Source organism: Neobacillus mesonae, assembly GCF_023715155.1.
Taxonomy (GTDB): Bacteria; Bacillota; Bacilli; order Bacillales; family Cytobacillaceae; genus Neobacillus; species Neobacillus mesonae_A.
Map to the genome: position 1 here is coordinate 461372 of NZ_JAMBNQ010000001.1, position 57671 is coordinate 519042.

General features: G+C 39.2%; 61 protein-coding genes and 1 riboswitch (2 of these 62 running past the window's edge). Of the genes, 54 read left to right on the top strand and 7 right to left on the bottom strand.

The features are described from left to right. The 21 genes from M3183_RS02440 to M3183_RS02540 all read left to right on the top strand — a co-directional run. Window positions 1-1153 carry the 3' portion of an acyl-CoA mutase large subunit family protein gene (locus tag M3183_RS02440; protein WP_251466278.1) on the top strand. The gene continues 512 nt to the left of window position 1, outside the view, so 1153 of the gene's 1665 nt are visible here — the last part of the coding sequence; its start codon lies beyond the left edge, outside the window; its stop codon occupies window positions 1151-1153. Between the two features lie 54 nt (window positions 1154-1207). Then, on the top strand, window positions 1208-1627 hold the full coding sequence (locus M3183_RS02445; RefSeq protein WP_251466089.1) for a cobalamin B12-binding domain-containing protein: 420 nt from the start codon (window positions 1208-1210) through the stop codon (window positions 1625-1627). A gap of 92 nt (window positions 1628-1719) precedes the next feature. After that, window positions 1720-2412 (top strand): FadR/GntR family transcriptional regulator, encoded by a 693-nt coding sequence (locus M3183_RS02450; protein WP_251466090.1) that lies wholly within the window; start codon window positions 1720-1722, stop codon window positions 2410-2412. A gap of 33 nt (window positions 2413-2445) precedes the next feature. Then, on the top strand, window positions 2446-3402 hold the full coding sequence (gene meaB, locus M3183_RS02455) for a methylmalonyl Co-A mutase-associated GTPase MeaB (RefSeq protein ID WP_251466091.1): 957 nt from the start codon (window positions 2446-2448) through the stop codon (window positions 3400-3402). A gap of 18 nt (window positions 3403-3420) precedes the next feature. Next, window positions 3421-5148: an acyl-CoA mutase large subunit family protein gene (locus M3183_RS02460; RefSeq protein ID WP_251466092.1), complete on the top strand. Its 1728-nt coding sequence runs from the start codon at window positions 3421-3423 to the stop codon at window positions 5146-5148. A 34-nt stretch (window positions 5149-5182) separates the two neighbouring features. Continuing rightward, a complete protein-coding gene (locus tag M3183_RS02465; protein ID WP_251466094.1) occupies window positions 5183-5575 on the top strand; it encodes a cobalamin B12-binding domain-containing protein in 393 nt (130 codons plus the stop codon). A 106-nt stretch (window positions 5576-5681) separates the two neighbouring features. Further along, entirely contained in the window at window positions 5682-7073 is a 1392-nt protein-coding gene (locus M3183_RS02470; protein WP_251466096.1) for a phenylacetate--CoA ligase family protein, read from the top strand. Between the two features lie 55 nt (window positions 7074-7128). After that, the gene (gene fabG, locus M3183_RS02475; protein WP_251466099.1) at window positions 7129-7866 is read left to right on the top strand and encodes a 3-oxoacyl-ACP reductase FabG; all 738 of its coding nucleotides are present in this window, start codon (window positions 7129-7131) and stop codon (window positions 7864-7866) included. Between the two features lie 91 nt (window positions 7867-7957). After that, window positions 7958-8141, top strand: a riboswitch (cobalamin riboswitch). A gap of 210 nt (window positions 8142-8351) precedes the next feature. After that, on the top strand, window positions 8352-8630 hold the full coding sequence (locus M3183_RS02480) for a transposase (protein ID WP_396953688.1): 279 nt from the start codon (window positions 8352-8354) through the stop codon (window positions 8628-8630). Window positions 8631-8688: 58 nt separating this feature from the next. Further along, a complete protein-coding gene (locus M3183_RS02485; protein WP_251466101.1) occupies window positions 8689-9651 on the top strand; it encodes an ABC transporter substrate-binding protein in 963 nt (320 codons plus the stop codon). Continuing rightward, window positions 9617-10672: a FecCD family ABC transporter permease gene (locus tag M3183_RS02490; protein WP_251466103.1), complete on the top strand. Its 1056-nt coding sequence runs from the start codon at window positions 9617-9619 to the stop codon at window positions 10670-10672. Before M3183_RS02485 ends, M3183_RS02490 begins: the two co-directional genes overlap by 35 nt. Window positions 10673-10677: 5 nt before the next feature. Continuing rightward, the gene (locus M3183_RS02495) at window positions 10678-12144 is read left to right on the top strand and encodes an adenosylcobinamide amidohydrolase (protein ID WP_251466105.1); all 1467 of its coding nucleotides are present in this window, start codon (window positions 10678-10680) and stop codon (window positions 12142-12144) included. After that, window positions 12141-13100: an adenosylcobinamide-phosphate synthase CbiB gene (cbiB, locus tag M3183_RS02500; RefSeq protein ID WP_251466107.1), complete on the top strand. Its 960-nt coding sequence runs from the start codon at window positions 12141-12143 to the stop codon at window positions 13098-13100. The genes M3183_RS02495 and cbiB overlap by 4 nt, the downstream gene beginning before the upstream one ends. Then, window positions 13081-13665: a bifunctional adenosylcobinamide kinase/adenosylcobinamide-phosphate guanylyltransferase gene (locus M3183_RS02505; protein WP_251466108.1), complete on the top strand. Its 585-nt coding sequence runs from the start codon at window positions 13081-13083 to the stop codon at window positions 13663-13665. Before cbiB ends, M3183_RS02505 begins: the two co-directional genes overlap by 20 nt. Beyond that, a complete protein-coding gene (locus M3183_RS02510; protein WP_311315342.1) occupies window positions 13662-14516 on the top strand; it encodes a cobyric acid synthase in 855 nt (284 codons plus the stop codon). Before M3183_RS02505 ends, M3183_RS02510 begins: the two co-directional genes overlap by 4 nt. Continuing rightward, window positions 14513-15280 carry an adenosylcobinamide-GDP ribazoletransferase gene (cobS, locus tag M3183_RS02515; RefSeq protein ID WP_251466109.1) on the top strand — a complete coding sequence of 256 codons (768 nt, stop codon included), beginning with the start codon at window positions 14513-14515 and terminating at the stop codon, window positions 15278-15280. Before M3183_RS02510 ends, cobS begins: the two co-directional genes overlap by 4 nt. Beyond that, entirely contained in the window at window positions 15238-15849 is a 612-nt protein-coding gene (locus tag M3183_RS02520) for a histidine phosphatase family protein (protein ID WP_251466110.1), read from the top strand. Before cobS ends, M3183_RS02520 begins: the two co-directional genes overlap by 43 nt. Beyond that, window positions 15801-16244, top strand: coding sequence for a bifunctional adenosylcobinamide kinase/adenosylcobinamide-phosphate guanylyltransferase (locus M3183_RS02525; RefSeq protein ID WP_251466111.1), 444 nt, complete (start codon window positions 15801-15803; stop codon window positions 16242-16244). The genes M3183_RS02520 and M3183_RS02525 overlap by 49 nt, the downstream gene beginning before the upstream one ends. Next, complete coding sequence (locus M3183_RS02530) at window positions 16241-16825, top strand: cob(I)yrinic acid a,c-diamide adenosyltransferase (protein ID WP_251466112.1); 585 nt, start codon at window positions 16241-16243, stop codon at window positions 16823-16825. Before M3183_RS02525 ends, M3183_RS02530 begins: the two co-directional genes overlap by 4 nt. Next, window positions 16815-17324, top strand: coding sequence for an ECF transporter S component (locus tag M3183_RS02535; protein WP_251466113.1), 510 nt, complete (start codon window positions 16815-16817; stop codon window positions 17322-17324). Before M3183_RS02530 ends, M3183_RS02535 begins: the two co-directional genes overlap by 11 nt. Then, window positions 17321-18043: an ATP-binding protein gene (locus M3183_RS02540; protein WP_251466114.1), complete on the top strand. Its 723-nt coding sequence runs from the start codon at window positions 17321-17323 to the stop codon at window positions 18041-18043. Before M3183_RS02535 ends, M3183_RS02540 begins: the two co-directional genes overlap by 4 nt. Window positions 18044-18838: 795 nt before the next feature. On the opposite strand, the gene M3183_RS02545 is transcribed toward M3183_RS02540, so the two are convergent. Then, window positions 18839-20941 (bottom strand): transglycosylase domain-containing protein, encoded by a 2103-nt coding sequence (locus M3183_RS02545; RefSeq protein ID WP_251466116.1) that lies wholly within the window; start codon window positions 20939-20941, stop codon window positions 18839-18841. A gap of 178 nt (window positions 20942-21119) precedes the next feature. Between M3183_RS02545 and M3183_RS02550 the strand changes: the two genes are divergently transcribed. The 4 genes from M3183_RS02550 to M3183_RS02565 all read left to right on the top strand — a co-directional run bounded on the left by M3183_RS02550 (window position 21120) and on the right by M3183_RS02565 (window position 23804). Continuing rightward, window positions 21120-21812: an ABC transporter ATP-binding protein gene (locus tag M3183_RS02550; RefSeq protein WP_251466118.1), complete on the top strand. Its 693-nt coding sequence runs from the start codon at window positions 21120-21122 to the stop codon at window positions 21810-21812. Continuing rightward, entirely contained in the window at window positions 21809-23155 is a 1347-nt protein-coding gene (locus M3183_RS02555) for an ABC transporter permease (RefSeq protein ID WP_251466120.1), read from the top strand. The genes M3183_RS02550 and M3183_RS02555 overlap by 4 nt, the downstream gene beginning before the upstream one ends. Window positions 23156-23265: 110 nt before the next feature. Then, window positions 23266-23532, top strand: coding sequence for a phage holin (locus tag M3183_RS02560; protein WP_251466121.1), 267 nt, complete (start codon window positions 23266-23268; stop codon window positions 23530-23532). A 62-nt stretch (window positions 23533-23594) separates the two neighbouring features. Next, the gene (locus M3183_RS02565) at window positions 23595-23804 is read left to right on the top strand and encodes a hypothetical protein (protein ID WP_251466123.1); all 210 of its coding nucleotides are present in this window, start codon (window positions 23595-23597) and stop codon (window positions 23802-23804) included. Window positions 23805-23816: 12 nt separating this feature from the next. Here M3183_RS02565 and M3183_RS02570 read toward each other — a convergent pair whose 3' ends face one another. Next, window positions 23817-24050 carry a YczF family membrane protein gene (locus tag M3183_RS02570; RefSeq protein ID WP_251466125.1) on the bottom strand — a complete coding sequence of 78 codons (234 nt, stop codon included), beginning with the start codon at window positions 24048-24050 and terminating at the stop codon, window positions 23817-23819. A gap of 127 nt (window positions 24051-24177) precedes the next feature. Between M3183_RS02570 and M3183_RS02575 the strand changes: the two genes are divergently transcribed. From M3183_RS02575 to M3183_RS02590, 4 genes are all read left to right on the top strand, one after another. Next, window positions 24178-25773, top strand: coding sequence for a spore germination protein (locus M3183_RS02575; protein ID WP_285878456.1), 1596 nt, complete (start codon window positions 24178-24180; stop codon window positions 25771-25773). Continuing rightward, a complete protein-coding gene (locus M3183_RS02580) occupies window positions 25770-26981 on the top strand; it encodes a Ger(x)C family spore germination protein (RefSeq protein WP_251466128.1) in 1212 nt (403 codons plus the stop codon). Before M3183_RS02575 ends, M3183_RS02580 begins: the two co-directional genes overlap by 4 nt. Before the next feature lie 18 nt (window positions 26982-26999). Further along, window positions 27000-28112, top strand: coding sequence for a GerAB/ArcD/ProY family transporter (locus M3183_RS02585; protein WP_251466129.1), 1113 nt, complete (start codon window positions 27000-27002; stop codon window positions 28110-28112). A gap of 91 nt (window positions 28113-28203) precedes the next feature. Continuing rightward, window positions 28204-29310: a GerAB/ArcD/ProY family transporter gene (locus tag M3183_RS02590; protein WP_251466130.1), complete on the top strand. Its 1107-nt coding sequence runs from the start codon at window positions 28204-28206 to the stop codon at window positions 29308-29310. A 39-nt stretch (window positions 29311-29349) separates the two neighbouring features. Here M3183_RS02590 and M3183_RS02595 read toward each other — a convergent pair whose 3' ends face one another. The 5 genes from M3183_RS02595 to motA form a co-directional block, all read right to left on the bottom strand. Continuing rightward, the gene (locus M3183_RS02595; protein WP_251466131.1) at window positions 29350-30645 is read right to left on the bottom strand and encodes an ATP-binding protein; all 1296 of its coding nucleotides are present in this window, start codon (window positions 30643-30645) and stop codon (window positions 29350-29352) included. Between the two features lie 84 nt (window positions 30646-30729). Then, on the bottom strand, window positions 30730-31224 hold the full coding sequence (locus M3183_RS02600) for a GNAT family N-acetyltransferase (protein ID WP_251466132.1): 495 nt from the start codon (window positions 31222-31224) through the stop codon (window positions 30730-30732). Between the two features lie 166 nt (window positions 31225-31390). Next, entirely contained in the window at window positions 31391-31543 is a 153-nt protein-coding gene (locus M3183_RS02605; RefSeq protein WP_251466133.1) for a YpzG family protein, read from the bottom strand. A 118-nt stretch (window positions 31544-31661) separates the two neighbouring features. Beyond that, window positions 31662-32429, bottom strand: coding sequence for an OmpA family protein (locus M3183_RS02610; protein WP_251466134.1), 768 nt, complete (start codon window positions 32427-32429; stop codon window positions 31662-31664). Further along, entirely contained in the window at window positions 32413-33210 is a 798-nt protein-coding gene (gene motA, locus M3183_RS02615; protein ID WP_251466135.1) for a flagellar motor stator protein MotA, read from the bottom strand. Before motA ends, M3183_RS02610 begins: the two co-directional genes overlap by 17 nt. A gap of 279 nt (window positions 33211-33489) precedes the next feature. On the opposite strand from motA, the gene M3183_RS02620 reads away from it, so the two are divergent. The 25 genes from M3183_RS02620 to M3183_RS02740 all read left to right on the top strand — a co-directional run. Continuing rightward, window positions 33490-34329, top strand: coding sequence for a CheR family methyltransferase (locus tag M3183_RS02620; protein ID WP_251466136.1), 840 nt, complete (start codon window positions 33490-33492; stop codon window positions 34327-34329). Beyond that, entirely contained in the window at window positions 34301-35338 is a 1038-nt protein-coding gene (locus M3183_RS02625; RefSeq protein ID WP_251466137.1) for a protein-glutamate methylesterase/protein-glutamine glutaminase, read from the top strand. The genes M3183_RS02620 and M3183_RS02625 overlap by 29 nt, the downstream gene beginning before the upstream one ends. Window positions 35339-35621: 283 nt before the next feature. Beyond that, on the top strand, window positions 35622-37607 hold the full coding sequence (locus M3183_RS02630) for a flagellar hook-length control protein FliK (RefSeq protein ID WP_251466138.1): 1986 nt from the start codon (window positions 35622-35624) through the stop codon (window positions 37605-37607). 16 nt (window positions 37608-37623) lie between these two features. Next, window positions 37624-38052, top strand: a complete 429-nt coding sequence (gene flgD, locus M3183_RS02635; RefSeq protein WP_251466139.1) for a flagellar hook assembly protein FlgD — start codon at window positions 37624-37626, stop codon at window positions 38050-38052. A 29-nt stretch (window positions 38053-38081) separates the two neighbouring features. Beyond that, window positions 38082-38996: a flagellar hook-basal body complex protein gene (locus M3183_RS02640; RefSeq protein WP_251466141.1), complete on the top strand. Its 915-nt coding sequence runs from the start codon at window positions 38082-38084 to the stop codon at window positions 38994-38996. A 53-nt stretch (window positions 38997-39049) separates the two neighbouring features. Then, window positions 39050-40033: a flagellar motor switch protein FliM gene (gene fliM, locus M3183_RS02645; RefSeq protein WP_251466142.1), complete on the top strand. Its 984-nt coding sequence runs from the start codon at window positions 39050-39052 to the stop codon at window positions 40031-40033. Continuing rightward, window positions 40030-41163: a flagellar motor switch phosphatase FliY gene (gene fliY, locus M3183_RS02650; RefSeq protein WP_251466143.1), complete on the top strand. Its 1134-nt coding sequence runs from the start codon at window positions 40030-40032 to the stop codon at window positions 41161-41163. The genes fliM and fliY overlap by 4 nt, the downstream gene beginning before the upstream one ends. Before the next feature lie 24 nt (window positions 41164-41187). Then, window positions 41188-41550, top strand: a complete 363-nt coding sequence (locus tag M3183_RS02655; protein ID WP_251466144.1) for a response regulator — start codon at window positions 41188-41190, stop codon at window positions 41548-41550. A 214-nt stretch (window positions 41551-41764) separates the two neighbouring features. Further along, the gene (locus M3183_RS02660; RefSeq protein ID WP_251466145.1) at window positions 41765-43777 is read left to right on the top strand and encodes a chemotaxis protein CheA; all 2013 of its coding nucleotides are present in this window, start codon (window positions 41765-41767) and stop codon (window positions 43775-43777) included. Between the two features lie 18 nt (window positions 43778-43795). Further along, on the top strand, window positions 43796-44221 hold the full coding sequence (locus M3183_RS02665) for a chemotaxis protein CheW (protein WP_251466146.1): 426 nt from the start codon (window positions 43796-43798) through the stop codon (window positions 44219-44221). Window positions 44222-44248: 27 nt separating this feature from the next. Beyond that, complete coding sequence (locus M3183_RS02670) at window positions 44249-44713, top strand: chemotaxis protein CheW (RefSeq protein WP_251466147.1); 465 nt, start codon at window positions 44249-44251, stop codon at window positions 44711-44713. A 21-nt stretch (window positions 44714-44734) separates the two neighbouring features. Continuing rightward, entirely contained in the window at window positions 44735-46900 is a 2166-nt protein-coding gene (locus M3183_RS02675; RefSeq protein ID WP_251466148.1) for a HAMP domain-containing methyl-accepting chemotaxis protein, read from the top strand. 158 nt (window positions 46901-47058) lie between these two features. Further along, entirely contained in the window at window positions 47059-47502 is a 444-nt protein-coding gene (locus tag M3183_RS02680; RefSeq protein ID WP_251466149.1) for a YaaR family protein, read from the top strand. Window positions 47503-47514: 12 nt separating this feature from the next. Continuing rightward, entirely contained in the window at window positions 47515-48387 is an 873-nt protein-coding gene (locus tag M3183_RS02685) for a flagellar hook-basal body protein (protein ID WP_251466150.1), read from the top strand. A 25-nt stretch (window positions 48388-48412) separates the two neighbouring features. Then, the gene (locus tag M3183_RS02690; protein WP_251466151.1) at window positions 48413-49252 is read left to right on the top strand and encodes a flagellar hook-basal body protein; all 840 of its coding nucleotides are present in this window, start codon (window positions 48413-48415) and stop codon (window positions 49250-49252) included. 100 nt (window positions 49253-49352) lie between these two features. Further along, complete coding sequence (fliD, locus tag M3183_RS02695; protein WP_251466152.1) at window positions 49353-50930, top strand: flagellar filament capping protein FliD; 1578 nt, start codon at window positions 49353-49355, stop codon at window positions 50928-50930. Between the two features lie 275 nt (window positions 50931-51205). Next, window positions 51206-51538 carry a carbon storage regulator gene (locus M3183_RS02700; RefSeq protein WP_251466153.1) on the top strand — a complete coding sequence of 111 codons (333 nt, stop codon included), beginning with the start codon at window positions 51206-51208 and terminating at the stop codon, window positions 51536-51538. Window positions 51539-51654: 116 nt separating this feature from the next. Then, window positions 51655-52776: a flagellin N-terminal helical domain-containing protein gene (locus tag M3183_RS02705; RefSeq protein WP_251466155.1), complete on the top strand. Its 1122-nt coding sequence runs from the start codon at window positions 51655-51657 to the stop codon at window positions 52774-52776. A gap of 219 nt (window positions 52777-52995) precedes the next feature. After that, the gene (locus M3183_RS02710) at window positions 52996-53154 is read left to right on the top strand and encodes a hypothetical protein (protein ID WP_251466156.1); all 159 of its coding nucleotides are present in this window, start codon (window positions 52996-52998) and stop codon (window positions 53152-53154) included. A 230-nt stretch (window positions 53155-53384) separates the two neighbouring features. Beyond that, entirely contained in the window at window positions 53385-53765 is a 381-nt protein-coding gene (locus M3183_RS02715) for a hypothetical protein (protein ID WP_251466157.1), read from the top strand. Between the two features lie 202 nt (window positions 53766-53967). Then, window positions 53968-54420, top strand: a complete 453-nt coding sequence (locus M3183_RS02720) for a JAB domain-containing protein (RefSeq protein WP_251466158.1) — start codon at window positions 53968-53970, stop codon at window positions 54418-54420. Window positions 54421-54431: 11 nt separating this feature from the next. Next, complete coding sequence (locus tag M3183_RS02725; protein WP_251466159.1) at window positions 54432-54737, top strand: hypothetical protein; 306 nt, start codon at window positions 54432-54434, stop codon at window positions 54735-54737. A gap of 304 nt (window positions 54738-55041) precedes the next feature. Continuing rightward, on the top strand, window positions 55042-55236 hold the full coding sequence (locus tag M3183_RS02730; protein WP_251466161.1) for a hypothetical protein: 195 nt from the start codon (window positions 55042-55044) through the stop codon (window positions 55234-55236). A gap of 73 nt (window positions 55237-55309) precedes the next feature. Next, window positions 55310-56197, top strand: coding sequence for a tyrosine-type recombinase/integrase (locus tag M3183_RS02735; RefSeq protein ID WP_251466173.1), 888 nt, complete (start codon window positions 55310-55312; stop codon window positions 56195-56197). Between the two features lie 353 nt (window positions 56198-56550). Next, window positions 56551-57671 carry the 5' portion of a hypothetical protein gene (locus M3183_RS02740; RefSeq protein WP_251466175.1) on the top strand. It continues 73 nt past the right edge of the window, so the window shows 1121 of its 1194 coding nt (coding positions 1-1121); its start codon is at window positions 56551-56553; its stop codon lies beyond the right edge, outside the window.

A 57671-nucleotide genomic window follows, 5' to 3' on the forward strand; every position in this document is an offset into this window, starting at 1 on the left:
GTATTTAGCAATGGCTAAAAAGCGAGGAGTTGACTGGAGGAAACTTGCCGGTACACTGCAATTTGATCTATTAAAGGAGTTCATTGCTCAAAAAACCTACGTGTTTCCACCTGAGGCAGCCTTACAGCTTAGTCAGGATGTGATCCAGTTTGCTTCAGAAAATGTTCCAAGATGGAACCCAATAAACGTTTGCGGTTATCATATTCGTGATGCCGGGGGAAATGCTATTCAGGAAATTGCATTTGCTTTATCTGCGGCAACAACTTATGTTGAAACTGCTTTGGAGGCAGGATTAAAAGTTGATGATTTTGCACCTAGATTATCTTTCTTTTTCATCTCTCAAATTGACTTTTTTGAAGAGTTGGCTAAATTTAGGGCAGCAAGAAGAATTTGGGCAAAATTGATGAGGGAGAAATACAGTGCTAAAAAACCTGAGTCTCTAAGACTTAGATTTCACTGTCAGACAGCAGGTTCTTCCTTAACAGCAAAACAGCCTATGAATAATATCATTCGAACAACACTAGAAGCCTTAGCTGCGGTTTTGGGCGGAGCACAGTCTTTACACACGAACGGTATGGATGAAGCATTAGCAGTTCCTTCAGAGGAAGCAATGCAGCTTGCCCTCAGAACCCAGCAGATTATTGCGGAGGAATCAGGTGTTGTTAATACAATCGATCCATTAGGCGGTTCTTATTTTATTGAGACATTAACAAATCAAATAGAAGAGAAAGTTTGGGGATATCTTGAAGAAATTAACCGCAGGGGTGGATATGTTCAATGTGTTCAACAAGGATATTTTGAACAGGAAATTGCTAAATCTGCATATACACTTGAGAGGGAAAAAACTTCGGGCGAACGCACTGTTGTAGGAGTCAATAAATACAAAATTGAAAACGAAATTTTAACTATTAATCTAATGAAGGTTGATCCAGAAGTTGAGAAACGCCAAATTGAGAGATTAAATCGACTTAAAGAAAAACGAGACAACAAGAAGGTAGAGCTTTTATTAGCAAGAATTCGTCAAGCAGCCGAATCGAAAGCACCTCTAATGCCGCATTTAATTGAAGCAGTTGAAGCATATACAACTGAAGGAGAAATTATTGGGGTCTTAAAAGAGGTATTTGGTGAATATCAAGACCCAGGTGTTTTCTAATCTTCTAATCTCTTGGAATTGTTACCAAATCTAATAGGATAAAGGGGGATTCAAATGGGAAATGAAACAATTAAGGTGTTAATTGCAAAAGCGGGGCTTGACGGTCATGATCGCGGAGCAAAAGTGATAGCTCGGACTTTAATGGATGCCGGCATGGAAGTCATATACGGCGGACTTCGTCAATCACCTGAACAAATCGTTGAAACTGCCTTGCAGGAGGATGTGGATGTTATTGGAATAAGCCTTCTGTCCGGTGCCCATATGAAGGTGTTTCCACGTATTTTAGAATTAATGAAAGAAAAGGGGATTGAAGACAAAATATTAACTGGTGGAGGAACTATTCTCCCAGAAGAAATTGAGGAATTAAAACAATTGGGTGTTGATGATTTATTTGGCCCAGATACATCTTTAGATGATATAACCACTAAAATTCAGCAGCTGGTTTACAGCAATAGGAAAAATGTCAAGGCCTGAATAATAAAGAGGGATACGAATATCCCTCCTTATCCTAAAGTTTTGTTTGTCAGACAATCCAATAAACGAGGTATCTATATATGTTTAAAACCGTGAAAAATAAAAAAATATGTGAAGAAATCTTAGAGCAAATGAAAGAATTACTTGTATCGGGTCATTTAACGGTTGGTCAAAGAATCCCCTCGGAAATAGAATTGTCTGAAACCTTAGGGGTAAGCAGGTCATCATTAAGAGAAGCCTTAAGGGTTTTAGATGTCCTTGGAATCATCGAAGCAAAAACGGGGGATGGAACATTTATAAAGGAAGCAAAAATGGAAAATATTGGTAACATCATGACGCTGGTTGCCTTATCTAAAGAATTAGAAACCTCAGATTTATATGAAGTAAGAATTATATTAGAAAGTTATGCAGCAAGTCTTGCTGCCGAAAGAAGAAGTAATGAAGACTTAGCAATTGCAAAAAAATATTTGCTTAAAGCGGACAATGGGTCTACTGGTGAAGAGGGTTCTCTTTTGGATCATTTGTTCCATAGTTCGGTTATAAAGGCGTCCAAAAACAATGTATTAGTGATGCTGATGGACATGATTTCAGGACTATTAAGTGAACAAATAAAGTCTACCAGAACTCTTTTTTCTAGCTCAGCCGAATTAATGGAGCTTATACAAAAGCAACATTGGGAAATTTATGATGCCATTGAACAGCAAAAGCCTTTAGAAGCACAGAAAAAAGTGTTTGATCATTTAAATAATGCAAAAATAATAATAAATTTAAAACAAAAAAGTTAAACTTCCGTTTTATTACAAGAGAGGTGAGAATCCATGGACCAATCTTTACTAACTAGATTTCAACAAAAAGATCCCCTTGTTTTAGGTAAATTATTAAGAGAAGTAGAAAATCAAACATCACTAGGATATGAATTTCTTAAGCTTTGTACCACCAAGACAGGGAATTCCCATGTTATTGGGATTACTGGTCCCCCAGGAGCGGGAAAGAGTACGCTTGTAGGTGAATTATGTAAAAAGTGGTCCGAAATGGGATATTCAATAGGTGTGGTTTTAATCGATCCTACCAGTCCATTCTCAGGCGGTGCATTATTAGGGGATCGCATAAGGATGATGGAATTAGCAAAAAATTCTGGAGTCTTTATTAAAAGTCTTGCAACACGTGGGAGTTTAGGGGGGCTGGCTGCATCAACTGCTGACATAGTTCAAATTTATGATGCATTTGGAAAAGATATTATCGTGATTGAAACCGTAGGGGTAGGTCAGGTTGAATTTGATGTTATGAATATATCCGATACAGTGGTCCTTATTAATGTTCCAGGATTAGGGGATTCTATCCAAACTTTGAAGGGAGGCATAATGGAAATTGCCGATTTATATGTTATAAATCAAGCAGACAGACCCGGAGCTGACGAAAGTGTTCGAGATTTAAATATGATGATAAGAGAAAAGAAACAATTAACCTGGAAACCTCCTATTCTTAAAACGGTTGCTACAAATCATGAGGGAATTGAAGAATTGATTAATGAAATAGAAAATCATAAAGCCTATTTAAAAACTTCCAATTTATGGAACAAAAAACGTGAGGAGCGTAATTTAAAAAGGTTTAATACCCAAATTAATCAATTATTCCATCAAAAAATTAATGAATTTATTTCTACAAATAACCATATTGAAAATAGTATTGTTCGAGTAAAAGAAGGAAAGGAAGACCCGTTTACAGCCGCTCATCAAATATTTGAGGGGTTTCTAACGGATCACAATATTAAATAATTGCAGGGGGGAAACATAATGGCTAATAAACAATCTCAATCAAATCAGGAGACATTAGGAAAGGAACAAAAATTATTAAACCAGGAAGCAATAAAAACAATTGAAAAAGAGAAGGAAAGGTGGAAGGAAGAAACGGTTAAAGGGAAAGTTGGTGAAAAGGAATATTATAGTGATTCAGGGATTCCCATTAAATTATTATATACCCCTGATGATATAAAAGATTTAGATTATATGGAGGATATTGGTTTTTCGGGGGAAGCTCCATATGTTCGGGGGGTTTATCCAAACATGTATCGTGGACGTCTTTTTACGGTACGTCAGATTGCAGGTTTTGGAACGCCAGAAGATACGAATCAACGTTTTAAATTCCTATTGAAAAATGGTGCAACGGGTACAAGTGTTGTATTAGACCTGCCAACAATTCGCGGTTATGATTCAGATGATCCTGAAGCGGAAGGCCATGTAGGTGCAGCCGGTGTTTCCATTGACTCGATTGAAGATGTAGAAGCATTATATGAAGGAATTCCAATTGATGAAATTTCCAGTAATATTGTAACCCATCTGCCAAGTACAACCGTTGTTATTTTGGCGATGTTTGTTGCAATGGCCGAAAAGAAAGGCATTCCATTAGAAAAACTTTCAGGGACTAATCAAAACGACTTTTTAATGGAAACAACGGTAGGCAGTTCTTTGGAGGTTTTACCACCGAAAGCATCCTTTAGATTACAGTGTGATGCGATTGAATTTGCCAGTCAAAATCTTCCTAGATGGAATCCTGTCAGTTATAACGGATATAACTTACGAGAAGCCGGGACAACTGCCGTTCAAGAAGTTGCTTGTGCTATTGCAAATGCGATTGCCACCTCAGAAGAACTAATCAGAAGGGGAAATAAAATTGATGATTTTGCAAAAAGACTGTCATTCTTCTGGAACTTATATAATGATTTCTTTGAAGAAATTGCTAAATGTAGAGCTTCCAGACTGGTATGGCACGATGTTATGAAAAACAGATTTAATGCAAAGCATCCAAAATCCCATCTCATGCGTTTTCATGTTCAAACAGCAGGACTCACTTTAACAAAAGTTGAACCATTGAATAATATTGCACGTGCAGCCATTCAAGGCCTTGCTGCTGTATTAGGCGGTGCACAATCACTTCATGTAGACTCCTTTGATGAAGCATATTCAGCTCCAACCGAAGAATCAGCACTTATCTCCATTAGAACACAACAAATTATTCAAACTGAAACAAATGTCGTTAATACCGTCGACCCGCTGGCAGGATCGTATTTTGTGGAAAACTTAACCCAGGAAATGGCAAAAAGAATACGCGATTATATCTCTGAAATTGAATCCCGAGGAGGGCTTGTTTCAGTAGTTGAGTCAGGCTGGCTGCATCGTGAAATTGCTGACTTTGCTTACCAAATGCAGAGAGATATTGAGAGTGGTGAGCTGAAAATTGTCGGGTTAAATTACTTCCCGTCGGAACAAAGCAAGACAAAGGTAGAAGTATTCCGTTATCCGGAATCTGCTGAGTCAACACAAAAGGAAAAATTAAGAAAGCTGCGTGAGAAAAGAGACAATGACAAGGTTGAAAAAGCACTAAGAGTACTAAGGCAAAAATGTCATGAAGATGTAAATTTAATGCCATATATTAAAGAGGCTGTCTTAGCCTATGCCACATTGGGTGAAATTGAAGAACTTTTCCGTGAAGAGTTTGGACTTTGGCAGTTCCCATTGGTTTAATTAAAAAAACATGAAAATTTAGGGAGGGTATCTAATGAAAATAAAAGTGGTCATGTCTAAATTAGGATTGGATATTCATTGGCGGGGTGCCTTAGTTGTTTCCCGCATGTTAAGGGATGAAGGGATGGAAGTTGTTTATTTAGGAAATCAATTTCCAGAGCAAATTGTGGAGGCTGCTATTCAAGAAGGGGCAGATGTAATTGGATTAAGCACCTTAGGAGGAAACCACTTAACATTAGGAATAAAAGTGGTTCAAATTGCAAGAGAAAAGGGATTTAACTCCCTAATTATAATGGGTGGTGTTATTCCAGAAGATGATATACCACTTCTAAAAGAAGCTGGTATTGCCGAAGTGTTCGGCCCTGAAACCAAAATTGAGAATATCGCTGCTTTCATTCGATCCCATGTAAAGAGCGGCATAGCCTGATTAGGTAATGGCGGGGTGAATTGATCTCTCATCCCGCCAAAAGAAAGATAACCAAAAGGTCCTTCATAAAAATGGAACAAAAAAAGAATAAGAGGGGAGAATAATAGTGTTAAAAACTTCGTTATTACAACAATGGCCGCCAAAATATGAAACCAATTATGTTCCGGAACCGAATGAACAATATTGGTTTAAAGATATTGAAACAGCTTCTAAAGAAGAACTGGATGAGTTAGTATTTTTCAAATTAAAGAATGTCATGAATTATGCCTATGAAAAATCTGACTTTTATAAACGGAAGTGGGATAAAGTTGATTTTCATCCTAATGATATTCAATCCTTGCAGCAGTTTGAACAGGTTCCAATCACAACGAAGGATGAAGTCAGAAAAGATTTAATAGATTATCCACCTTTTGGGTCCAACGTTTGTATTCCTTATTCTGAGGTTCACCGGATACAAGGTACTTCCGGAACAACAGGAAAACCAACCGTATTTTCATTTGGCAAGGATGATTGGGAAAGAATCGCTCACCAGCATGCCAGAATAATGTGGAGTTTTGGAATGAGGCCTAGTGATCTTGTGTTTATTGCATCGCCATTGAGCTTATATATTGGAAGCTGGGGTGCTCTTATTGGAGCGGAAAGATTGGGAGCCAAAACTTTCCCATTTGGAGCAGGGCAGACCGGTCAAACAGAGAAGGCAGTATCGTGGCTTAAAGAAGTAAAACCAACCGTATTTTATGGTACCCCTTCCTATGCACTCTACCTTGCAGAAAAAGCAAGAGAACTAGGGGTGGATCCGAAGGAATTTGGGTTTAGAATCTTATTTTTCTCGGGTGAACCAGGCGCTGGTGTACCTTCTACAAAGAAAAAAATTGAAGAAACTTTTGGCGGGATTTGTATTGATTCAGGTACTATGGCTGAGGTTACTCCGTGGATGAGTAATACAGAATGCGAACATCGCCAAGGAGTACATTTATGGCAGGATGTTGTTTATACCGAAGTTGTTGACCCGCAAAGTAAAAAATTAGTTCCATATGGTAGTGAAGGTGTACCAGTATATACACCGTTAGAAAGAACCTCACAACCAGTTATTCGTTATTGGTCAGGAGATTTAACAACATGGACAGATGAACCATGCCCATGCGGCCGTGTATATCCACGGTTACCAAAAGGAATTTATGGACGAATGGATGACATGGTAACTGTACGAGGGGTAAATGTTTATCCGAGTCTGTTAGAGAACGTCATCAGAAGAATTGCAGGTTTGGGTGAAGAATTCAGAATTATAGTTACCCGTGAAAATATTATGGATGAAATCACGATTCAATGTGAGACCTTGGGGACTCTTAATGATGTCCAGTTAAAAGAACTTCTATCTAAAGAATTAAAAAAAGATGTTGGGATCATGTTTAAAATCGAATTACTTCCAATTGGCACATTAGAAAGAACACAATTCAAAGCAAAGCGGGTTATTGACAACCGTAACTTTAAAGAATAATGTAGAAAACTTTAAGCAAAAAATCAATCTTCGATATTGGCAGGGAGGGAATAAAATGAAACTTGAAGGAAAAGTTGCCTTAATTACGGGTGGTGCAAATGGTATTGGTAAAGAAACAGCAAAAAAATTTTTGCAAGAAGGTGCAAAAGTTGTCATTTGTGATTATAATGCTGAGGCAGGGGCTGCAGCAGTAAATGAACTTGAAAGTTTAGGAGATATTACATTTTTATCAGTGGATGTATCCGATACAAATCAAATTAAACAAATGATAGAAAAGACGTTAAATAAACATAAAAAGATTGATATTTTACTTAACAATGCTGGTATCACAATTGATGGTTTATTGACAAAGATGGATGAAGATTCATGGGAAAAAGTAATTTCTGTAAACCTAACAGGAGTATTTAAATGTACAAAAGAGGTTGTTCCAATTATGATTGAGCAAGGAAACGGTGTGATCCTTAATGCCTCTTCAGTTGTCGGATTATATGGAAATATCGGCCAAACCAATTATGCTGCCACAAAATCCGGAGTTATCGGGCTTACAAAAAGTTGGGCAAAAGAATTAGGTCCTAAAGGTATTCGTGTAAATGCAGTTGCCCCAGGATTTGTTATGACGGATTTGACGGCCAAAGTACCCAAAAAAATATTAGACTTGATGGAAAGTAAAACACCATTAAGAAAATTGGGTAAACCTGAGGATATAGCCTATGCCTATTTGTTCCTGGCTTCCGATGAAGCAGGATATATTAATGGAACGATTCTCAGTGTTGATGGCGGCCTAGTAGTTTAATGATAAATACCGCTAAAGTAAAAATTTGTATTCCTTAGGTATTATGTATTTACAAAGTAATTATTATAATGAATAATAGAATTGATATTAATAAAATATTAAAAAAATAGGTGCTAAATTAAAACTTTAGCTTAATAGGGAAGTTTGGTTAAAAGCCAACGCGGTCCCGCCACTGTAAATGGGAGCAACCTAATCGATGTCACTGTCAAAATGATGGGAAGGCATAGGAAGCGATGATCATGAGCCAGGAAACCTGCCTATTTTTTCAAACTAAACCTACGAGGATAGGGAGGTTGTGAAGAATGATCTACGTGTATTCTAATCATCCAACAACATCCTCTTTTTTGGGGGTGTTGTTTTTTTATTTAATAGATAACTTTCGTGAAATAAATATAACAAAAAGCAAGCTATAGTGATGGCTGGTGGTCGTTTTTTTCATGTTCTAAAGTTATATACAACAATGTAAATGAAGGGATGAGTCCTTTATGGATAATAACCAAGTAAGTAAAAGATTCCATGAAGACTTTAAAAAAATGGTTGTAGAACTATACCAATCTGGTAAATCAGTAAAAAGTTTGAGCAGTGAATTTAATGTATCAGAAGTAACAATTTATAAATGGATAAAAAAATATGCTCCAGTCGAACTAGAAGATGGGACGGTTGTCACTTTACAAGATTTTATTAAATTGCAAGAACAAATTAACCGTCTTAAAGAAGAAAATGAAATTTTAAAAAAGGCTATGGCTATTGTAGCAAGAAAATAACTTTTTTATCTGAATTTTATCAATAAAAATAAATTCCTTGGAAAGTGGGAAACAACAAATGAAGAAGCTATATTCGCTGATATTCGTATTCATATTAATTACCGGAGTACTAGCTGGCTGCGGGGAAAAGCAGGATCAGTCAAAGCAAGAGAATAAAACGAATACAAACAAAACAGAGCAGGCAGCTTTTCCGGTGACGGTGAAGGATGCACTGGATAATGATGTGGTGATTGATAAGAAACCGGAAAAAATTGTGTCTTTAATGCCAAGTAACACAGAAATTGCCTATGCATTGGGTCTTGGAGACGAAGTTGTCGGAGTTTCTGATTTTGATAATTATCCAGAAGATGTTACAAAGAAAGAGAAAATTGGCGGTCAGGAAATTAACCTGGAAAAAATTATTTCATTAAAACCAAATTTAGTGTTAGCACATGCTTCTACTGCTCATAACTCTGAAGCAGGTCTTAAACAATTGGAAGATGCTGGCATTAAAGTTTTAATCGTAAACGATGCACAAAATTTCGAGCAAGTATATAATTCCATTCTGATGATTGGGAAAGCAACAGGTGAAGATAAGAAAGCAGAAGAGATTGTAAACGGGATGAAGGACAAGTTAGCGTCCATTAAAGAAAAAGCTGCGACAATCAAAGAAAAGAAAAAAGTATTAGTGGAAGTATCTCCAGCACCTGAAATTTATTCACCAGGTAAAAATACGTTCATGAATGAAATGCTTAAGACGATTAATGCTGAAAACATTGCCGGTGATTTAGAAGGCTGGGCAAAGATTGATCAAGAAGCAATGATTAAACGAAATCCGGATGTTATCCTTACCACTTATGGATACTATGTGAAAAATCCAGCCGAACAGGTTTTGTCCCGTAAAGGCTGGGAAAATGTAAATGCTATTAAAAATAAGCAAGTCACTGATGTTGATTCAGATCGCGTAACCCGTTCAGGTCCGAGAATCATCGAAGGAGTAGAGGATCTTGCCAAGGCGATCTATCCTGAAGTTTTTAAATAATAAATTTACAGCGTATGGTATTGCATTTATTTTTTTAATTATTTCCATTATCATGGGGATCTCCATTGGAACGGTTTCTGTTCCGGTCCTCACGATAGTAAAAATCATTGGGGCAAAGCTTTTGGGTATTTCTATTTCTAATATTGACCCAATGAACAGCAGTATTGTGTTAAATATACGGCTGCCAAGAGTGATTTTATCTGGTCTTGTCGGTGCATCTCTTGCTATTGCAGGAGCTGCCTTTCAAGGCCTTTTACGGAATCCACTGGCAGATCCGTACACATTAGGTGTATCCTCAGGGGCATCAGTCGGTGCTGTTATTACATTATTTTTTAATCTGTCGATTCCCTTTGTAGGATTTTTCACCTTACCATTATTAAGTATTCTTTTTTCATTTTTAACCATCTTCGTGGTTTTAACATTTGCGCGAAAAATTGAACGTTCCATGCGGGTTGAAACGATTATTCTTACCGGTATTATTTTTAGTTCCTTTTTAGGAGCTTTGATTTCGCTGATGATTGCGTTGACCGGAGATGAACTGCGGCAGATTATCGGCTGGCTGTTGGGAAGTGTCTCCATGCGCGGCTGGGAATATATCAAGATTATTCTGCCATTCTTTATCATTGGTTCAGCTGTTCTTCTTTTCAATGCCAAAGAATTAAATGCCATGTCGTTTGGAGAAGAGAGGGCACATCATTTAGGCGTTAATGTGCAAAAACGAAAGCTGCTTGTCTTAATTGCAGGTTCCATTTTAACGGGAGCAGCCGTTGCAGTATCAGGGACTATTGGTTTTGTTGGACTGGTGATTCCACATTTAGTTCGAATTGTTTGGGGACCTGATCATAAGCATCTGCTGCCATTATCTATTTTGATTGGAAGCGGGTTTTTGATTTTGGCTGATTTAATTTCCAGAACCATCATTTCCCCAACTGAATTGCCGATAGGGGTTATTACAGCTTTAATAGGCGCCCCTGTTTTCGCAGCGATTTTATTGCAAAGAAAAAGAATGGAAAGAAGTTGATGGAAATGCTTAGCGTGCAGCATGTGACGGGCGGTTATACAGGCGAAGCAGTGGTAAAAGATGTTTCTTTCATCGTTGAAAAAGGAGAACTGTTTGGGATCCTTGGGCCTAATGGTAGCGGAAAAACAACCTTATTAAAAATGCTAAGCGGAATCTTGCCCATCCAACAGGGAGAGGTGCTGATTGGCGGAGAAAAAATTCAGTCCTACAGCCCAAAGCAGCTGGCACAAAAGGTGGCTGTACTTTCCCAGCACTCCTCTCAATCCTTCTCCTATACGGTAAAAGAAACCGTGTCACTTGGCAGGTATGCCCATCAAAAGGGGTTGTTCCAGACATGGAGCGGGAAAGATGAAACAGTTGTTCAACAGGTCATGAAACAGATTGGTGTCTCACAGTTTCAAGAAAAACATCTTCAAGAATTATCAGGCGGCGAGAAACAGCGGGTATTTTTGGCGCAAGCTCTGGCACAGGAGCCGGAAATTCTTTTGCTTGATGAGCCGACCAACCACCTCGATTTATCGTATCAAAAAGAATTACTGGATTTATTAAAACAATGGACGACAGAAAAGGGACTGACCGTGGTTTCTATTTTTCATGATTTGAATCTTGCCGGATTGTATTGCGACCGGCTGCTTTTGCTGGAAAATGGGGTCATCAAAATCAATCATGTCCCCAATGAAGTTCTAAGGGAAGAAACGATTCGTGATGTGTATCGAACAAACATCCAAAAACACCCGCATCCAAAAGTGGCTGCCCCGCAGATGGTACTTCTTCCAGAAATCCAGAAGGCTGCTGAAGAGATTGAAATTAATGAAAAAATGCTGCATCAATCAGATGAGTTTATTTTGCTGAAAGCACCTTTTCCATTAAGAACCATGTCCTCTGGCGTCATAGGAGCTGGAACTGGGTGGCACCAGCTATTTGTAAACCGTCATGTAAACAAGGATTACAACTGTGATGATCACAAAGCAGAAATGGCATCATTTTTACGGGCAAACGGGTTCGAACCATCTGAAACAGTAGGGATGATGACGGCAGTATACCTCGAGGATGTTGAATACCAATATCATCAAACAGATGAATTCTCCATTTTTGTAGTGGTCACGGCTGGTGTTGGTAATGCGGTAGATCCTTCTAAGAGCGGCCAGCACACATTTGAAATGGTTCCAGGGACCATCAATACGTGGATTTTCGTGAATGGCGAGCTTAGTGAGGAAGCGTTTATCCAAAGCATTATGACTGCAACAGAAGCAAAAGCTAAAGCAATGGTTGACTTAGAGGTAGTTGATAAAGTGACAGGGACGATTGCCACAGGTACGTCAACCGACAGCATCCTGGTTGCAGCTGCTCAAACGGGTAAGTATTTAGAGTATGCCGGTACCATTACACCGCTGGGAAAGGTAATAGGTCATGCTGTCTATCAATGTACGACAAAGGCTGTTCAAAAATCACGGAGAAGAAAACATTTATGATAGGTTACCATTTAGTTTCCATCTCAATTGCCTATATCCTTGATTTGTTGATTGGCGATCCGCCGAATTGGCCGCATCCTGTCCGATGGATCGGATCATTGATTACTTTTTTCGAAAAAAGATGGAATACCGGCAGTCATAAAAGAATAAAAGGTGCCGGGATGCTCTTTTTTGTCATATTATTGGTCTTTGCTATCGTACTGGCAGCGGTTTTAATAGCTTACAAGATTCACCCGATAGTTGGGATGGTGGCAGAGGGCATCATCATTTCTTCAGCCATTGCTCAAAAAAGTTTAAAAACTGCCTCCCTTGAAGTTTTCCAGCCATTAAATGAGGGCGACCTGACAGAGGCCAGGAAAAAACTTTCCTATATTGTGGGCAGGGATACAGAGACCTTGGATGAAGCTGAAATTTCCCGAGGTGCCATTGAAACAGTGGCGGAAAATACGAGTGACGGGGTAACCGCCCCATTATTTTGGGCCTTCATTGGCGGAGCGCCGCTGGCAATGCTATACCGCGCAACGAATACTTGTGACTCTATGGTGGGTCATCTGAATGATCGGTACAAGGAGTTCGGCTGGGCGTCGGCAAAATGGGATGATGTCATGAACTGGATTCCCAGCAGGCTGACTGGTTTGACCATGCTGTTAGGGAATCGTCCCACAAGCATGAGTTATCGGAATGCCTGGGCAATTTTATTCCGGGATGCAAAAAAACATCCCAGTCCAAACAGCGGCTGGGGAGAGGCTGCTGTTGCTTCGATTTTAGGAATCCAGCTTGGTGGAGTGAACTATTATAAAGGGATGATATCAAACCGGGCAAAAATGGGCGACCCTGTTCATCCAATCCAAGCCAATCATATTTTAGAGGCCAATCAGATTTTAGGCAGAACGGTGTTGTTATTTTTGTTGTTTTTATGGATTGGAGGGCTTTTCCTTGAAATCGCTATTAACTAATCCCTCTTTCATTTTTATTACAGGAGGAGTTAGGAGCGGTAAAAGCAGTTTTGCGGAAAGAATGGCAGAAAAAATGGCGCAGGAAACTGGAGGTGTGCTTACCTATTTTGCTACAGGTGTTTCCACTGATCATGAGATGGCAATTCGGATTGAAAAACATCAACGTGACCGACAAACAGCAAAACAGCCTTGGAGAACGATTGAACATTCTACCAGGATTGAAACAGCTGCTCCACAAATTGGCAGCAATGATATTATTCTGCTTGATTGTGTTACCACTCTATTAAATAATGAATTATTTTCGGAACAAGATGTTTGGGATGAAAAGTTCCTGAAAAAAGTGAAGAGAACTATTTTAACAGGAATTCATTGTATAAAAAGCCGTGCAAAAGCGATGATTGTCGTCAGCAATGAAGTATTAAATGAGCCAATATTCGGAAACGAACTTGTTTTTACTTACGCGAGATTATTAGGACAAATTCATCAGCATTTAGTCAAGGAAGCCGATCACGCTTATTTAATTGAGGCCGGCATCCCTATCTTAATGAAAGGGGCAGAAAAATGAAGGGTATTATGATTCAGGGCACTTCCTCTGATGTTGGAAAAAGTTTTATCGTTACGGCACTGTGCCGTATTTTTGCCAATGAAGGTATAAAAACAGCCCCATTTAAATCGCAGAATATGTCCAATTTTTCTACCATCACACCTGATGGGAAAGAAATTTGCATTGCCCAGGCCGTGCAGGCAGAAGCCGCAAAAATTAAGGCAACGGAATGGATGAATCCGATTCTGTTAAAGCCTCGTCCTAATCAAGAGGCTGAGGTTGTTTTCTTTGGAAGGAGAATTGAGATCATTTCCGGCAGCGGCTATCGTGAGAACTTTTATGAAAAAGCCGTCTCTGCCATTGAAACTTCCTTGGCTAAATTGGCAGAGGAATATGAACTCATTGTCATCGAAGGTGCTGGCAGCCCAGTTGAAATTAATTTAAAAGACCGTGAAATTGTCAATATGAAAGTGGCAGAATTAGCCGATGTACCGGTTATCCTTGTAACGGATATTGACCGGGGCGGTGCGTTTGCCAGTATTGTCGGTACACTGGAACTGCTTACACCAATGGAGCGGAAACGGGTCGTTGGTGTCATTATTAATAAGTTTTACGGGGATATTCGTTTATTTCAGGATGGAATTGATTGGCTGGAGGAAAAAACAGGTGTACCGGTCCTTGGGGTTTTGCCTTTTATCGGGAATCATTTAATTGATGTAGAGGACTCGCTTTCAAGCCAGCCTTTAGATCGGGATTCGAGTACGAAAGAGGAAAAGGATCAAAGATTAGATGAGGTCGCAGCATACGTAAAAAGCCAGCTAAAATGGGAGTTAGTAAAAGATATCATCCATCAATGGAGCAAAAAGGGATGAAATGGATTAGAGGTTTTTTGATTGGACTGCAATTTTTTACTGCAATTCCAATTTCTAAACAATTTCCAATGGATCAAGATCATCTTAAAAGAACGATTCAAGCCTTTCCATTGCTGGGATTGTTTCAAGGGGTTATTTATTCTTGCTTACTGTATTCCTTGCTTGAATATACTCCTTTTTCTTATTTGGCAGCTGCCTTTTTGGTGTGGTTAGTGACGATTGTTTTAACGGGCGGGATCCATCTTGATGGCTGGATGGATGCAAGTGATGCTTATTTTTCCTATCAGGACCAAGACAAAAGACTGGAAATCATGAAAGACCCTAGAACAGGGGCATTTGGTGTGATTTCCATTATCGTTTTATTAAGCTGCCGATTTCTTTTTATCTATGAAATGACCGTAAATGTACAACCTTTATTTTTTGTTTTGATTGCTGTTATTCCATTTTTAAGTAAATCTGTGATGGGAGTTATTCTTCTCACAGTTAAGTCAGCAAAGCAAGAAGGACTGGGCTTTATGTTCCAAAAGGCTGCTGATTTGAAAGCGCTTTGGATTTATCCAGTTTATTGGCTGGCAATGGTATTACTTTTTCCAATCTCCTGGATTTTATTTGCGGCTGCTTCTGTTTCCTTCTTTTTGATTCGAAGAAAAGTGGTGAAATGGTTTGGCGGTATGACAGGGGATGTGCTGGGAGCGACAGTAGAGGGGACGGAACTGATTTTATGGATGACTCTGTGGTTATTGCATTATTTCGTCATGGTTTAACGGAAGCCAATAAGCGAAAAGAATACGTAGGATGGGCAGATTCACCATTATCCACTGATGTGAAAATGCTTCCGCTGAAAAGAGAATATGAATGTTATTTTTCCAGCAATTTAAAACGATGTGTCGATACGGCGAAATGTTTATTTCCACAGGCTGCTCCTGTTTGTCTCCATGAATTACGAGAGATGAATTTCGGCGTTTGGGAAGGAAAAACATATGAAGATTTAAAGGAAGATGGACATTATCAGAAATGGCTGTCTGCCCCTTTTAGCATCTGTCCGCCAAAAGGGGAGTCTTTTCAGCAGTTTTCAGTTAGAGTCGAGGCAGGCTGGGAAAAGCTGAAGGATGAAATTTTTTCAAAAAATATCAGCCGGTGTGCGGTGATCACCCATGGCGGAGTTATTAGATATTTATTAACGAAATATGCACCCGAGCCAAAAGAGTTTTGGACTTGGCAGGTACCGCATCACTTAGGGTTGGAACTAATTTTTAATAAAGATTCATTAAGGAGAGATGAGCGATGCACTTTGTTACAGGAGGTGCCTTTAACGGAAAAAGAGCCTGGGTAAAGCAAACGTACAAGGGTTACCATTGGATTTCGGCTTACGAAAATGCTTCCTTACCGATAGATGTAAGTACTATAGAAGGGAATTTGCTGGTTTTAGAAGGAATTGAACTGTGGGTAAAAGAATTTACTAATAAGTATAATCTGAATGAATGCCGGAATGTTTGGAACCGCTGTTTGGATCAGTGGCAGTCATGGGAGAAAGAAAAGCCGGGCCGCATCATCGTGATCATTGGGACAGATATTACGAAAGGCATTGTCCCAGTTGAAAAAGAAAACCGCCGCTGGCGTGATGCTGCAGGCTGGGCTTTTCAGGATTTAGCGGCAAGGGCTGAAAAAGTAGATATTATTTGGTATGGGATCAATCACACTATTAAAGCAGGGGGAGAAGAGGAATGAGAATTTATACAAGAACTGGGGACAAAGGGCAGACAAGTATTATCGGGGGAAGAGTGGATAAAGATGATATTCGTGTAGAAGCCTATGGCACGGTTGATGAAGTAAATTGCTTTGTCGGCCAGGCGGTAACGGAACTGGATCCGGCCATTTTTAAAGATGTTCTTGATGATCTTGAAAAAATCCAGCATGAATTATTTGACTGCGGCGGTGACTTGGCAAATGTAACAGAAAAAAGACCATCAAAGCTGCAGCAGGAGTCCATTGATTATTTAGAAGCAAAAATTGATGAGTATATTAAAGAGGCACCGGAATTAGAGAGATTTATTTTACCTGGAGGTTCAAAGCCGGCCGCATCCATTCATATTGCCAGAACCGTTACCCGCCGTGCAGAAAGATTAGTCGTTTCTCTATTAAAATCAGATCCCAAAACACCTGTATTGGCATTGCAGTATTTAAACCGGTTATCAGATTATTTCTTTGCATTGGCAAGAGTTATTAACTGCCGTTTAAATGTAAAGGATGTGGAATACGCCCGCAGTGCAAAGGTGTTTAGGGACGGGAAGCGTAAAGATGAAAAGTAATAAGCTAAATGGAAAATTAATCAGCTGGCTGGCAATGTTTACCGCCTTATCTGTCGTTGGCGCGGCGATAAAAGTACCTGCCATTGTATCGAGTGTTGCCCTGGATGCTTTTCCGGCATTATTGGCAGGAGCTCTATTAGGCGGCGTGGCTGGTGCGATTGTAGGAGCGGCAGGACATTTGTTATCGGCCTTGTTAGGCGGATTTCCGCTGGGGCCGATGCACTTTCTGATTGCCGGCGAGATGGCTGTCCTTGTTTGGCTATTTGGGGTGATTTACAAAAAGAAACAACGGCTTTTGTCCGGAATTATTTTTGTCCTTGGCAATTCATTAGCAGCCCCAGTGCCATTTATCTTTTTAATAAATAAAGCCTTTTATGTTTCAATGGTTCCCTCACTATTGATTGGTTCTATAATCAATACAGTCATTGCTTTGTTCGCTATTCCTCGTCTAGTTTCATTAGTAACACATGGTGGTGCTAAGGAAGCGGTAAAACGATGAGGGATGTGGTGACCATTCCGTTTGACGGAGGCGCAAGCCTGATTATTGCCAGTGATAATAGCGGCGGAATTGGGATGAGGGCAGATGATCAGGTTCAGGTGCCATATGAAACAGTTGCTTATTATTCATTCCGAGTGGCCGTTATGGAATGTATTGCTGCAGGTGGAGAGCCTATTACAGTAGTCCTTCATAATTTTTGCGGAAATGAGCCATGGGAAGAGCTTGTGAATGGAATCCAGAAAGGATTATTCGAACTTGATTTAACGGATGTTCCCGTTACTGGAAGTACAGAAAGTAATTTTCAGCTGCTGCAATCGGCGATTGGAATGCTGGTGATCGGTAAAAGGGCAGCTAAGCGGGAAAATGAAATTTCGTATGATGAAGATTTAAACTTAGCAGTGATCGGACTTCCTTTGGTGGGCAGTGAGGTGATTGATCAAGAAAATCAAGTGGTGCCATTATCGGTTTTTCGAGATATTGCTAAAATGGATGGAGTCATCACCTGGCCGGTCGGGTCCAGGGGGATATTCTATGAGCTTGAGCAAATGTTTCCTGATTGTATGTTGAAAAAGGAAATGGTGGTTTCCGATATAGATGTGTGGAAATCATCAGGTCCAGCAACCTGTTTTATTGCTGCTTATCGGAATGAACAGGCAGATGAATTAAAAAAGCTGGCAGGGACCTATATGCATTCATTAGAAATTAGGAATTGCAGATAAAATGTGAAAACTGCAGATATATCCGCCAAAACTGCAGATAAAATGAAAAAATTACAGATATCTGATTAAAAACTGCAGATAAAATTGAAAATTGAATTCTGATTAAAGCAAGTCGCAGATAAAAAAGCCAAACCCGCAGATAAACTAGTTAAACTCGCAGATATCGGGTCTAAACTCGCAGATATCTGATTAAAAACTGCAGATAAAATTAAAAATTGAATTCTGATTAAGTCAAGTCGCAGATAAAATAGCCAAACTCGCAGATAAACTAGTTCAACTCGCAGATATCGGGGCTAAACCCGCAGATATCTGATTGAAACCTGCAGATAAAATTAAAAATTGAATTCTAATTAAAGCAAGTCGCAGATAAAATAACCAAACCCGCAGATAAACTAGTTAAACTCGCAGATATCGGGTCTAAACCCGCAGATATCTGATTGAAAACTGCAGATAAAATATAAAGTTGAATTCTAATTAAGTCAACTTGCAGATAAATTAGCCAAACTCGCAGATATCTGGGCCAAACCCGCAGATATCTGATTAAATACTGCAGATAAAATTGAAAATTGAATTCTGATTAAAGCAAGTCGCAGATAAATAGTTCAACTCGCCGATATCCGGGTTAAACTCGCAGATATTTGATTGAAACCTGCAGATAAAATATAAAGTTGAATCCCAATTAAAGCAAGTCGCAGATAAACTAGTTCAACTCGCAGATATCTGTGCCAAACCCGCAGATATCCTAGCAGCCGCCCCACCTCTGCAAATAAAAATAGCACGCCTGAGTCAGGCGTGCTATTGGCTTATGTCTTTTACTTTATCAACAATGGCGCTGACCCCTTTACCAATCGTGACGAGGACCTTATCTAATCCTTCCTTCCATTTAGGTGCTTGTTCCTTAAGGGTGGTGCCAATTTTTTTAGCATTGTCATTTAATTCTTGACTGATTTGTTTTGCCTGGTTTTCAAAGTTTTTATCAGCCGCTTTTTTTCCAGCCAGCTGATCATTAATGGATACAACATCGAACTCGTCTTTTGGCAGATAGGTTCTGGATGTCCGCATCATTTCCTTAAAAATTGGAACGACATTGGATGAACTAGCACTTGGTAAATAGTGCTGACGGTCCGTTTTGTCGAAACCGATCCAGATAGCCCCGACAAGATTTGGTGTATATCCGACCATCCATTGGTCTTTAGTGCCTGATACACCGCTAAATGGGAGCTGTGTAGAACCTGTCTTTCCGGCAAGCGGCAATCCCGGGATGTGTGCACGACGGCCTGTTCCGCTTTCCACAACATTGAGCAGCATCGATGTCATTTCATCGGTCACTTTTTTGGATGTTACTTTTGTTGTAACTGGTTCGCGTTCGGCGATGACGTTTCCGGTAGGGCCGACAATTTTTGTAATCAGATGGCTTTCCTGTCGTTTACCGCCATTTGGGAAGACAGTGAAAGCATTGGCCATTTGCATTGGTGAAACACCTGTACTCATGCCGCCGAGGGCAATGGCAAGGTTCTTGTCCGCTTTTTCAACAGGAATGCCAAATTTGTGTAATTTCTCAATTCCTTTATTCAAACCAACTTGATCCAAAAGCCATACAGCCGGGATATTTAATGATTCCTCCAGCGCTTTATACATCGGAACCTTTCCTGAATAGGTCCGGGAGAAATTTTCTGGTTTGTATTTCCCGAATTTCATTGACTTATCCTCAAGTTCGGAAGTGTATTTATATCCATTCTCTAATGCCGCTGTATAAACCACTAATGGTTTTATCGATGACCCAGGCTGTGCACGAAGCTGGGTGGCCCGGTTGAATCCGCGGAATATATGCTCGCCGCGGCCGCCGACAAGTGCACGCGCACCGCCAGATGCTGGATCCATCAGTACGGCACCGCCCTGAGCCAATTCTCCGCCCATTCGCCGTGGGAACAAGTAATCTTTACTAAAGACCGTTTCCAGACCTTGTTGAAGGTTTTGGTCCATTTCAGTATAGATACGGTACCCTCGTGTTAAAATTTCCTCCTGGGTTAAGCCGTATTTAGAAATTGCTTCATTTAAGACCGCATCCACATAATATGGATATTTGCGTTCAATAAAGCTTCCTCCGCCATCTTCCAAATTGATTTTTTCATTTTTGGCTTCTGTATACTGAGCGTTTGTAATCATGCCGAGCTCCTTCATTTTCCCAAGCACAACATTTCTTCGTTTCATCGCCAAATCATAATTATTATAAGGGTTTAGATAGTTTGGTGAATGCAAGAGTCCTGCAAGCATGGCTGCTTCGCTAATCGAAATATCGTTAATATCCTTATTAAAATATTTCTTCGAAGCATTGGCGATTCCCCAGGCGCCTCCGCCAAAATAAACCTGGTTTAAATACATTTGCAGTATATCGTTCTTTTTATATACCTTTTCAATTTTGACTGCTAAAAATAATTCCTCCGCCTTCCGCTTATAGGTACGTTCCGGTGAAAGAAGAGCATTTTTCGCCAGCTGCTGGGTAAGAGTGCTTCCGCCGCCGGTTACTCTGCCGGCAAAAAGGTTTCCAAAAAACGCGCGGGCAATTCCTTTAATATCAAAGCCATTATGTTCATAAAAGCGTTCATCCTCAATCGCGACAACAGCATTTGGAACATATTTTGGAACATTTTCAATTTTTATACCTTTTGTGCGGTTCGTCACCACATTAGTCGCTTTATCCCCGTCTTTATCATAGATAACGGTCGGCTGGTTTAAGCCTTGTTTCAAGGATTCGACATTTGCACGGCTTGCCAGCCACGCAAAATATAAAATAGAGCCTAGTACAACAACTAATACGATTAATAATAGGATTTGTGTTAAATGCCGTTTTTTCCAAAAACGAACGATAAATTCCCATATTGGACGTAATTTTTCCATCGAATCTCCTACCTTTAATAGGAATTTTTGTTTTCTATATTATAAGTTTTCTTTTTAAAAAAGACCAATCTAAACCATTTTTCGACAAAAACAAAAAATATTTTTCAAAAAAGCTGTAGGGGAAATGGTATCAATAATCGTCTATAAGAGTGAAACAGGAAAAATCAGGAGGAAAAAAATGATTACGATTAAAAATTTAAGTCACGAGTTTGTTATTGGGAAAAAAGGACGGCAAACGGTGATTCCGGTGCTAAAAGATATTTCGATTGAGGTGGATAAAGGGGAAATTGTCACGATTATTGGCAGAAGCGGCTCAGGAAAATCAACACTTCTTAATTTAGTAAGCGGGTTTATTCATCCGAAAGAAGGAGAAATTTGGATGAATGGTGTGAAGGTTTCTGATCTAAATGAAGCTGGTTTTGCTGATTTCCGGATCGATAATCTGGGGTTTATTTTTCAAAGCTTTCAATTGATTCCAAGCATGACCGCGTTTCAAAATGTGGAACTGCCGCTCATTTTAAAAGGAGTAAGCGAACAAGAGCGCAAGCAGCAAACAGCAAAGATGTTGGAAAGGGTTGGTTTGCAAGATTTCCAGGATCACTATCCAAGTGAGTTATCAGGGGGACAACAGCAGCGTGTCAGTATCGCTAGGGCCCTAATCGTAAACCCGCCTATTATTCTAGCTGATGAACCGACAGGCAGTCTGGATAGCGAAACAGAAGAGAGTTTACTTCAATTTATTAAAGAATTGAACCATGATTATGGGATTACGTTTCTCATCATCACTCATGATGAAAAGGTAGCGGAAATCGGTGACAGGATGATTGAATTGAAAGACGGCCGGATTGTGGAAGAGGGTGTATTGGCATGAAAATAAGAGATCAATTCCGCTTTGTACGGCAAAATATGAAAAAAAATAGAACGAGAGTATTCATGACCATCCTGGCAACGGCCATGGGATGTGCCTTCCTAATTGTACTAGCATCTGTAGGGTTTGGCCTCCAAAAATCCGTTGTCAAAGAGATGCTGGAACAATCGATTGTGACACAAATTGATGTTCATGGAAAGGAACTGAAAGACGGTGGATTTCAGCCAATAAGTGACAAAGACATTCCGAAACTTGAAAAGGTGAAGGATGTGAAAGCAGTCACAAATAGATTCATGCTGCAGCAGGAAGGAATTTATTCGATTGGAAATTACCAAGCTGGTGGAGAAACAATTGTGACCGATTTCCCGTCAGAAGTTAAGGCTGGATTTGAATTATCCTCAGGCCGCTTGCCGAAGTCCGACAATGAAGTGGTAGTCGGGTATGATTTTCCTTTTTCGCTTGGGACTAAGGAAGAGGTAGAAGATTTATATGATCATAATGGCCATGTAAAGAAAAAGTACCGTTACCCGGAAAAACTACTTGGCAAAAATCTTGAGTTAACGGTTAAACAATTAAAAAACGGGAAGCAGGAAGAGAAAAATCTTGAATTAACCGTTGTCGGAATCGGGAAAAAACCAGCGAAGGAATGGATGCAGGATCGTAAAGTCTTCATTTCTAAGAAAATAGTAAAAGAGATTGAGAGTTTTACTGGTACACCACATGGAGAGCTGCTTGGCCCAGGTGAAGAGGCGCCAGAAGTTTCCAAAACAAATGTGGACATTTATGATGAAGTAAAAATCTATGCGACCAATATGGAAGCAGTGCAGGGAATCGTCGATCAATTAAAAGATCAACATTATACTACCTACTCAGTCGTTAATGAATTAAAACAAGTCAATATGGTGTTTAACATTGCGAAGGCAGGGCTTATTTTTATCGGTACGATTGCGATCTTAATTGCTTCTATTGGAATTTATAATACGATGACGATGGCAGTAACAGAAAGGGCGCCAGATATTGGCATCATGAAGGCAATCGGGGCCAATCCGAAAACAATTAAGCGAATTTTTCTGCTTGAAAGCAGTTATATCGGTTTAATTGGGGCTGTCATTGGCACCATCGTTTCTTACGGGATTAGCTATGCTGTCAATTTCGCTATACCATTCATCATTAAACAGGCATTAGGGGAAGAGCCGCCGGCAGGTCTTATTTTTAGCGATATTCCATGGATTCTGCCAATCATTTGTTTTGTTATTTGCTATGCCGTCACCATTCTTTCTGGATACCGGCCAGCGACTCGGGCTGTCAAAGTAGATGTATTGAAAGCAATGCGAAGAGAAGTTTAAATGAGTCAGGCTCTCGTTTTAGAGCCTGATTTTTTAATAGTGGACAACCCTTCGCTTCCCTCTGCATATAGTAATAGAAAAACATATTCTATCATAAGCGGGGTGGGATTTTGATAAACTGGAAAGTGCGGTTTAAAAACCGAAATTGGGTGATTGCCTTTATTTCACAGCTGTTGATTGTGGCCCAATTAGTATTAACAGGGCTGAATGCTTTAGGAATCACCGATATTCAAATAACAGAAGCCGTTAAGGATTGGGTCTTCATGCTGGTTAATGCTGTATTTGTTATACTGTCAATGCTTGGCCTTGTACAGGACCCAACGACAAGAGGATATCGCGACAGTGTCAGGGCAATGAATTATAAAAAACCAAATTAGGATGAATCATGCAGGAAGCTATGGAATAGGATGAATTAACCTAGTAAAAAAGGAGTCCTATCATGTGGTTTTGGATAACAATCATCATGCTGGCTTTCATCCTGATAGCTTTTCTAGAAGAGCTCATATATTATTTATGGAATCAATATATTTATGGGAAAAAACAAAATCTATGGATTCAAAAAATAATAGAAGGGTTTTCCCGGTTAAAAAAGAAGCGACAAAAGGAAGTGGAACCTGAACAATTACCGAATGATATCGACTCGCCATAATGGCGGGTTTTTTTATTGGGCATTTTGCTTTTGCTGCTTCTTTTTCACAAACCCGACAATGGCTTTTATAACAAAATAGATGGCAAATAGAAGCAGGATAACAATTTCGGTTAGTTCGGTCACCCTAAAACCTTTTAATTGTTTAACAAGGATTCCATTTAGACGATATCCTAATGCTAAATCTAATAGGATTGAAAGAATAACCATTGATATGGTCAAGAGAGACATGACAATTAAAGTTTTCACTCGGTTCACCTCTTTTAGAAAAAAAGTACATAATAGCTGTTATGGATAAAAAAAGTCCTTTTGGATAACATAACCAAAATAAAGCAGTTTTAAAAGCGGGGCGGATTTTGTGTCAATTTTAACGAAAATGTTAAAAAAGAAGCAAGTACAAAGAAAAAATGATAATTATCGTCAAAAGCTTGATCCTTCCAAACCGGAAGAATTAGTGATCCAGAAAGATTATTCGGCAAATGTATCGCGGATTGAAGAAGAATTAGGCCATAGTGCTGATCTTGTCATCAGGCAAATCAATATCGGTATCGTCAATGGAGCATTGCTTTTTATCGATGGAATTGTAGATGGAAAAGGGATCAGCGAGTTTGTAGTGGAAACGCTTATGGACAAGCAGATTTCAAGCAGGGAAGTAGATGTTTTCCAATATGTAATGGACCAAACAGTTGCGCTAGGGTCTATTAAAACGATTACAAACTGGAATGATTTATATAATGCATTATTATCAGGCTGTACGATTATTTTATTGAATGGCTACAATAAAGCGATCAGCGGCGAAACAAGAGGGGGAGAACTGCGATCAATAGCCGAACCCACTCAGCAATTAGCAATACGAGGTCCAAAAGATGCATTCACAGAAACATTAAGAACGAATACAGCTTTAATTCGGAGAAGAATTAAAAGCCCAAATCTTTGGGTTGAATCGATGAAAATTGGGAAAGTATCACAAACAGATATTGCCCTTTTGTATATTAAGGGAATTGCAGAGGAAGAAATTATTCAAGAGGTAAAAGAAAGATTACAGCGGATTGATATTGATGCAATCATGGACTCGGGATATATTGAGCAATTGATTGAAGAGCAAACCTTTACCTCTTTTCCAACGACGTATCATACAGAAAGACCGGACGTTGTTTCTTCCCAGCTCCTTGAAGGGAGAGTAGCGATTATTGCCGATGGGAGCCCGTTTGTTTTGACTGTTCCGGCCCTTTTTGTACAATTTTTCCAGGCGCCGGATGATTACTATTCCCGTTTTGATCTTTCTACCAGTGTGCGATTATTAAGGATTATTTCCTTTCTTATCGCCTTAATTGGTCCGTCTTTGTATATTGCGGCAACCACCTTTCATCAGGAGATGATTCCGACAACCTTGGCTATCGCGATTGCAGCACAGCGGGAAAATGTACCGTTTCCGGCCTTTGTCGAGGCATTGATAATGGAAGTCACATTTGAAATTCTGAGGGAGGCAGGCCTGCGCCTTCCAAGGGCGGTTGGTCAGGCTGTTTCCATTGTTGGTGCCCTTGTTATTGGACAGGCTGCCGTTCAGGCGAGTATTGTATCCCCGGTCATGGTCATTGTTGTATCGATTACAGCGATTGCCAACTTTTCCACACCAGTATTCGCGATGGCCATTGCGGCAAGGCTGCTTCGCTTTGCTCTCATGGTCATGGCAGCACTTATTGGTTTCTACGGTATTATGGTCGGATTAATGATCATGGCGATTCACTTATGTTCTTTACGGTCTTTTGGGGTTCCATATATGGCTCCACTTGCCCCATTTAGCGGTCCAAATCAGCAGGATGTGTTTATACGCTACCCTTTTTGGGCATTTAAAGACCGGCCTAAATTTATTGTCAAAGGAAATGTAGTCAGAACCGGGGAAAATCAAAAACCGAAACCGCCAAAGCAAAGTTCCCATAAATCTGATAAGTTGGAAGAGAATGAGTCATGAAGAAATTAGTTCTTGTTTTTATACTGATTATTTTTTCCATCCCGATCCTTGGCGGCTGCTGGAATCAGCGGGAATTAACTGATTTAGCATTGGTATTGGCAGTTGGTATTGATAAGGGAGAGGGAGATAAAAAATATGACGTTACTTTCCAAGTAGTTGTGCCAGGAAATGTGGCTTCAGGGCAAAATGGAGGCGGCGGCCAGGGACCTCCGGTTGTGGTATATGAGAGTTCTGGTGATAGTATTACTGAGGCAAGCAGAAAGGCAACAAAGAAGATACCAAGAAGACTATATTATGCTCACACAAGTATTGTCGTAATTGGTGAGGAGCTTGCCAGGGAAGGAATTTACAATATATTAGATCCAATGGATAGAGATCCTGAATTTCGGACGACTACCGTAGTGATTATTGCGAAAGACAAAAGAGCCGAGGATATCATCTCCATCCTAACGAATCTTGACAAGCTGCCAATGAACAGGTTTATTAAGACACTGGAAAGTGCAGAAGCCATGCTGGGCGAAAATATCAAATTGAATATTGATGACCTAATTGGCGCAATCACCAGTCCTGGTAAAGAACCAGTTATCAGCGGATTTGTATTGGAGGGAAGTCCTGAGAAAGGGACATCCCCGCAAAACATTAGTACTACGAGACCTCCGGCAATGGTGTCAGTTGATGGTCTTGGCGTAATCAGGGGAGGAAAATTAGTCGGCTGGCTGAACAACTTTCATGTTCGCGGTGCCGTTTGGCTATTGAATAAAATGAAAGGAACCGAGATTAAATTTGACTTTGAAGGAAAGAAAGATGCGGTTACAACGACACCCTATTTATCCGATACAGATGTTTCCGTCACATTCAAAAATGGAAAACCTTTTGCCAACGTTGATATTGACACAGCTTTTAAGCTAAGTGAAATGGACACGGATTTTGATATTGAAGACCCGCATAAAATCGAAGAACTAGAGAAAAAAACATCTGACGTTATCAAAAAAGAAGTGGAAGCAGCCATCAAAGAAGCGCAAAAGTATAAAGCAGATATATTTGGCTTTGGAGAGCGTATTCACAAGAGCAATCCTAAACGTTGGAAAGAGTTAAAAGATGATTGGGATAATCAGTTTGCCAAGATGGACTATAAGATTCAAGTGCACAGTTATTACCGGGAATCAGGGGTAAGAGGAAAACCTTTTTGGTCTGATATGAACAAATAAATAGAGGGGTGAAGGCGGATGGAGACAGCAAAAATAAGCGGTAAACAATTATTTGTCTTAGTTGTTCTGTTTGAAATGGGCACTGCTCTGCTTGAAGGTTTTCCAGTACAGCTGAAACAAGATGCCTGGATTGCCATATTAGCGGGTATGGCGGGCGGGGTTCTGCTATTTCTTGTGTATTACCGCTTGTTTTTGTATTATCCAGATCTGCCTCTGACTGGTTATGTGGAAAAAATTATTGGCAAATGGCCCGGAAGAGTGATTGGTTTTATTTATATCATCTATTTTGCCTATCTCGCTGCCAGAGGGCTGCGAGATTTTGGCGAGCTTTTAACGGCCACGATTTATACAAATACACCTATTTTTTTTCTGATGTCTATACTGATTCTGACGATTACTTATGCCATTCAGAAGGGTTTTGAAGTTCTAGCCCGTGTAGGAGAGATTTTTTTTGCAGCTGTTTATATGATGGCGGTTATTGGATTTTTTCTGATTATTTTTTCGGGTTTAATTCATTTAGAAAACTTAAAACCAGTATTGGAGAGCGGATGGAGACAGATCATGGAGGTTTCTATTAGGCAAACGATGCCTTTTCCGTTTGGTGAAATGATTCTTTTTACCATGATTCTGCCGCATTTAAATGACCAAAAGAAGGCAAAAATGATTTGTATATCGGGAATCGTATTGAGTGGCATTAATATTACCATTGCTTGTATTATCAATATTGCCACTCTAGGTACTGATTTATTTCTTCGTTCTCAATATCCGCTGCTTTCAACTGTCAGCAAAATCCAGCTGTTTAATTTTATCGAGCGGCTGGATGTCTTATTCATGATTTATGTGATGGTAGCAGGCTTTATCAAAGTAGCGATATTCTATTACGCGGCCGTTGCAGGTACAACCGGACTATTTAAATTTAAGAATCATCGGCAGGTAACCTTTCCAATGGGAATCCTTATTCTAGTAACAGCCATGATGATTGCATCCAATTTTGCAGAACATATTAAAGAAGGACTTTACATTATTCCAGTCTACATGCATTGGCCCTTACAGATTTATTTTCCATGTCTCTTATTAGGGATTGCCATGATTCGAAATCGTAAAAAGCAAAAAAAAGCACCAGCTGCTTAACGGATGGTCCGCTAGTTTTAGTTAAATGCTAAAATCCTTGGTCAAGAGGACAATCAAGTCAGCTAGAAATAAAAAAGAAGGGGGAAGGTGAGTGGAAAAGGCTAAAATAACCCCGAAACAATTATTTGTCTTAGTTGTCCTATTTGAAATAGGTTCTGCCTTACTTGTCGGTTTTCCAGTGGGACTGAAACAAGATGCTTGGATTGCCATATTATTTGGTATGGCAGGCGGTGTTTTGCTATTTCTTGTTTACTACCGCTTGTTTTTATATTATCCTGACCTTCCCTTGACAAGTTATGTAGAAAAAATTATTGGGAAATGGCCGGGGAGAGTGATCGGCTATTTCTATATTATTTATTTTATTTATATTGCAGCAAGGGTATTAAGAGATTTCGGCGAACTTCTTACATCAACAATCTACAACCGTACACCAATTTTCCTTATTATGACGGTTTTGATTCTGACCATTTCCTATGCGATTCAAAAGGGCTTTGAAGTCATTGCCAGGGTAGGGGAGCTTTTTTTTGCCACGGTTTACTTAATGGCCATTGTCGGATTTTTTCTCATCATTTTTTCAGGCTTAATTCATTTGGAGCACTTGAAACCAGTATTAGAAATGGGATGGAAACCAATCATCAAGTCCAGCATTAAAGAGACCCTTCCATTTCCTTTTGGGGAGATGATTGTGTTTACAATGCTGCTTCCATATTTAAATCAAGCCAAAAAGGCAAAAATAGTTTGTATTTCGGGAATGATCCTAAGTGGAATTAATTTTATCCTTGCCACGATTATCAATATTGCTACATTAGGGGTTGATAGTTTTCAACGCTCACCATACCCATTGCTTTCAACCGTCAGTAAAATTCAGCTGTTTAATTTTATCGAACGGCTGGATGTTTTATTTATGATTTATGTTATGATTTCCGGTTTTATTAAAGTGGCTGTGTTTTATTATGCCGCCGTTATCGGAACAACGGATGTATTTAAATTTAAAGATTGCAAACAGGTAAGTTTTCCAATGGGAATTCTTATTCTGATAACAGCTATGATGATAGCAGCCAACTATTCAGAACATATTAAAGAAGGACTCGTGACCTCAGCAGTTTATTTACATTTACCGTTTCAACTCATTATTCCTCTTGTTCTTCTAGGGACTGCATTTATACGAAGTCGTATAAAAAAAGCTTCTGAGGCATAAAAAAACTGCCAAACTTTAAAGTCTATTGGCAGTTTTTTATCATTTAGCCGTTTTAAGATTTTTCTGCAGCATTGGGAGCTTGATATACACCGTTGTTCCTTTGTTTTTTTGGCTTTCAAAAGTAATAGTGCCTTGATGGGATTCTACAATTTTAAAGCTGACAGTAAGTCCCAGCCCGGTTCCTTTTTCTTTGGATGAATAGAAGGGTTCACCAATTTTCTGCAGCCTTTCCTTTGAAATCCCGCAGCCATTGTCTTGAATAATGATTAAAATCTGATCATCATCCGTCTTTTTCATGGAAATGGAAACCTTGCCTCCATTTGTAGAGGCTTCAATGGCATTTTTAATGATATTGATGAATAATTGTTTCAGCTCATTTGGCTCACATTCAATAAATAGGTTTTCTTCAGGCAGAACAGATTCAATTTGTACATTATATAAACTTGCTTCAGTTCTTAATAAGGAAATCACATCATGTAAAAGTTTTTGAATCCAAGTCTTCGAAAACTTCACATGCTGGGGCTTGGCCAACAATAATAGTTCGCCGACGATATGATTGATGCGGTCTAATTCATCCAGCATGATTTGATAATAATATTGATGTTTTTGATCTTCTACTTTTAGAATCTGAACAAAACCTTTTAAGGAAGTAAGCGGGTTTCGGATTTCATGAGCTACACTGGCAGATAACTCGCCAACCACAGAAAGTTTTTCAGTTCTTCTTAGACGTTCTTCTCTTTCCTTCAGTTCTTTGATCATTGCCTTTCTTTCCGTAATATCACGGCCAATGATGACAAGTCCTTTTCTTGAACCATCTGCGTGAAAAAGTGGGACTTTGATGGTATCAAATATTTTTGTTATTCCTTCTGGAGTAACAATTTGCTCTTCGACACGGGTAATTTCTCTGTTCTCCCATGTCGTTTCATCAGAAGTTTCACAGTATCTTAACGCATCAGCATAATTTTGAGAATACTCGGCAAGCTCAGAGTCCGTTTTCCCACGGTAATCCACATTCTCTAATTGAAATAACTGCAGTCCAAAATTATTGGCTTCAATCCATCTGCCTTCTCCATCTTTAAAATTTACAAAGTCCACCATTGAATTAATAAGAGTAGAAAGCCGCTGCTGATCTTCTTTGGAAGCATTTAATTCCTTCGATTTCGATATGAGAAAATAAAAGAAACCACCAGTGATTATGACGTAAATCGCTTCTTTTATTCTTGCTGCAGCTTCGCTATAAGAATCCGGCAGATAATGATAAATTAAAAAATTTGAACCAAATATCCAAATAAAACTAGTGATAATAAAAAGGAGGATAAGCTTTTTTTTCTGCATAAACTTCTCCTAAGTAAAGTAATAAAAACAGCAACCTTTTCTATATTACTAAAAAAAGTATTTTATGGGAATGTTTTTTTCTAATCACAAGACTCTTTTTCCTAAAATGACTAGGTCGCGTTCAATACCATCTAATTCTGCTATTTTGGGAAGATGAGCCCATTTTTCAAAGCCAAAACGGGTAAAGAGTTTAATACTTGGTTCATTATGAGCAAAGATAAAACCAAGCAGCGTTTTAATTTTTAAATCAGGACATGCCTCAATGGCTTTTTCCAATAAGTATTTGCCGAGCTTTTTCCCGCGAAAATCTGGATGAAGGTAGATGCTGACTTCTGCAGTTCCATTATAGGCGGGACGGCCATAAAAGGATTGAAAACTAATCCAGCCGCAAATGGTTCCATCATCTTCCACAACCCATAACGGCCTAAAAGAAGGGGAGTGTTCGTTAAACCAAGGGATTCTGCTTTCCACACTGACTGGTTCCAAATCAGCCGTTACCATTCTTCCGGAGATGGTTGAATTATAAATGTCTATAATGACCGGTAAATCAATTAATTCCGCGTCTCTTATCGTTATCATATAAAATCATTCCTTATAGATGTCTAATTTTCACTAGATTTAATCGTATCCTGACAGGAGTTGAAAATCAATATGAAATATGAAGAAAAACCTTCTCCCAAGTCTGTGGGAAAAGGTTTTCTTCGTGTGGAAGCAGGCTTCCGTTTTTCGTTTCACGGCCAAACCCTTACCAGCGGTGGGCTTTGGCATTACTCCTTAAGATGATGTTGTTTTGAGACCTTTGCGTTTGGCCATTTACCTGGGACTTTTGATGTTTGGGTCTTGTCCAAGTGTGGTGAAATAGCTCTGAATGATCATCTAAACGCTCTCTGTAGCTCATCAAATCACCTCGTGTAAGGATTTTTGAAACGATGATATTCATTTGAATATCATACATAGCATTTGTTATTTGACCAAAATTTACTCATAAAAGAAAATTGTTCAATACCACAAAAAACTTATTGTGCATTTCTTAAAATAACGATGTTTACCCTGCGGTTGGCTTGTTTATGCTGCGGGGTATCGTTTGGAAAAATCGGTTTATATTCTCCGTAGCCGACAAACTGCAGGCGCTTTTTGGCAATCTGTTTTGATTCAAAATAATGAAGAACGCTTACGGCTCTCGCAGAAGAAAGTTCCCAGTTAGATGGATACCTTGGGTTTTTAATTGGCACATTATCTGTATGTCCTTCAATACTGATTGGATTAGACAATGTTTTAATTAAACCAGATATCGAATCCAGTGTTTTGAATGAACTCTCTTTTAAATTTGCCTTGCCAGGATCAAATAGAATGACTTCTTTAAAGGTAATCTCGACCCCGCGTTTCGTATCTTGAATTGTAACATCGGCCTGGAGATGGTTAGCATTAATATAATTTTGCAGCTGGTTCTTTAATTTGATTAATTCGGCATCATCTTGTCCTGGTCCAGGGGCAGGGGTAGTGCCTTGTGCTGGTTTTTCTTTCGGACCCTCTTGCTTTGGTATTCTCTGATTTGGAATTTGTACCGATAATCCTGCATTATCAGTCTCAATTTTTGTCCCTGTTAATTCAGACTTAAACGATTCCATGATCGATTTAAACTTTTGATTATCAATGGAGCTGGAAGCAAATAAGACGATAAATAATGCAAGCAATAATGTAAGGATATCAGCATAGGGAAGGAGCCAGGATTCATTCATATGTTCTTCAGGTTCTTCATCAAATTTTCTACGCCGACTGCTCATAACTTTTATCCTCTGCTGCTTTATCTAACTTGCCACGTTCTTTAGGAGAAAGGTATACATTTAATTTTTTTTCAATCGCACCTGGTGAAAGACCTTGCGAGATAGCCAATACTCCTTCAATCATTAACAGCTTTACTTCTTGTTCTTGTTTCGAAATTCGCTTTAATTTATTTGCAATTGGATTCCAAAGAACATAACCAGAGAAAATCCCCAGCAATGTAGCAATGAATGCGGCTGAAATGGAGTGACCTAATTTCTCGACATTATTTAAATTTCCAAGTGATGCAACGAGTCCTATGACTGCACCAAGTACACCCAGCGAAGGAGCGTAAGTGCCTGCCTGTGTAAAAATCAGTGCACCGGTTTTATGCCGTTTATCTATCGCAGCAACTTCATCCATTAATACTTCTTCGATGAATTCATAATCATATCCATCAATAATAAGTTCATATCCCTTTTTTAAAAAGGGATCCTTTACCGAAGCAGCCATTTCTTCTAAGGCAAGAATTCCTTCCCTTTTTGCAATTCCAGCTGATTTTACAAAAGAAGCAATTAACTCAGTTTTTGATAGCTGTTTTGGTTCAAAAAAAGCTATCTTAAGTAAAATTGGAAACTTTTTGATTTCATTAAATGGGAATGCAATCATAATCGCTGCTGCAGTACCGCCCAAAATAACTAAGTATGCAGCTGGGTTCACCAATGCTGAAAGGGAGGCTCCTTTTAAAATCATTCCAAAACCAATCGCTAGTAATGCTAATATAATACCTAAAATACTAGACATGTTCCTCTCCCTCAATATCAAATGTTATATTGTCATTGTACGTCAAAATGGCAGGGTTCGACAATAAACATTTTGTTCCATGCTTATTTTTTTTGATAATTTTTTACAAAGTATAAAAATATTTTACATTATCATGTAAACCTATTGATGATAAAGTATAATAGATGATGGAATTTATTATTTAAAAGTTTTAGCATCAAAAAATATCAAAAAGTAGTAGGATTTTCAATTATATTAATTTGGAAGGTTACGAGCTGAAGGGATGCTTATGGTGATAATATGCAAGATTATGGATTAGAGCATTTAAGTCAAATGATATATAACTATTGCGGCCTGCATTACAAGGATCGATTAACTTCACTAAAAGAAAAGATTTCAAAAAGGCTTCTGGAATTGGGTCTTACTAGTGAAGGATATTGCATGTACATACAGACAACACCAATGGAGTGGGAAGTTCTCGTTGAATTATTAACGATAAACGAAACCTATTTTTATCGGGAGGAAAATCAATTAAATGAGTGCTGTCATACAATCCTTCCATTGTTAAAAACGAAAATTAGAAATCGTCCGCTTAGAATTTGGAGTGCAGCCTGCTCTACCGGAGAAGAACCATATACACTGGCTATGCTGATACAAGAAACAGGTAAATTTCTACCCGGAACGGTTGAAATTGTTGGAACGGATATTAATCAAAAAGTCATTCGAAAAGCGGAAAAAGGCTGGTATCATCAAAGTTCATTTGCCTTCCGCAGAATTCCGGATCATCTTTTAAATAAATATTTTACTATCGAAAATGGGGGCTATCAAATAAAGCCGTCTATTCAAAGAATGGTTCGTTTTCAACATTTGAATTTACTGAATGAAAATAAATGTGCCCAAATTGGAGAAGTAGATGTCATCTTCTGCCGAAATGTTTTAATCTATTTTGACCAAAAAACGATCAAACGGGTAATTCAAAATCTGCATCGAAGTTTAGCGCCGGGAGGCTATTTGTTTCTTGGTCATGCTGAATCCATTACAGACATGGATTTAGGGTTTCAAAAGGTAGATGCAGCCAAGACTTTTTATTATCGAAAGGAAACAGAACAGAATGAAACAGTATCACATATTGGTGGTTGATGACTCAGCTTTTATGAGAAGAGGAATCAGTCAATTACTTGAGAAGGACCCCTCCTTCCATGTGGTTGGGATTGCCAGAAATGGATCTGAAGCTATTGAAAAAGTGGAAAGGTTGAAACCGGATCTTGTCACAATGGATGTTGAAATGCCGGAAATGAACGGGTTAGAGGCATTAAAGCAAATTATGAGGCTTTGCCCTGTTCCTATTGTCATGTTAAGCTCCCATACCGGAGACGGGGCAAAGGAAACAATACAGGCGCTGGAACATGGGGCTGTTGATTTCTTTTTAAAGGAAAAGCTGCTAAAAAATCCGGCAGATGAGAAATTGGTTCATGAATTCCAACAGCGGCTAAAGGGGATTTTAAGGGAAAAGCCCCCAAAAGCTGCACCAAAAAGGCAAATAAAGGTCGAAAAGAAAGTGCAAAGGAAACAACACCCTATCGAGCTGATTTTTATTGGGAGCTCCACGGGAGGTCCTTCTGCACTGCAGACAATATTGCCATGCTTTCCAACGGATTTTCCCATTCCGATTGTAGTGGCTCAGCATATGCCTCCTGGATTTACCAAACCATTGGCTGAACGATTTGATACTTTGTGTCAGTTAACCGTAAGAGAAGCGCAAAATGGGCAGGAATTAACGGCGGGAAACATTTATATTTTCCCTTCAGGCTATCAAACCCGGTTTAAGAAAACGGAGGATGGCTCCAACGTTTTTATTGTGGATGATTATTTAAATGAACAAGCCTTATATAAGCCCTCGATTGACATTTCACTTACTTCTGCTGCTCCTATTTATTCCAATCGATTATTATCCATTATTTTAACTGGTATGGGAAACGATGGAACAAGAGGCTGCGGATTGGTGAAAAAACATCATGGGACCGTTTTAGTTGAGGGAGAGAAATCTTGTATTGTATATGGAATGCCGAAAGCAGTAGTAGAAGCTGGATATGCAGATGGACAATATGAACTTGATGAAATTTTTCCACAAATCATGTCTTTTGTTTGAAAAATTTTTATAAAAATCGCCGCAGAATTTTGTCGATATTTGAAAAAGTTCATGACGAAAAATGGCCTATCGTTTATAATATGAGTAATTACATTCGTTTTTTTATCATATCAGAATTTTTGTTTTCGAATTTGAAAATTGTCCAGCACAAGCAGCCACGCCCCTCGAGGTCACAAGCCAATACGTCAAGAAGGTTAAAAAGAAGCCTTCTCGCCGGCTCGTCTTGTACTTATCAGGGCTGACCAAGGTGCTTGCGCTTTTCTTATCAAAAGGGGGGAATTGTTTGGATACCGTTCCAATTCAAATCAAAATCAATCAAACAAATCAATCTGAACGTGGAAAGTTAAAAACAAGCGGACAGACCGGGGGTCCGGCAATTCCTTTTGATCAGATTTTAATGGTAAATAATTTATTGGCGTTGAAACATACAGCTAATCAAGAGGATCAGTCTGTTAAAACCGAAGGACAGCCGGCAGGAAATTCTGAGAAAAATTTAAAAGAAGCAGGGCTTGGCACCCCATTAGATGAATGGAAATCCCAAACAGGAGATTTCCAGCAAGTGAATCCGCTGTTGGCATGGGTTCCAGCCTTTAACCAGACACAGCCCTTCGAGGTTGCTTCGGATATGAAAGCAGATTCCACGCTTGAAAATGTAGAGCAGGGGGCTGATATAGGTCAATTCAGTGGTTTCTCATTGTTTTTACATAATGCTGCTGAGAATAATCAGGTTTTCCCGGTAACGGAAATTCAGGTAGATGAAAACACCATCGCTGATTTGGGTCCTGATAAGACTCTGCTCAAAATGGCGCCGGATGTAAATAAATCAAATGAGAGCATTATGGGAAGAAATTCAACTTCGAATATTATAGATTCATTGCCTGAGTCATCAGCGAATGAATCAACTGAGATAAATTTAGTGAAAATACCAATTTCTACTACTATACAATCATTACCTGAGCTGGCTGCTTATGTAAATGAATGGATGAATAAGGATGCTCGACCATCCATTGATGCTGTCAATCCATCAAGAGCTGATTTTTCATTTCATTTGCAAAATATGGGTCAGGTCAATATGGAAGTCAGTGCTTTACATGGGGAATTATCTGTGAAATTGATTGCGGATAACAGTATGGTGAATGAAATAGTAGAAAACCAATTCCAGCTTCTTGAAAGAACTTTCCAACAATACGGCTTCAAAGTGAAAAATATAGAGGTAATGAATCAACCGGCTTCGATAATGGATCAAAATACAGTTTCACAACCGGTTACTCAAAACGCAAATCAATTAATGGACGGACAAATGAGCCTCAAGCCCCTTTATAAAGATAATTTTCAGCAATATGGCGCTAAGGTGAAAAATATGGAAAGTATGAGCCAATCAGTTTCAGTGGTGAATCGAATTGCAGACTCACAACCAGCAGTTCAAAACGAAAGTCAATTAATGGATGGACAAATGAGCCTCAAGCCCCTTTATGAAGATAATTTTCAGCAATATGGTGCTAAGGTGAAAAATATGGAAAGTGCGAGCCAACCAGTTTCAATAGTGGAACAAATTTCAGTCTCACAACCAGTTACTCAAAATGCAAGTCCATTAACGGACAGACAAATTAGCTTCAATAGGATTGATAATCTTATAGGGAACGCAGCAGATCCTCCATTTTCGGCAGAAACAATGGATGTTTCGCAGCTCAATGAACCTGCTATTCCATTAACCTATCAATCTCAACAAACTGAAGCTTTGAATCAAACAAAAAGTATACAGCCGACGCCTGTCCTTACACTACCCGAATTTGTTCATGAGGTAAGTAATTGGATAACCCGGAATGTAGGGATGTCTCAGGCACAGGATGGAACAAAAGGGATTAAATTTCTGCTTTCGCCTGAACATCTTGGCCAAATCGAGGTAAGTATCACTTCCCAGGATGGTCAAGTATCTGCTCAAATTGTGACGGATACACTGCAGGCAAAGGAAATTTTGGACGGTCAGCTTCATCAACTGAAACAAACCCTTCAGCATCAAGGATTACTTGTACAGAAGCTGGAGATTGTCCAGCAGACACCCGCTGTGATGGATTCTTCCCTGACAAACCCATCGTTTTCACAGGGGGGATTTCAGTCACCACAAGAGCAGCGTTCTGCACCTATAACTAAAAATAGCGTGAAAAAACAAAAAGAATCAGATCAGCCGGAAGTGGAAATGTCATCTCCATTCATAACCTATGGCGGGACTGGCTCAAGAACTGCTTCAAACATTGATTTTACTGCATAGAAAGGAGCAGGATAGTATGAGTAATTGGGTGGATGTTGCAAGCATTGCCAAAAACAACTCAGTATTCAATAATGTGAAACCTTTTGAACAAAAAAGTTCATTAGGCAAAGATGATTTTCTCAAAATCCTGGTCACGCAATTATCAAACCAAGATCCTTCCAGCCCGTTACAGGATAAGGATTTTATTGCGCAAATGGCTACTTTTAGTTCACTTGAACAAATGACCAATTTAAATAAGGGATTTGAAAAATTTTTATCCCAGCAAATGAGTCAGTATGCTTCAGCGATTGGCAAAGAAATTAGCTGGACCGAACAAGATTCTAATACGGTGAAGAGCGGCGTTGTCAACGGTATAACGATGGATAATGGCAGCTATTTTTATATGGTAGGGGACGAAAAGGTTCCAATGGAAAATGTGAATGAAATAAAGCAAACGGAAAAATAACAATTAAAGACAGGTAAGGGGAGCTCAAAATGTTAAAATCACTATATTCTGGCGTATCCGGAATGAAAGGTTTTCAAACCAAACTGGATGTTATCGGTAATAATATTGCGAATGTTAATACGGTAGGTTTCAAGAAAAGTAATGTTGTATTTCAAGATATTATCAGCCAAAATATGTCAGAAGCAACTGCGCCGACTGCCCAAAATGGCGGGATCAATCCAAAACAGGTAGGCCTTGGTTCAAAAATAGCGGCGATTAATACACTTCACACTCCCGGAAGCCCGATGACCACAAATGTTGGGACAGACTTAGCAATTGATGGGGATGCTTATTTTGTTGTTTCTCCTAAAATTGGCGGTCTCAGCTATCTAACAAAAGCAGGAAACTTTATGCAGGATGCTAACGGTGACCTTGTCAATTCGAATGGAATGTACGTCAATGGTGTTGTAACAGATGCCAATAAAAATCCAAAGACAGTTAAAATTAATATTTCCGCAGACCAAGTCAATAAACCTGCCAATGGCCCGCTTCATCAATTTACATCTTATTCCATTGATTCGAATGGCTATATCAATGTTGTTAGAGATGACGGTGCTATTGGAAAACTGGCCATTAACGGAAGCGGTCAATATTATCTAAGCACAAACCCTGCCTCTATTGAAAATATCTCAATTGCAACAGCTACAGCGACAAATCCGAGCGGCTTAAAAAAGATTGGTAATTCGTTGTTTGAAACTACCGGGAACGCAGGAGTCACGAAAACAAACAGAATCGAGAATAACAGCGGCGGACAAATTAATTCCGGTATTTTAGAAATGTCAAACGTCGATTTAACGGAAGAATTTACCGAAATGATTGTAGCCCAGCGGGGATTCCAGGCCAATGCAAGAACCATCACAACTTCTGACTCCATTTTAGAAGAAATTGTCAATCTAAAACGATAATCTTTGACGTGATTAATTTGTATTAACTCATGGAAGAGTTAGGAGGATGCCCTTTGGCAGATGTATTATCGCAACAGGAAATCGATGCCCTTTTATCTGCCTTAAACAGCGGCGAACTTGAGGCATCTGATGTTTCAGAAAAAAAACAAAAAGTAAAAGTGTATGATTTCAAACATGCCATGAGATACTCCAAAGAACAATTACGGAGTATTACCAGAATACATGAGAACTTTACCCGGCTTTTAACATCAAATCTATCAGCCCAATTAAGAACGTTTATTCAAATTGAAATCGATTTGGTGGAGCAGGTAAACTATCAGGAATTTATTGCATCCATCCCTTCCAAAACGATTTTGAATATTTTCGATGTCAAACCAGCGAATGGGAAGATGGTGATGGAGATCAACCCCCAAGTTGCCTATGCAGTATTGGAACGTCTGCTGGGAGGACAGGGGGACCCGACGGAACGCGACGGGGGATTAACAGAAATCGAATCTGTATTGCTGCAAAAGGTTTTTTCAAGAGCATTTAATATGTATGAAAGTGCTTGGGAGAACATTGAAAATATCAAAGTTCAATGGGAAGCGATGGAATCCAACCCGCAATTTATGCAAATTGCCTCTCCAAACGAAACGGTTATTGTCATTGCCATGCGGACAACGATTGGAGAGATCACGGGAAGGATGACCTTGTGTATCCCGCATTTAATTGTAGAACCTATTCTTCCTAAATTAACGGCACATCAATGGTTCTCCACCATGGCCAAAACAAAAGAGCCAAAACAGCATGAACTGTTGAAGAAAAACTTGGAAAATGTCCATGTCCCGATGATTGCAGAACTTGGAAGGGGAAGGCTGCCGGTATCCGACTTACTTAATTTGCAAATTGGTGATGTGATTGGAATTGATACAGGAAAGATTCAAGTAAAAGTGGATCAATTAACAAGGTTCTTAGGCAATCCTGGCCTACTGAACGGTCATTATGCCGTTCAGATTGATGAAGTAATCCGCTCGGAAGGAGATGAGCTAGTAAAATGAACGAGGGTTCACTTTCACAAGAAGAAATTAATGCGTTGTTTAAACAACTAGAAACCAATACGAATAGTCTATCCATCGATGACTTTTTGAGCCCTATGGAGAAGGATGCACTTGGAGAGATTGGCAATATTTCATTAGGAAGTTCCACGACTGCACTTTCGACTTTACTCAATCAGCGGGTAGAAATTACCGCACCAGTCCTTTCTGTTATTGAACAGTCCAGAATGGAAGAAATGATTCAAGAAAAACATGTTGCCGTTCATGTGGATTATACAAAAGGAATCCGGGGTAAAAACCTATTAATGATAAAAGAAAAAGATGCAAAAATTATCGCAAATCTAATGATGGGCGGGGACGGAACCACATTAGATGATGAAATATCGGAAATGCATCTTAGTGCTGTACAGGAAGCCATGAATCAAATGATGGGTTCGGCTGCCACATCGATGTCTACTATTTTTCATGAAAAGGTGGATATTTCGCCCCCATCCATCGATGTATTGGGATTTCCACCCAAAAAATTAGAAAATCTTGAAGATGACATCATTATTCAAGTTTCTTTTCATTTGAAAGTGGGCAGTCTCATTGATTCCAATATGATCCAGTTTATTCCAATATCATTTGGTAAGGAAATGATTCATAAAATCATGAGCCCGGCTGAAACAGCAGCAGCTGCCCCTGTTTTGGAGGAGCCTGCTGCTGAACCGCAGCAAACCTATACAAAAGCAGTGAATACAGGGTATACAGCTCCACAACAAACAGAGCCGAGTCCAATGCAAAAATCGCCGGCAGAGGCGTCTGTCAATACAAATGTACAAAAAGTGAAATATGCAAATTTCTCCAATCAGCAGCAGGCGGCTGCTGGAGCAGGAAATATTGATTTATTATATGATATTCCGCTAAACATTACGGTAGAGTTAGGCCGGACGGAAATGCCGATACGCAAGATTCTTGAACTGGGCCCTGGAGCTGTCATTGAATTAGATAAATTAGCTGGTGAGCCAGTGGACATTTTGGCCAATCATAAGTTAATTGCCAAAGGAGAAGTAGTCGTTATTGAAGAAAACTTTGGTGTTAGGATAACAGACATTATTAGTCCTATCGATCGTATAACCAAAATGAGTGTGTAAAGGTTACTATTTGGAGGGAAAGCAATGACAAAAGTGTTAATCGTTGATGACGCAGCATTTATGCGCATGATGTTAAAAGATATTTTAACCAAAAATGGTTTTGAGGTTGTCGGCGAAGCTGTAAATGGAGAAGACGCAGTAGAAAAATACAATGAACTCAACCCTGATGTGGTGACAATGGATATTACTATGCCGGAAATGGATGGCATTACGGCAGTGAAAAAAATCAGAGAGTCCAACCCGCAGGCAAAAATTATTATGTGTTCAGCCATGGGACAACAGCCTATGGTATTGGAGGCCATTCAATCTGGAGCAAAGGATTTCATTGTAAAGCCATTCCAGGCAGATCGTGTAATTGAATCCCTTTCAAAGGTTGTTGGCATGTAATTATAAGCAAAAAAAAGGATAGGCGAGAGTGGTTTGGGATTATTTCTAAACGCTCTCGTTTTTTTATTGCAGAAAGTGTCAAAAAGTATCAAAAAACTTCGAAATTATTTTTGAAGAATATGTTAAGATAGGTATATATTAGATTAAAAACCTAATAATATCACGAATATAGAAGGGGACTATTCAGGCAGCCCTTTTACATGGGGGATTTGAAATGGATTTAAATGATTTTCTGGAATTATTTATTGAAGAATCCAAGGAGCATTTGCAGTCAATAAATGACCAATTATTAAAACTGGAAACAGAACCGGAAAATCCAGCGATTGTGAATGAGATTTTTCGTTCTGCCCATACACTTAAAGGTATGGCAGGCTCTATGGGGTTTGAAGATTTAGCTTCCCTGACACATCAAATGGAAAATGTTCTGGATCTCGTCAGAAATTCAAAATTAAGCATCACGTCTGAGATGATGGATGTTATTTTTTCATGTGTAGATTTAATAGAAAGAATGGTAGAAAGCATCGAACAGGGCGGTGATGGGAAAGAGGATGTCACCGATGTTGTGGGACAGTTGAGAATGATTCAGAACCCCTCTGATCCTACTAATGTCCAAGCAGGTGCATACCAGGAGAGTGCTGCAGCGGTTGCAGAGGACATTCAATTTGATCAATATCAATTATCTGTGATTCAGGAAGCTAAGAAGCTGGGGAACAAACTCTATCAAATTACTATCCAGCTGGACAAAAATTGTGTCATGAAATCAGTACGGGCTTATATGGTATTTCAGGCTGCGGAAGAACTTGGAGAGGTCATTCAAAGCAATCCGCCGGTTGAACAAATTGAAGAAGAAAATTTTGACGACTCTTTTTCAATCCTTCTTTTATCAGAAAGGGATACAAAGGAAATACAGGCAGCATTCCATCCGATTTCAGAGCTTTCTGAAGTGGTCGTTCGTGAACTTTCTGATGAACAGGAGACGGCGATGCCAATTGAAAAAGCACAAAAAGCTGTGAAATCGAATGCACAGGTACTTCCTAAGGACAAAGGAGATCAGGGTGCAGCGAAAAAGAAACACCGTTCCAAATCCATCCGCGTTGATATTGAAAAATTGGATCACTTAATGAATTTATTCAGCGAGCTGATTATTGACAGAGGACGGCTGGAACAAATTTCAAGGAAATCCGAACTTACCGATTTGACCGAAACAGTTGAGCATATGACCCGGATTTCTACTGACCTGCAAGGGTTGATTTTAAACATGCGGATGGTTCAGGTGGAGCAGGTGTTCAATCGATTCCCCCGCATGGTCCGGGATTTGGCAAAGGAATTGAATAAAAAGGTCCAATTGATTGTCGAGGGTGAAGATACAGAGCTCGACCGTACGGTTATTGATGAAATTGGCGACCCATTGGTTCACCTGCTTAGAAATGCGTTGGATCATGGCCTTGAGTCTGCAGAAGAGAGAACAGCCGCAGGCAAATCAGAGGAAGGCAGAATTTTATTAAAAGCTTATCACAGCGGCAACCAAGTATTTATTGAAGTCTCTGATGACGGAAAAGGGATTGACCGCGGGAAGGTATTAAACAAAGCCATTGAGCGCGGAGTAGTGACACAAAGCGAAGCAGAGACTCTATCCGATCGAGAAGTTTATTCCTTGATCCTTTCATCTGGTTTTAGTACAGCAGAGAAAATATCGGATATTTCAGGGCGCGGCGTCGGTTTGGATGTAGTGAAAACCAAGATTGAATCTCTGGGAGGTTCCATCAGCATTGAATCAGAACCTGGAAATGGTTCTATTTTCCGAATTCAGCTGCCGTTAACCTTATCGATTATCTATGCCATGCTGGTTAAGACAGGTGATGAAACCTATGCGATCCCATTCAGTTCGATTGTGGAAATAACGAAAATCTCGAAAGATCAAGTTTCTACCCTATATGGCCAAAAGGTCATCCAATTCCGCGAACAAGTAGTATCACTGGTTTCTTTAAAAGAGGTTTTCAACGTTCCTGCAACTGATACAGTGGAAAAGCAGGAATTGTTTGTTGTTATTGTCCGCAAGGGAGATAAAATCATGGGCTTGGTGGTTGACTCTGTTTTAGGACAGCAGGAAGTGGTATTAAAAACGTTAGGCGGCATGTTAACAAACCTTTATGCTGTTTCCGGTGCAACCATTCTTGGAAACGGGGAAGTAGCATTAATTATCGATTCGAATCAGTTTTTTAAATAGAAAGGGCGGACTTTTTCAATGGAAAAAATGAAAATTGTGGCCTTTCGGCTGGGGGATGAGGAATATGGACTGGATATTCAATTTGTCCAATCCATTGAAAGAATACAGCCGATTACAAGAGTACCGAATGCTCCGGAATTTGTGGAAGGTGTGATCAATCTGCGTGGAAATGTCACACCGGTCCTTGATCTTCGGAAAAGGCTGAATCTCGAGAAAGAGGGCCATACAGAACATACGCGTGTGATTATCACCAAATTTGAAGAGATAGAATTAGGTCTTATCGTGGACAAAATCAGTGATGTGATTGATCTAGATAAAGAGTCCATTGAGGCCGTCTCATCCAGCAGAATTCAGTCCGACAATTTTGAAGGAATTGCCAAAACGGAAGGAAGGCTTATTGTTCTCTTAAAGCTTTCGGAGTTGATAAAAATACCAGGCAAATAAAAAATGTCAGTTGAGGATGTGATCTTTATGATGGAGGAAAATAAGGTGCTCGTCTTTAAAGCAGGGCAGGAGGAATACGGAGTACATATTAATCAGGTGGTTTCCATTGAAAGAATAATGGAAATCAATACATACCCAAACCGGCCGGCACATGTCTTGGGGGTTATTACGGTCCGGGATGCGGTGATCCCGGTTGTAGATATGCGTGCTGCTTTGTCCGAAGGGACGATTACGCCATCGGATACTGCTAGAATCGTCATTGTGCTGGTTTCAGGACAAGAGATTGGACTAGTCGTTGATGCGGCGACAGATGTGATCGATGTGCCGCTGGATATCATTCAGCACCCAAATCTTATTGCGGAAAAGGATATTTCCTATTTAAGAGGGGTTGCAAAATGTAATGAGCGGTTAATCATACTATTGGATATTGAAACACTGCTGGAGAAAACCACCAATTTAGATGAATTAAGAAATATAAAGAATGAGTTATAAAACAGAAATGAGGGTATTCAATTGTATCGAAAATTTTCCGAAAATATTTCTATGAATGTGAAACAATGGGGCAGCCATATTATCATCATTTTATTATTTATTACATTAACCTTTGTTGCCTATACAAATCTCAGCTCATTAAACAAGGATGTACAAAATATTACGAATACACAGCAGCCGAAGATTGAACTGATTGGTGAATTAAAACAAGACATTACTCATTTACGACTCTATACAACCAAGCATGCCTATGAGCGAAATGTAGAAGATAAAGCCAAAATGGAAAAAGTCGTAAATGAAGATACTGCAAAAATAAAAAAAGAAAGTAAAGAAATTAGAAAACTAATCATCAATAAGAGTAATATAGAGAAACTGGATAAATTTGATCGAGCCATTGATAATTATATTTCATTTCTGCCTCCCTATTTTGAGGAATCAAACACTAACAACTATGAATTAGTTCATATAAAAATGGACAGAATGGCCTCTCTTGGGGAAAGAGCTGTTTTATCCATGGATGAACTAGCAAAAAGCTTGGAAAAAGATAATGCCAATATTCTTCAAAACGTTGAGCAAAAAACCCAAAAAGCGACCATGATGATTATCATTGTTTCAGTTATCGCAGCATTATTTAGTATTATCGTTTCTTTCTTAGTAACAAGATTAATCTCCCGTTCCGTTTCAGGAGTCGGAAAAAATGTGGATATTACCAACCAGTCTGTTTCTGAAATTAAAAAGTCGATTGAGCAAACCGCCAGCAGTGCCCAGGTATTAGATTCATCGATGAAACAGGCCAATGATGCGGTCAGCGAATTGGTTGCTTCCATTCAGCAGGTAGCCGGTAATACCAATATGACTTCCTCCAGTGTGGATGAAATTTCAGCTGCCATAGAAGAAATGAGTGCATCTGTCAATCTTGTCGCTGAAAATACGAATCAATTGGCTTCATCTGCAGAAGAGACATCTTCCGCCATTCAAGAGATGATGGCTTCCATTGAGCAGGTTTCTGGGAATGCTGGAAATGTTGGGGCAAGTGTTGAACAGATCTCAGCAGCCATTGAAGAGATGAGCAAGTCGATTAAAGGTGTCAGCGAAAATGCGGCAAGTATCAACAGCAGTACAGAACAAACCTCTGAAGCGGTGGCACTGATGATTACGGCAACGAAAAAAGTAGCGGAAAGCGTCCAAACGGTTAATAAGCTAAGCAATACCGTACAAAACGATGCTTTAGAGGGAACATCCTCCTTGAATGCCACATTGAATGGTATGAAGGAAATTTCGCAGGTCATTCTGCATGCAAGTGATGTTATTGAAGGCCTTGGAAAAAGTTCAGAAGAAATTGGCAGTATTATTGAAGTGATTGATGATATTGCCGAACAAACTAATCTTCTTGCACTCAATGCCGCTATTGAAGCTGCACGTGCCGGAGAACATGGTAAAGGATTTGCGGTCGTTGCCGAGGAAGTTCGAAAACTGGCAGAGCGTTCAGCAAAAGCAACAAAAGAAATTGCTATTCTGATCAAAGGGATCCAGCAGGAAACCTCCGTCGCTGTTTCTTCGATTAAAGAGGGCGCCGATAAAGTGAAGGTTGGAAATGAACTGGCAGAAAAAACAAATGTGGCGATTCAAAAAATTACTGAGGGTATCTCCCAAGTAACAGATGAAATGACTGAAATTGCCAAAGCAACGGATGAGCAAACGAAAAACAGCGAATTCTTTGCAAGTGAAGTGGAAAATACCGTGAAGCGGGTTTCAGAAATGGCCCATTCGACCAAAGAACAGACCATTACTGCAGAAGAAATCTTTAAAGGCATCACGGATATTAAGGAACAGGTGCAGCAAATCATTGTCGCTACAGGGGAAGAAGCAGAAGGAGCCCGGGCCATTGTAAAAGCAGTAGAAAACGTAACAAATCAATCGAATGCGGTAACGAATGCCACGAAGGAACAAGCCCTAACCTCTGAGGAAATTGTCCGCAATATCAACAGTATCAAGGAAATGGTGGATCAAATTACGGTGGCAACAAATGACCAGGCGAAATATGGAGAAGAAATTGCATCCAGTGTTCAAAATGTCCTTGTCCAGGGCGGGGAATTATTTGCCGGCATTGAAACACAAACGAACGAAGTAGAAGGTGTGGCACTGGCCATTATGAATGTAAAAAGACAAGTGAAGAAATTAAGTTAATAAAGTTTTATCGGGAATTGCGTTAATCCAATACAAGCTCCTGCCATTTTTGGTAGGAGTTTTTGTTTTAAAAAATTTTTAAGGAAAATCCTTATCAAATAAAGTATAATAAAACTATGATTTTGATTCATTTTGATTAGTATGTGAGGGTGAAACTCTTGAAAATACAAGACCAAGTACGAGTCAATTTTGGCGATAACCGGCCTGTAGGAGCTGAGCGCTCCAATGCACCTGCCGCTTCTTTTCAAAAAATAATAAACTCGTATTCTAAGGATTTAACGAAGGAATACCTTCACAAGCTTCTCCAGAACATTGATGAGCAGGGACAGCAATTATGCGAAAATCCAACCTTTCATGAGCTGCGGAAATACAAGGATTTGGTCAAACAGTTTATGGGGGAAGTGACGAAAAACGGTTTGAGTTTATCGCAATCTGAAAGCTGGGATATGTATGGCGGCAGCCGGACACTAAAAACTGTGAAGGTCCTGGACCAAAAATTAGTGGAGCTGACGGACCATGTCTTAAACCAGCAGACAGAAGGACTTTCGATTTTGGAACGGATTGGGGAAATTAAGGGATTACTGGTTAATTTATATACATAAGGAGATTTCAATATGATAAGAGGTTTATATTCTGCTGCATCCGGGATGTATTCATTGGAGCGGAGACAAGAAGCATTAGCCGATAACCTGGCAAATGCCCAGACACCTGGATATAAGAAGGATGACACGGCATTACGGGCTTTTCCTAGTCTATTAATCAATCGTATTCGTGATTTGGACGCTCAGGGGAAAATTCCTGTTAACGGTGCACCGCAATTGCCTGGACAGGCTGTTCCGATTGGAGAGTTGTATACGGGTGTATATGCCCAGGAACGGATTCCGAGCTTTCAGCAGGGAACATTGGTTCAAACTGATCAGCCGCTGGATCTGGCGATAAATGATCAAGATTTGCCGGAACAAACGATCAACGGTCGGCAAGTGAAACCAGCAGCCATGTTTGCAGTGCAGCTTCAAGATGGAACGGTGGGCTATACAAGGAACGGAAAATGGGATTTAGATGCAAACGGGAACCTGGTCACGTCGGATGGTTATCGTGTGCTTGGAGTTGACGGGAAACCAGTTATGTTAACTGGAAGTATTCAAAAGGAAGATTTACGGATCAATGAGGATGGTCAGATTTTTGTCCAGAATGGCAATCAAACACAAGCAGCCGGACGAATTGGAATTGCCATTGCACAAAATCCATTAGACCTTCGCCGGCTGGGCGGAAATGTGTATCAATCCACAACACCGCTGCAGATCAATCAAAATCCTGCGGGAGTTTCCTTGAATCAAGGCTTCATTGAACAGTCCAATGTGGATGCCGGCCAGACGATGGCAGATATGATGATGACCGTAAGAGGCTATGAGGCCAATCAAAAAGTAATTGATGTCTATAACCAATCATTACAGCAGTTATATACTACCGGAAAATTAAACGGATAATATTTGAGAAAGGGAGGACAAGCCATTGAATACTTCACTATACATCTCCTCCGGTGCCCTGCAGGCATTTCAGCAAAAACTTGATACAGCCTCAAACAATGTAGCAAATGTCGATACGAACGGATATAAACGGAAAGATCATAGTTTCTCAGAAATATTAGCCAATCAAATAAATAACCAGGGACGGCTGGATTTGGAAAAAGGAAGACTTACACCGAACGGAATTCGGGTTGGCTACGGAACTCGGACTGGTCTCACACAGCTGGACGTTTCCCAAGGACAGGCAAAGCAAACAGGAAACCCGTTTGATTTGATGATTCAAGGAAAAGGATTCTTTCAAATCGGCTATCCGTCCGGCGAAACACATTATACACGGGACGGGAACTTCCAATTGAGTGTCAATCCCAATCAGCCGGGAAGCTATCATCTGGTGAATGCCAATGGCGGTTTTTTGCTGGACCAAAACGGCAAGCCGATTGTATTGGATGATCAGTACAAAGTATCTATCAATCCGGATGGACAGATTATGTTGAAAAATAAAGCGGGCGTGGAGACAGAGTTTGCTTCTGGGCAGCGGGTTGGTCTTGTGGATATTCAGAATCCACATATTTTACAAGCAGACGGAGACAATGAATTTTCGATTGATTCCGGAGCTCTTCCTAACGGGCAGGGAGCTGCTAATTATGTGAGACTGATGAATGCCGGTGAGTCGCAGATTTCATCTGGTTATTTGGAAGGGTCCAACGTGGATTTAACGAAAGAAATGGCTGATTTGATGACTGCCCAGCGAAGTTTTCAAATGAATGCCAGAGCTGTTTCGTATGCCGATCAGATGACGGGGATTGCTAATAATATTTTGAAGTAAAATTTGGCCGCTATAATTTGGCGGTCTTTTATTTAACTATTTTTTGCTTCATCCGATAAACAGTAGTAAGTGATTTTATGAACTAAGGAGGTAATATGTAATGGATGTAAACTTAACGACGCATGTATCCGGGCTTGCCTCTGGAATGGATACAGAAAAAATTGTCAGTGATATGATGAAAGTAAATAGAATGCCTTTGGATAAACTACAGCAGGAAAAAACAATCAACACTTGGAAAACGGAGGCCTATAGGGAAATCAATACAAAAATTGATAGTTTTAGGACTGCGATGCAGGATTTACGGCTTGAGGGGACATTTACTTCGGCGCAAAAGGTAACTTCGAGTGATGACAGGGTGGCTGTTTCTTTAACAGGTAAAACTGCACAGACAAGTCTTACCATTACTGAGGCCCAATTAGCGAAGCCAGCAAAAGGCGCTTCCGTAAGTTTTGATACGAAAATTACAGACGGGTCAGCTTCCTTTTTTCCAGACGGTGTAGCACCTAGAGATCTTACTTTCACAATAAATGGCAAGGAAATTAAGATTTCCAAAGAGAGCAATACCTTTGATAAAGCAATTGCCGAAATGAAAACACAGCTTGCGGATAAAAATATAACAGTAGATAACGTAGGAGGTTCATTGGTATTTTCTACAACGGATACTGGGGCAGACAAATCTATTACCATAACAGGTTTTACCGGGGCTGATACCAATCTAAATATAGTAGATGGTACAACAGATGATACTACAGTAACAGCCAATACCCCAAAATTTACGAACAGTACGAATGGATCCAATATTGAACCTGGTTATGTGGACATTAATGGAACGAGAATTAATATATCTAGTAATATGTTTACATATGATAATATTCAAATCAATTTAAAACAAGATATTAAAGAAACAAATGCTCAGGCTGCTATCAGTATCACACCAGATACAGATAAAGTTTTTGACAAAATCAAAACATTTGTAGATAAATATAACGAGCTGATCAAAGATCTAGATGATAAGCTTTCTGAAAAAAAATATCGAGATTATCCTCCACTAACAGATGATCAAAAGAAAGCGATGAAAGATGATGATATAAAGCTTTGGGAAGAAAAAGCGAAAAGCGGCTTACTAGCAAACGACCCAACTATCCGCCAATTTTTAACACAGCTTCGGACAAGTATAGGTGACGCGGTAGAGGCTGCCGGAATAAATACATCATTTAAGACACTAAAGGATATTGGTATTACAACAACAACTAATTATTCTGCGACTGCATACAAAGAAAATGGTAAATTGTATTTAGATGAAACTAAACTTAAATCACTATTAACAAGTAATTTAGGAGATATTCAAAAATTATTTGCCAGTAAAGTAGTGGATGATCAGAAAACCAATACGATAACTAGTCCTGAAAAGTATTCGAATAGTGGGATAGGCGTAAGAGTTTATGAACGGATTGGGGACGTGCTGGACAGCTTAAAAGTGATTGCTGGTGCACCAGATACTATATCGCTTAACAGTAATTTGGCAAAAGAAGCCGCTTCATATGATAAGAGAATTGCGCAATTACAAGACAGCTTAAATACTACTGAGCAAAATCTTTGGAAAAAATTTAACGCCATGGAGGAAGCTTTGCAAAAATTAAATTCACAGAGTTCATGGATATATCAACAGCTGGGATAATAATATTTCCAGTGTTCAAAAAAACCGCAATCGGGATAAAATCTTGATTGCGGTTTTTGGTTTTATTTGAAGAAAATTTTCATCAACGAAATTTTAAAAAAACTGCTAAACTTTATTTTGAAATGGGCGATAAAAATAATATCAAGAAATTCCAAATGTTATTCAAAAAAATTTGATAAACTACTAAATTAATATTTTGATGATCCGATAATAATAATAGGAAGTAGCTTATTAAAGAAATTTCTTGAAATCAAATACTTTTGGAGGTTAGATGGATGTTGATTGTTGGCAGAGAAGTTGGACAATCTGTGATCATTGATGACGAGATCAAAGTTACAGTAATTCAATATGGATCGAAGTTCAAGCTTATAATTGATGCTCCAAACAATATCCGTATTTCACCAATCAAACGAGATTCGGAAAAACGTGTAAAAATCAAAAAGACGGATCGAAAAATTGGTGAAACCATCTTGATTGGCAAAAACGTAAAAGTATCCATGATCCAAACACAATCAGGATTACTAAGATTTGCCATCGACGCACCAAAAGAAATTAGTATATTTCGGGAAGAAATATACAAAAAACAAACAGAGGAATTAATTAGTTAATCAAATTTTGAAAGTTCCTCATACCATAATTTGATAATAACCCCATTGGGGAATTATTATATACCGCAGAATAAATTCTGCATGAAATTTAACACTACATAGGAGGGTTTTAAAATATGCGTATTAATCACAATATTGCAGCACTTAACACGTATCGTCAGTTGAATAGTGCATCAACAGCTCAATCAAAATCTATGGAGAAGTTATCTTCAGGTCTTAGAATCAATGGTGCAAAGGACGATGCGGCTGGATTAGCAATCTCAGAAAAAATGCGTGGACAAATTCGCGGATTAGACATGGCATCTAAGAATGCACAAGATGCGAATTCTTTGATTCAAACAGCTGAAGGTGGATTAAACGAAGTTCATGATATTCTTCAAAGAATGCGTGAACTTGCAGTCCAATCTGCCAACGATACCAATACAAATGACGACAGAACAGAGTTACAAAAAGAGGTTAGTCAGCTAAGAAATGAAATTGATAGAATTGCAAATAACACTGAATTTAACACTAAGGGTCTATTAAAAGGTGACTTTGCGGTTAAAGTAGACACTGATACTGCTACGTCAACACTTTTAGGAGACGGTGCGTTTGAAAAAGTTGATTTTTCAGGTCTAGGAACTGGTACATGGACATTAACTGCGCAAGCTGACCATTCGTATACTTTATCTGATGGTACAGATACCTTAATTTCTAATATCCCAACTGCGGGTCAGGCTGGAGCAATCACTTTTGGTGGACCAAATGGTCAAACAGTTACCATGAATGTTAATAACTCTTATGCCGATGATGCATTTGATGGTTTGGCGTTTGCTGTTACTGGAAACTCAGGTCTTACTTTCCAAATCGGCGCTAATGCGAACCAAAATATGACTATAGCAATTGATGATACAAGAATTACAAATGGTACTCAAGCTCAAATGACTGCATTAGCAGGGGTTGATATTACGTCTCAAACAGGTGCCAATACGGCTATTACAACTATTAACGATGCTATTAAGCAAGTTTCTAGTTCTCGTTCTACACTTGGTTCATATCAAAACCGTTTAGAGCATTCAATTAACAATCTGAACACATCTTCTGAAAACCTAACTGCTGCGGAATCTCGTATCCGTGACGTTGACATGGCGAAAGAAATGATGGAACAAACTAAGAACTCTATTCTTTCTCAAGCAGCACAAGCGATGTTGGCTCAATCAAATCAAATGCCTCAAGGAGTTTTACAACTTTTGAGATAATGATTAAAGGGCGTCTAGCTTGGTAACGAGCTAGAGTATAACTGGGTGAATTGCTGGAACTTCCTAAAGCTTCATCAACCACAACGTAACTGGAAACGGTATGCGTGAAGGTGTGAAAATGATGAAGATGACACAATGGATAATCAGCAGCCAAGCTCCTGTGGGGAAACTCTGGAGAAGGTTCAACGACTAGAGAACACGGTCTAAGGTGTGAGAGCTATGACTATGAATCTCGTAGGGCAGCAAAAGCTGTTCGAAGTGCCCAGCTCCATGGAAGAAAACATGGATGAAGATATAGTCTATTCTGTGATTACGAAAGACACAGCGGCAAAGCAAGCCAACCAACAACCACAAGGAGTTTTACAACTTCTTCGTTAATTATATTAGCAAATTAGGGACTCTAGCCTAGCTAGGGTCCCTGTTTTTATTTGGTTTAGAAATTATGAGATAATCAACGAATAATCAAGAACTTTTTAGAATAGTATACACAAACTTCGATTGTGGCATGGTAATAGGCTAGGGGAACTAAGAATAAAGAAATCTGAATTTGCCGAGGGTATATAAAAGTAGGATAATAGTAATATATAGGAAGACAGGAGGTGAATAAAATGACAAATGCAATTAAATCTTTATTTGATGAAAAATTTGAAATGAAGAACCATTATAGTAGGGAAGAGTTACATGTGATTGTAGATTTCCTTAGATATGAAATAGGTAAAGTGGCGATTAGCATATATCATACCAAGATTGGAGAAATATCTAGGAATGATGTTGTTCTTGGTAAAATAAGCTTTAATCCTAGACATATAATAAAAGCCGTATTTATTGAAGGTATTATTTCTAAGGATATACTTGATGAGTTCATTAGAATAGATGACGAGCAATTCTTTAACCTGATTTTTAGAAGGATTAAAGATTATGAGGAAGAAATGCTTAATGTAATTGAATCTGTAAAAAATCTAATAGAGAAACTAGAATTGGTAAAATAAGTTATAAATTTATTGGGTTTTTGAGTAATAAAGCAAGAACGAGGAAAAGGGTTTGATATTGGGTGTTTCCATCTATATGTAATGATACAGAACTTAAGCATATATCATAATATTGAACATACATGTACATGATGTTCATCAAATTAGGGCTTCTCTCTTTGGAGGGAAGTCCTTTTTCTATTTTAGAGGAGGAATCGTAATCATGAATAAACAATCTGCAAAACGTGTGAACATTGTTAGTCTAAAGCTAGTGAAGGAATCGAGCATCCTATACAAAAATCGCTGTGTTCGTAGTCCTGAAGATGGCTACCAATTGTTAAAGCAGTTCTTAGGGGACGTGGATAGGGAGTACTTTGTTGTTGTTTGTTTGGATACAAAAAATCAGCCGACAGCTATTAACATCTGTCATATTGGAAGCCTAAACGCAAGCATCGTACATCCAAGGGAATGCTTCAAGCCTGCCATTTTGAGCAACGCTGCTTCAATCCTTGTTGGGCACAATCATCCCAGTGGGAAAAGTGCTGAAAGCAAGGAAGATGTGGAGGTGACTAAAAGATTAGTAGAAGCAGGTAAGATTATTGGAATAGATGTTATTGACCATATCGTGCTGGGTGATGGGGAGTACGTTTCACTAAAAGAAAAGGGCCATATTTGAATGGGGGAGAAATGATGCTGTATATAGATTGGTTCGTAGGACAGATGAAGAGGATATTTAACATTGATGTCAAAAGAGAGGATGTTGGTTATGAAGCCTATGATTTCTATCATGAAGAAATAGATGATTTGCTCATTCCAGCGGAACACTTAGAAAAGCTTCCTGACCCGTTGCTTATTGAAACGATTTCGTATGTGGATGATGAAGGTTATGAGTGGATTGCTGGTTATGTATTGGATATGAAAACGAGAAAGAAGTTGTACGAAGTATGGATAAAAAATGGGGAGCAAATTGCCCATAAGATTTATGTCGATTAAATCATTCAGATGGGAAATTCGTTTCTAGCTGGTTAGTAGAACTCCCTGCAAAAACTAACCGAAACTCCCTGCAAAATAAAACATAAAAATGTAAAGCATAATTAAACTTAGTCATACCATGGAATCTAGCACATTTTGAAGCTAGAAAACTCCCTGCATAATGATAATACTGTAGGGAGCCATGTCCCATAGATAAGAATTGCAGAGGGTAAAAGGTTTCTTTCAAAAAAATGTTTTGAACTTGGTATGTGGATATTGAAAAGGGACTAAAATGAAGACAAAGACAATCGAGGAGGAAAAGAAGATGAAGCAAGGTGTATTAGTGATTAGAGATAATGATGGTGAAAAAGAAATCGAGGTAAGACCAAGTGCAAAGGGAGCTGTTGCTGGTACAGCAGCAGGAGCCTCGGTTGGAGCAAGAGTTGGTGGTCCAGTGGGCGCAGTTGTTGGAGGAGTAATTGGTGGAACGATTGGATTCATATTCGGTCCAGAAGATTAAGAATAAAGCATTACAAAGAGTCTTTGTCATTAGTTGGCAAAGGCTCTTATTTTTTTGAGAGGGGCAATGAATAATGAAATCAGCGCAAGACCTAGTAAAAGAATTTGAGGACCATCTTTTTCAGAATGGCATCGCACCGAAAACAATTGAGAGCTATAAAACAGATGTCCGTTTGTTCCATGACTACATTCAAGCAAATGGTGTACGAGATGTGACGCAGCTAAAGCGTTTCTATGTCACGAACTACAAGGAGTGGCTACAAGATGGAGGTTACGCAATAGCTACCATCAACAAGAAAATCAATTCCCTGCAGGCTTATAACCTGTTTTTGATGAAAAAACAGTATTTAAAAGAGCAGGTGGTGCATCTAGGAAAAGACAGAGTAAAGATAGCTACTGGAAGTCAAAAGGAGGTCGATGTTCTTACCGATGAACAAGTAACCCGCTTGTTGTTTTACGTACAAGATAGAAGTCTAGTTACAAAGCGCAATGAACTGATTGTCATGATGCTTCTTTACACAGGGGTAAGGGTAAGTGAGCTTTGTCAGATTCGGTTGGAGGATGTTGATTTCCTCACCAATGAGCTGGCGGTGTACGGAAAAGGAGGAAAGCATCGCCAGATACCATTAAGAAACGACTTGGTGGAGAACATTCGTGAGTACCTTAAAAGAGAGCGGAGTCAAAGCAAATTTGCGGATAGCCGCTATTTATTTGTCAGCCAACGTACAGAAAAGCTGGCAAGGGATTCTGTCAATACGATGTTAGAAGGAATCGCTAAGCAAGTAGGATTCAAAATATACCCACATATGTTTCGTCACACTTTTTGTAGTAGATTGGTAAGAAAGGGTGTAGATTTAACAACAGTTAGCCGTTTAGCAGGGCATCAATCTGTTCTGACCACTAGCCAATTCTATGTGTCCAGTAGTCGCAAGGAAAAGCTAGAAGCAGTCAACCTGCTTTAGGGGAAAGGAACATGTCCTGCTCCTTTCTTTTTTTGAAGCTACAATGAAAGAAATTCAATTGGTCCATACGCAGCGTCAGAGCTGTCAGTGTTGCAAGGGACGCAATTGACGCTTTAAATGGAGGTAAGACGGGCTCTATATTAGTGGAAATTAATAAAAATAAATATCAATCAATATTTGCTGAATTCCGTATAATGCATTTTCTATGTACAGCGTCAATTTCATCAGAAGTTTCAGTAAAACTGTCGCAATGGTCACATCTGACGCTACATACGGGGAAGATGTCAAACCATATTCCCTTTGTTCCCTATGCTTTTTTGTCTATAATTAATTAGAGCGGAGGAGGGATTAGGATGTCAAAGGGAAACATACTTAGAAAAATGAATCCTAATGATTTATCAAAGGATGAACTAATAATTACATTAAATTGGACAAGGGGTATCTTCCAAAAAAGATTCCCAGCATTCTGTAAGTACTATGGCTTTAAAATTACTGATTTTCACCAGGATGGAACAGGAAAATATCTCATACGTAGTGACTGGAAAGATATTTTAATTGTCCTTTTGAAGGCTTTTGAATACCATCCTTTAGCGGGAGGATACAAACGAGAAATTGAATTTAAACATACAACATTACATAGCATTACTCTTTATTATGAAAAATTAATGGAATTTATCGAGGAATTACCAAAGAAAATCAAATACGACATTAAGGACACTACAGTCTACTATAGAACTCTACAAGAGGTTGAGGGACTTGCTGCTGTTCAAAGAAAATTTACGGAAGTCTTAACAGCTACTTCATTGGTCGAAACGAGTGTGAGGGTGCATGTCTGGAAAGAACTGTATGATTATCTTGATTATTTAATTTATAGAACATATGAGGTGCACCAAGAAGTTAACGAGAAGGCAGAGATACTTAAAGCGGGGATTGATGGAGATTTTTTGTTTAGTCAATCAATGAATGAAAAATGGCAAAACCCCTGGATGGATGAGCAATATAAGCTAGACAAACTTTACAAAATAAACAGGATGAATGACATAGAAATAAACGAGGAAAGGAGACTAGGAAACGCAACACTTGATGAGTTACTTGTAAAAGAGTTACGTTCAAGGATGGAAAGCCCCAACCAAACACACACTGAGAATGAGGATTTTCAAGAACTAATTGAAACAAGAGAAAAATGGGAGGAGGCTCTTTCGCCAACCATTAAACGAATAACTGGATATTCTACAGAGCAGTTAAAGGAAATGAAAAACCAAACATATACTGAAAAGGTTGATAGAAAAGTAAAAGAAATTCAGAAGGAATTTAATGATATTCAAGAAATTGAAGAACAAGTTCAAGAAATAATAATAATGAACGTAGAAGAGGGAAATCCAAAAAAACAGGATTTTTACAATGGATTCATAGGGTTTCTGGAAGATGTCAGAAAGCAATCTAAGATGTTTAAGGAGGAAGCAGAGAGGATTGT

Coding starts and splice junctions, on each gene's coding strand:
- M3183_RS02445 (WP_251466089.1), top strand. CDS start 1,208: ATGGGAAATGAAACAATTAAGGTGTTAATTGCAAAAGCGGGGCTTGAC.
- meaB (WP_251466091.1), top strand. CDS start 2,446: ATGGACCAATCTTTACTAACTAGATTTCAACAAAAAGATCCCCTTGTT.
- M3183_RS02460 (WP_251466092.1), top strand. CDS start 3,421: ATGGCTAATAAACAATCTCAATCAAATCAGGAGACATTAGGAAAGGAA.
- M3183_RS02465 (WP_251466094.1), top strand. CDS start 5,183: ATGAAAATAAAAGTGGTCATGTCTAAATTAGGATTGGATATTCATTGG.
- fabG (WP_251466099.1), top strand. CDS start 7,129: ATGAAACTTGAAGGAAAAGTTGCCTTAATTACGGGTGGTGCAAATGGT.
- M3183_RS02480 (WP_396953688.1), top strand. CDS start 8,352: ATGGATAATAACCAAGTAAGTAAAAGATTCCATGAAGACTTTAAAAAA.
- M3183_RS02485 (WP_251466101.1), top strand. CDS start 8,689: ATGAAGAAGCTATATTCGCTGATATTCGTATTCATATTAATTACCGGA.
- M3183_RS02495 (WP_251466105.1), top strand. CDS start 10,678: ATGCTTAGCGTGCAGCATGTGACGGGCGGTTATACAGGCGAAGCAGTG.
- cbiB (WP_251466107.1), top strand. CDS start 12,141: ATGATAGGTTACCATTTAGTTTCCATCTCAATTGCCTATATCCTTGAT.
- M3183_RS02510 (WP_311315342.1), top strand. CDS start 13,662: ATGAAGGGTATTATGATTCAGGGCACTTCCTCTGATGTTGGAAAAAGT.
- cobS (WP_251466109.1), top strand. CDS start 14,513: ATGAAATGGATTAGAGGTTTTTTGATTGGACTGCAATTTTTTACTGCA.
- M3183_RS02520 (WP_251466110.1), top strand. CDS start 15,238: ATGGATGACTCTGTGGTTATTGCATTATTTCGTCATGGTTTAACGGAA.
- M3183_RS02525 (WP_251466111.1), top strand. CDS start 15,801: ATGCACTTTGTTACAGGAGGTGCCTTTAACGGAAAAAGAGCCTGGGTA.
- M3183_RS02530 (WP_251466112.1), top strand. CDS start 16,241: ATGAGAATTTATACAAGAACTGGGGACAAAGGGCAGACAAGTATTATC.
- M3183_RS02535 (WP_251466113.1), top strand. CDS start 16,815: ATGAAAAGTAATAAGCTAAATGGAAAATTAATCAGCTGGCTGGCAATG.
- M3183_RS02540 (WP_251466114.1), top strand. CDS start 17,321: ATGAGGGATGTGGTGACCATTCCGTTTGACGGAGGCGCAAGCCTGATT.
- M3183_RS02545 (WP_251466116.1), bottom strand. CDS start 20,941: ATGGAAAAATTACGTCCAATATGGGAATTTATCGTTCGTTTTTGGAAA.
- M3183_RS02550 (WP_251466118.1), top strand. CDS start 21,120: ATGATTACGATTAAAAATTTAAGTCACGAGTTTGTTATTGGGAAAAAA.
- M3183_RS02555 (WP_251466120.1), top strand. CDS start 21,809: ATGAAAATAAGAGATCAATTCCGCTTTGTACGGCAAAATATGAAAAAA.
- M3183_RS02565 (WP_251466123.1), top strand. CDS start 23,595: ATGTGGTTTTGGATAACAATCATCATGCTGGCTTTCATCCTGATAGCT.
- M3183_RS02575 (WP_285878456.1), top strand. CDS start 24,178: ATGTTAAAAAAGAAGCAAGTACAAAGAAAAAATGATAATTATCGTCAA.
- M3183_RS02580 (WP_251466128.1), top strand. CDS start 25,770: ATGAAGAAATTAGTTCTTGTTTTTATACTGATTATTTTTTCCATCCCG.
- M3183_RS02585 (WP_251466129.1), top strand. CDS start 27,000: ATGGAGACAGCAAAAATAAGCGGTAAACAATTATTTGTCTTAGTTGTT.
- M3183_RS02595 (WP_251466131.1), bottom strand. CDS start 30,645: ATGCAGAAAAAAAAGCTTATCCTCCTTTTTATTATCACTAGTTTTATT.
- M3183_RS02600 (WP_251466132.1), bottom strand. CDS start 31,224: ATGATAACGATAAGAGACGCGGAATTAATTGATTTACCGGTCATTATA.
- M3183_RS02605 (WP_251466133.1), bottom strand. CDS start 31,543: ATGAGCTACAGAGAGCGTTTAGATGATCATTCAGAGCTATTTCACCAC.
- M3183_RS02610 (WP_251466134.1), bottom strand. CDS start 32,429: ATGAGCAGTCGGCGTAGAAAATTTGATGAAGAACCTGAAGAACATATG.
- motA (WP_251466135.1), bottom strand. CDS start 33,210: ATGTCTAGTATTTTAGGTATTATATTAGCATTACTAGCGATTGGTTTT.
- M3183_RS02620 (WP_251466136.1), top strand. CDS start 33,490: ATGCAAGATTATGGATTAGAGCATTTAAGTCAAATGATATATAACTAT.
- M3183_RS02625 (WP_251466137.1), top strand. CDS start 34,301: ATGAAACAGTATCACATATTGGTGGTTGATGACTCAGCTTTTATGAGA.
- flgD (WP_251466139.1), top strand. CDS start 37,624: ATGAGTAATTGGGTGGATGTTGCAAGCATTGCCAAAAACAACTCAGTA.
- M3183_RS02640 (WP_251466141.1), top strand. CDS start 38,082: ATGTTAAAATCACTATATTCTGGCGTATCCGGAATGAAAGGTTTTCAA.
- fliY (WP_251466143.1), top strand. CDS start 40,030: ATGAACGAGGGTTCACTTTCACAAGAAGAAATTAATGCGTTGTTTAAA.
- M3183_RS02655 (WP_251466144.1), top strand. CDS start 41,188: ATGACAAAAGTGTTAATCGTTGATGACGCAGCATTTATGCGCATGATG.
- M3183_RS02660 (WP_251466145.1), top strand. CDS start 41,765: ATGGATTTAAATGATTTTCTGGAATTATTTATTGAAGAATCCAAGGAG.
- M3183_RS02665 (WP_251466146.1), top strand. CDS start 43,796: ATGGAAAAAATGAAAATTGTGGCCTTTCGGCTGGGGGATGAGGAATAT.
- M3183_RS02670 (WP_251466147.1), top strand. CDS start 44,249: ATGATGGAGGAAAATAAGGTGCTCGTCTTTAAAGCAGGGCAGGAGGAA.
- M3183_RS02685 (WP_251466150.1), top strand. CDS start 47,515: ATGATAAGAGGTTTATATTCTGCTGCATCCGGGATGTATTCATTGGAG.
- fliD (WP_251466152.1), top strand. CDS start 49,353: ATGGATGTAAACTTAACGACGCATGTATCCGGGCTTGCCTCTGGAATG.
- M3183_RS02700 (WP_251466153.1), top strand. CDS start 51,206: ATGTTGATTGTTGGCAGAGAAGTTGGACAATCTGTGATCATTGATGAC.
- M3183_RS02705 (WP_251466155.1), top strand. CDS start 51,655: ATGCGTATTAATCACAATATTGCAGCACTTAACACGTATCGTCAGTTG.
- M3183_RS02710 (WP_251466156.1), top strand. CDS start 52,996: ATGACTATGAATCTCGTAGGGCAGCAAAAGCTGTTCGAAGTGCCCAGC.
- M3183_RS02715 (WP_251466157.1), top strand. CDS start 53,385: ATGACAAATGCAATTAAATCTTTATTTGATGAAAAATTTGAAATGAAG.
- M3183_RS02720 (WP_251466158.1), top strand. CDS start 53,968: ATGAATAAACAATCTGCAAAACGTGTGAACATTGTTAGTCTAAAGCTA.
- M3183_RS02725 (WP_251466159.1), top strand. CDS start 54,432: ATGATGCTGTATATAGATTGGTTCGTAGGACAGATGAAGAGGATATTT.
- M3183_RS02730 (WP_251466161.1), top strand. CDS start 55,042: ATGAAGCAAGGTGTATTAGTGATTAGAGATAATGATGGTGAAAAAGAA.
- M3183_RS02735 (WP_251466173.1), top strand. CDS start 55,310: ATGAAATCAGCGCAAGACCTAGTAAAAGAATTTGAGGACCATCTTTTT.